Here is a 54,713-nt window from a genome sequence, read left to right as displayed (position 1 = left end):
GCTGCCGCGTGCGGTGCTGCACATCGACGTGCACGAGGCCTATTTCCACTGCGGCAAGGCGCTGATGCGCTCAAAGCTGTGGGCGGGCGATACGCGGGTCGAACGCGCCGTGATGCCCAGCATCGGCGAAGTCATTCACGACCAGACCGGCCTTGGCGAACGGGAAAGCCAGGAAGTGATCTACGAGCGCTACAAGACGCAACTGTAGAGAACGCCGAGGCAGGTCCCGGGATCAGCGATCGGTCGCGGGATTGCCTGCGCTACCGGCCAGGCGAAGTTCGGCCAGTCGCGCTTCCCTGTCGGCAATCCATTGCTCTACTTTTTGAGCCTGGCTTGGGCCGAACTCGAATTCCCCCCTCGGCGTGCCCGCATCGATCCATCGCCGGTTGCTGGCAGGCAAGAACCAGACAAGCATGGCAATAGCCGCCGCCGCGACCACAGCGAGCGCGCCCATCACGAAATCGGCCCACAAGAGATAGCCAAGGAAAACGGCAAGCGCGGCGAGCATGAACATGCTGCCGCGCTTCATCACCCGCCCATTACGCTCGAGATGCGCATAATGCGATCTCAACTCCGCCAGCTCTCGCTCGAGCCGGACAATTTCCTCAGAGGGCGCCATCGCGCCTCCGCTCAGTGCTCGCTCTCGAGCCCGCCGACATGCTTCTGGGTGTAGAGCTCAAGCCCGATACGCTTGATCAGGTCGAGCTGGGTCTCGAGGAAATCGATGTGATGCTCCTCGTCCTTCATCAGCTGCTCGAACAGGTCGCGTGAGACGTAGTCCTTCACGCCGTGGCAGTAGGTAGCGGCTTCCTGGTACAGCGCGCGCGCGGATATCTCGGAGGCCAGATCGCATTCGATGATCTCCAGGACGTTCTGGCCGATCCGCAGCGGATCGAGCACCTGCAGGTTGGGAAAGCCGTCGAGGAACAGGATCCGGTCGGTGAATTTGTCGGCGTGTTCCATCTCCTCGATGGATTCCTTGCGCCAGACCTTGGCCATATTCAGCAGGCCCCAATTGTTCAGGAGCCGGTAATGCAGCCAGTACTGGCTGATCGCGGTAAGCTCGCTGCGCAGGCCCTTGTTGAGATAATCGATGACTTTTGGGTCGCCCTGCATTGGTGCACTCCGTGGTTTTAAGGCCAAAACGGCCCGAAACTGTATTTAGAACGTTTCTAAATCAGTTTGGAGGCAAGCGCAATGGTTCCCGCAAAAAAGCGGTGGGAACCGGACTTATGCCGCAGATTTGAGAGGTTTTCAGGAGGCGGCGAGCGCGAACTCGTGGGCCTGCTCTTCGGTCACGGCATGACTATGCGGGCAGCCCGAGCAGCAGGCCTTGGCGCAGGGACCCAGCGCTTCGTCGATGATGGCCTTGATGGTACGCGCGCAGCGGCCGCACTCGGCGCTGCAGCCGAGGCATCCATAAACCTGCTTCGGATTGCGCGTCACACCCGAAGCTGCACTGACGGCATTGCGGACATCATGGTCGCTGAGGACGTTACAGGAACAGACAATCATGAAGTCGGCAGGCCCTTCGGTGATCCTTACCCACTTCGTATTGAAGCGGCGGTCGCGATGCAAAAGGAAAAACAACACTTTCAAGCAATTCCAAACTGAGCCTAAGTCAGTTTGGAACGAGTCTAAAAAGCCTTGTCTTACAGGCACAATCGCAGGTTTCCCGCGCAGGCACTGTGACCTTAATCACCACCACCTTCACCACTATCAATCATCGCTACTACCGCCGCTGTCGCTGTCACTACCGCTGTCGCTGTCGCCTCCCCCGCTATCATCGCTGGAGGAATCACTCGACGAGCTGGAGTCGTCGGACGAGCTGAAATTGTCGGACGAACAGTTGGAGCTGGAGTTATCGGTCGGAGTGGAATTGTCGGACGAGCAGTTCGAGCTGGAATTATCGCTGCTGAACAGGTTGGCGATGCTCGAGCCACTGCTGCCGCCGCCGCTACTGGAACCATAGCTGTCATCATTGCGGTCGCGATAGCGGTCGCTGTCGCGCGACGAGCCGCTGGGCCATGCGCTGATATTATACGTCCGGGCGATCGCCCAATAGAACATCACCGCCATGCCGCCGAGTGCGACCAGATATATTGGCATCCCGCTCATCCCGGAATCCTCTTCAAAAGCGGTTGGGAAGCGGGCCTTTTGCACCGCAATGAAGCCCAACCGCACGCCCCTTCGTCGCCAAATGAGGCGATCCCGTTCATTGATCATTTCAGCAAAATATGGAACTTTCCGCTGCGACGGACCGCTTTCCCCGCGGTCCTTTTGCTCCATCAGAAAGGTGAGGCCCATGAAGAAGACATTGATGGCGCTGACTGCCGTCACCGCTTTGGCTGTGTCCGCGGTGGCTGTTCCAGCTCCCGCCCATGCGCAGCGTGGCGTAGCGGCCGGCGTCGCGGCCGGATTGATCGGCGGCGCCATTGTCGGCGGCGCAATCGCCTCGCAGCACGGCTATTACGGTGGTCCGGGCTATTATGCGCCGGCCCCAGGCTATTACGGCGGCCCGGCCTATGTTGCCGAACCCGGCTACGGTCCGGACTGCATCTGGCAGAAGCAGCGCTTCTGGGACGGCTATGGCTGGCGCGTCCGCAGCGTCCGGGTTTGCGACTAGAGCGTTATCGGTTCTGATCGGATCAGAACCCTGGCTCGAAATGCTCTGAACACCCGTTCACCTTCATTAAATCGTACGCAAAGCCCCGGAAAGCCGCATGGTTCTCCGGGGCTTTGACGTTCCAAGGCCAGAAAAAACCGCTTTTTTCGGCCATCAATCCCGCACGTTTACTTTCGGTTGACCGTTGTGCGCTCTTTTCGAAGCGGCCAATTCGAGTACGGCGTGTGTGCCTAACCCTAAACCCGGCGTCGGCTGATCAGGCGCCATCTCCAGGAGAGCCCTCAACATGAAGAAGACATTTGCTGCCTTCGTCGCGGCCGCAACGATTGCCGGTTCGCTCGCTGCGGCACCGGCACCCGCGAACGCCCAGCGTGGCGTGGCAGCTGGCGTGGTCGGCGGCCTGATCGGCGGCGCGATCATCGGTGGTGCGATCGCCTCCAGCCGCCCGGCTTACGGCGGACCGGTGTATGTGGAAGACGGCCCCCCGGCCTGCCGCCTGGTTCGCGAGCGCTTCTGGGACGGCTACGGCTGGGCCTACCGCCGCGTCGAGGTCTGCCACTGATCTGACCACCGGCGCGCCTAACGCGCCTCACTACAGAAGCCCGGCCCTTGCGGCCGGGCTTTTTGTTTCGGTTGAAGGGGCCGATAGATTCAGTCCTGTTCAAACCGCCAGCGGCAATGTCGCGATCCGCAAGTGAGCGAGAACCGGCGGGCTTCGCCGCCCTGGTTTGCGCTCATGATCGCCGGCTTTCGTTAGGCACCTTCCACCCGCTCTCGCAGCAACGCGTATTGCCGCTGGGAGCAATCGCCAAGCGCCTCGTCCCTGCTGCTTGGAACATCGTCGTAACCGATCGGGCTGTCGAACTGACTTATCGTAAAGTCGACGCGCCTTCCGTCGATACGATTGTAGAAATGCCAGGCGCCATTGACATCGGTTTTCAATATCTCGCCGCCAAGTTTATCATGAACGACGAGGGCCGTAACGCTGCACTGTCCCGACGCCGGATTGTCGCGCTGCCAGTGGCGCGAGGTCTCGACCGACCACGCGCGCCGGAGTTGCTGATAGAAATCGACAAGGAACGCGTTGCCTGCGGTCATTGACACCTCCAGCTTCGGTAGCCCGGATGAGCGAAGCGATATCCGGGCTACGGTCAACGCGACGAGCTGATCGAACGCAGCACCGCTTCGCTCGGCCAGCAATCGACCTTCAATCCGGCGGATTTCTGATACGCCCCCAGCGCCGCGCGGGTCTGCATGCCGGCCTTGCCGTCGAGCTTGTCCTTGTAGAGGCCGATCCGCGTCAGGTGACGCTGCATGGCTTCGACGTCCTTGCTGCGCAATTGCGTCGATGCCGACCACGGCGTCGCGAACGGCAACGGGTTCGCCATGCGGTCGGCGAGATGGCCGACGAACAGCACATACAAATCGGAGAAGTTATATTCCTTGATCACGAAGTAGTTCTTGGTGGTCAGGAACGCCGGACCATAGATGCCTTCGGGCTGCAGCAGCGAGGCCGGCTGGGCCTGCTCGGCCGCATTCAATTTTTGTCCGCGCACCGGCACGAAGCCGGCGCGCAGCCATTCGCCGATCGGCTTCGTCACCTCGGGCACGCCCATGGTGCAGTCGGCATTGTCAGGCGCGCGCACTTCATAGGCCCAGCGCAAGCCCGGCTGCCAGCCCTTGTTGACAAGCTGCTGGGCGGCGGAGGCGAGCGCGTCAGGTACCGAATTCCAGATGTCGATGCGGCCGTCGCCATCGAAATCAACGCCATGCTTGTAATATTCGCCCGGCAGGAATTGCGTGAGCCCGGTGGCGCCGGCCCAGGACGAGCGCATGTCCTTGCGCGTCACCGCGCCCTCGCCGAGGATCTTCAGCGCCAGGATGAATTCGGCGCGGTACTGATCCTTGCGACGGCCGACATAGGCCTGCGTCGCCACCACGCGCACGGTGTCGTACGGCAATCGATACCGGCCATAATCGGTTTCGCGGCCCCAGATCGCGAGCACGACCGTCGCGGGCACGCCGAAGCGGCTCTCGATCTGGCTCAGCGCTGTGCGATGCTTTTGCATCAGCTTCTGCCCCTCCGCCGCCAGCCGCGCGATCGAGGCCTCCTTCACATAGTCGGCCGGCACCTGCACGAACTCGGCCTGCGACGGCGCGCCGGTGGCGGGCCGTCCCGGCAGGATCAGGTCGGGCAATTTGTAGTCGGGCTCGAGGCCGCGGGTCTCGGCGTCAAACGTAGCGCGCGATACACCGGCGGCCTGCGCCTCCGGCCACAGCGAGGCGATGAACTGCGTGAAGCCGGCGTCGGCGGCGTGGGCTGGGCGCGTTGCTCCCAGCGTCGTCGCCGCCAAAATCAGAACCGCCGCTATCGCGCTCTGTCGCAAGACCGAATCCCTTCGATCGACATACCGCCCGTCAATGCGTAGCGGCGGCGTGTTTGGCATTTTCGGCGGAATCATTCGACAGCTTGTCGACATAGGCAATGCCGATCGCCGACAAAATGAAAACCGTATGGATGATGGTCTGCCACATCACGCCGGTTTCGGTGTAGGTGCCCTTGCCCGAAGCGAGATTCCCGGCTTCGATGAAGGTGCGCAAAAGATGGATCGACGAGATGCCGATGATCGCCATCGCGAGCTTGATCTTGAGCACGCTGGCGTTGACGTGGCTGAGCCATTCCGGCTGGTCGGGATGTCCTTCCAGATTGAGACGGGAGACGAACGTCTCGTAGCCGCCGACGATGACCATCACGAGCAGGTTCGAGATCATCACCACGTCGATCAGACCGAGGACCGCCAGCATGATCTGCTGCTCGCTGAAATCGAAGGCGTGGGCGAACAGGTGCCACAACTCCTTCAGAAACAGCACCACATAGACGCCCTGCGCGACGATCAGGCCGATATAAAGCGGCAGCTGCAGCCAGCGGGAGGAGAAGATCAGCAGCGGGATCGGACGCAATGCCTTCCTCTGAGACGGGGGCGGCAACGGCGTTTCCGGCGTCATGGACATGGTGGGGGATCTCTCTGTGCAGGACTTACGTCTGGTATTCGCGGCCAATCTAATAGCCGGATATGGCACCTTCCAGACGAGCGGGGTTTAGCGGCCATTTGGCGCAGGCAGAATAGCGCCTGCGACACGGCTTCGTCATCTCGGCGCGAACCACAACTCAGCGCGTCAGCTTCTTGTACTTCACACGATGCGGGATGATGGAGTCCTGGCCCAGCCGGCGCATCTTGTCCTTTTCGTAATCCTGGAAATTGCCTTCGAACCATTCGACATGGCTTTCGCCCTCGAAGGCCAGGATATGGGTGGCGATGCGGTCGAGGAACCAGCGATCATGGCTGATGATGACGGCGCAGCCGGCGAAATTCTCCAGCGCCTCTTCCAGCGCGCGCAGCGTGTCGACGTCGAGATCGTTGGTCGGTTCGTCGAGCAGCAGCAGGTTGGCGCCGGACTTGAGCATCTTGGCCAGATGCACGCGGTTGCGCTCACCGCCCGACAGCGCGCCGACCTTCTTCTGCTGGTCGGCGCCCTTGAAGTTGAACGACGAGCAATAGCCGCGCGAATTAACCTCGCGCTTGCCCAGAAGAATCAACTCGTTGCCGCCGGAGATTTCCTCCCACACGTTCTTCTTGCCGTCGAGATCGTCGCGCGACTGGTCGACGTAACCGAGATGCACGCTTTCACCGACGGTGATGGTGCCCTTGTCCGGGGTTTCCTGCTGGGTGATCATCCGGAACAGCGTGGTCTTGCCGGCGCCGTTGGGGCCGATCACGCCGACGATGCCGCCTGGCGGCAGCTTGAAGGTGAGATCGTCGATCAGCATGCGGTCGCCAAAGCCTTTGCTGAGGCCTTCGAAATCGACGACGTTCTGGCCGAGCCGCTCGGCCACGGGAATCGTGATCTGCGCGGTCTGGGTCTGCTTCTCGCTGGCCTGCTTCAACAGGTCCTCGTAACGCTGGTAACGCGCCTTGGACTTGGCCTGGCGCGCCTTGGGCGAGGACGCGATCCATTCCTGCTCGCGCTCAAGCGTTTTCTGGTGCGCGGCGTCCTCGCGGCCTTCCTGCAAGAGGCGCTTCTGCTTCTGTACCAGCCAGGACGAATAATTGCCCTCGTAGGGAATACCCTTGCCGCGATCGAGTTCGAGGATCCAGCTCGTGACGTTGTCGAGGAAGTAGCGGTCATGGGTCACGATCAGGATCGCGCCGGGATAGTTGCGCAAATGGCCTTCCAGCCACGACACCGACTCGGCGTCGAGATGGTTGGTCGGCTCGTCCAGCAGCAGCAGGTCCGGCTGGTCGAGCAGCAGCTTGCACAGTGCGACGCGGCGGCGCTCACCGCCCGACAGCTTGGTGACGTCGGCATCGTCGGGCGGGCAGCGCAGCGCGTCCATCGCCTGGTCGACTTTGCTGTCGAGATCCCACAGGCCGGCGGCCTCGATCTCGTCCTGCAGCTTGGTCATCTCGTCGGCGGTCTCGTCCGAATAGTTCATCGCCAGTTCGTTATAGCGATCGAGGATCGCCTTCTGCTTGGCGACGCCCAGCATGACGTTCTCGCGGACCGTCTTGGTCTCGTCGAGATGCGGCTCCTGCTCGAGGTAACCGACCCGGGCGCCCTCGGCGACCCAGGCCTCGCCATTATATTCCTTGTCGAGGCCGGCCATGATCCGCAGCAGGGTCGATTTACCGGAACCGTTGACGCCGAGCACGCCGATCTTGGCGTCCGGGTAGAACGACAGATGGACGTTATCGAGCACCTTGCGGGTCGGGTAGCTCTTGGTCAGACCCTGCATGAAATAGACGAACTGGCGAGCCATCGCGATCCCTTGAAACCAGAGGATTTATGGAAATTTTGCTGCCGCTGATGTAGCGGCGCGGCCCCCAAAGGGCAACCGCGGGAACGCGTTTTCTGTTCGTTCACTATGGATGAATACGGGATGGTCACCATGTGGGGGCATGTGTGCGCCGGATCACGACAATTGAAACCAACTTTTAATAAATCAGGCCAAAAGTCGTTCAAGGCGCCGAAAAACGGCGTCTCCGCGGCGAAACCGCGAATGGCAAACCAGAGACCCTCGTCATGGCGACGACCAGTTCGGCATCCCTTTCCACCCAGGCGCACGGCCACGGCCTTGCCAAGCCGCTCGCCGAACTCCGCAACTTCTGGCGCCAGTTCGTGGCCAAGGCCTTCAACCCCTACCGTCCGGAACTGCACTATATGCGCGGCCCCGGCCCCGCCTGGCGGGCCAAGCACCCCTCCCGCTCGAACTGAGCTTCCCGGAATTTTGACCTGGCCCTGCTTCCAGGCCGCTTGCGCGCCTGTCGATTGCGCGCGAGCATGGCTATCTCCTCTGACGGCCCGATTCCGCCGTCACCCTCGCCATGATCGGACTTTCCAATGACGCGGCTGCGCTGTGCAATCCTCGACGACTATCTCGATGTGGCCCTGAAGGTCGCGGACTGGTCCCAAATCGCCGACCGGGTCGATGTCACCGTCTTCAACCAGCCGTTTGCGACCGCCGAAACCGCCGCCACTGCGCTGAAGGATTTCGAGATCATCTGCGCGATGCGCGAGCGCACGCCGTTTCCTCGCGCCCTGTTTGCGGCGCTGCCGAAGCTGAAACTGATGATCACCTCGGGCATGCGCAACGCCGCGATCGACATGGAAGCCGCCAAGGATCAGGGCGTCGTGCTGTGCGGCACCCAATGGGGCCGCGATCCCACCGCGCCGCTGACCATGGGCCTGATCCTGGAATTGACCCGCAATATCGGCCGCGAGAATGCGCGCATGCATGCCGGCGAGCCACTGCAGAAATTCGTCGGCATGGAGATCGAGGGCCGCACGCTCGGCGTGATCGGCCTCGGCAAGCTCGGCACCAAGGTCTCAAAGCTGGCGCAGGCCTTCGGCATGAACGTGATCGCCTGGAGTCCGAACCTGACGCCCGAGAAATGCGCGGAAGCCGGTGTCGGCTACGCCACCAAGGAGGAACTGTTCGCCACATCAGACATCATCACCGTGCATGTGGTGCTGGGTCCGCGCTCACGCGGGCTGGTCGGACGCGAAGACCTCGCCCGCATGAAACCGACCGCCTACCTCATCAACACGGCGCGAGGACCGATCGTCGACGAAGGCGCGCTGCTGGAAGCGCTGCAACAGAAAAAGATCGCGGGCGCCGGCATCGACGTGTTCTCGGTCGAGCCGCTGCCGGTCGACCATCCCTTCCGCAAGCTCGACAACCTCGTGCTGACGCCGCATCTCGGCTACGTCACCGAGGACAGCTTTCGCAACCACTACCGCCAGATGGTCGAAGGCATCGACGGCTGGTTCAAAGGCGAGGCGCCGCGGAAGTTGGCCTGAGGACGCAGGTCTCGCTCCCGATCAAAAATATCGAAAACAACCCCATGCAAAGAAAGGAACCCTTTGCAAACAAAGGGGATCGCTGCATGGATGCTTAGCCCGCAAGAACATTTTGACACGTCGGGCAAATCAGGGGCACGTTTTCAGCATCGCGCAATCTGCTGACAATCCGTAAGCGACGTTCCCTGATGTAGGATGCTGAACGACGCACAACTGTCATTGCGAGCGAAGCGAAGCAATCCCTCCCACCGCCAAGAAAGAATGGATTGTTTCGTCGCTCCGCTCCTCGCAATGACAAATAAAAAAGGCCCGCGGTGCGGGCCTTTTCAATAGCGGTCACGCCTAAGCTTACCGCACTGTCACCGGCGCGGGCAGCGGGGGCACCACGGTCGGCTGCATGCCGGGAACCGGGGCGAGTTGCGCCTGAGTCGGCGCACCCTGAGCTGCTGCAGGCGGCAAGCCTTGTGCAGGTGCGGCCGAAGCGGTCGCGGTTCCGGGCGGCGGGCCACCGGGCATCACGACGACGCGGGTGCCGACTTTGACGCGTTCGAACAGGTCGGACACGTCCTCGTTCAGCATGCCAATGCAGCCCGACGAGACGAACTTGCCGATCGTCGACGGCTGGTTGGTGCCGTGGATGCGGTAGACGGTCGAACCCAGATACATCGCGCGGGCACCCATCGGATTGCCGGGGCCGCCGGCCATGAAGCGCGGCAGATAGGGCTGACGCTCGATCATCTCGGACGGCGGATGCCAATCCGGCCACTCGGCCTTGCGGCTGACCTTCTGCACGCCGGTCCAGGTGAAACCGTCGCGGCCGACACGGACGCCATAACGGATCGCGCGGCCACCGCCGAGCACGTAATAGAGGTAGGTGTTCGGGGTATCGACGACCAGCGTGCCGGCGGGCTCCTTGGTCGCGAACGAAACTTCCTGACGGCGCAGATGCGGCGGAAGCTGCGTGGGCGCGGCTTCCGGCTGTTCTTCCGGCGGCAACGCTGACAGCACCAACGGCTTGCCGTCAGCGCCGACGGCGGGTTGCTGCTGCGGTTGCAAGGCGCCGGTGACGGCGGGTCCGCCGCCGACGGCTTCCGGCGGACGCATGCGGTCATCACCGGGAACGCGACGACCATCACCACGGTCCGAATAGATCACGGGTGGCGGACCGGCGGGCCGACCGTAACGCGGATCATCTGGCGAAAGAATCGGGCCCGTAGGCATCGGCTGGCCGCGGTCCGAATAAACCGGAGCGCCGGCGGGACGGCCGTACCGCGGATCATCCGGCGAAAGGACGGGGCCCGTGGGCATCGGCGGGCCGCGGTCGCTATAAAGCGGGCGGCCGTAGCGCGGGTCGTTCGGCGAAAGCACCGGGCCAGGCGGCGGCAGCGCGGTCGAACTCTGGGCGTTCGGCGCCTCGTCGTCTTCCAAATCATCGAAATCGGCCGTGCCGGGTCCGCGGCGTTCATCGACGCCATAACCACCGGGAACATACTGTCCCGGAGCCGCCGAATAGACGGAGCCTGGGGGCAGCGGATAGCCCTGCTGTGCTTGGGCAAGCGAGGTTCCTGCCATTGCGGCAGCAATGGCAGCGCTGATCGTCAGAATACGGTTAATCATCATCGCTCTTGTATAGTCCCCAAGCCACACCGGACCGTTAACGGCAGATGACGGAAGATAGCGGCGCATTCAAGACAAATCAGCAAATTCGGGCCAGATCGGTCATTTTGTGATGGTCCGTGAACGCTGCGGCAAAGATGCCGCACGGCGCGAAAAACATCGTCTAACGGCCTCGAGCCGCCATTGGCCGCCAATTTTGTAACAAACAGGTTCGAGACGTTGAGATACTCTCGAATCGGCCTGATTCGCGGTGCGAATCCAGCCGCTTCCCAGTGGTCACCGCGTTCCCTTGGCATCAACAGCCCTGCATTTCCCGGCAAGGCGGAACTCGCGTCCATGCTCCCCGGTTTTCGCTTTCTGTTCGCCGCGATCGTGCTGTCAATGTCGGTTCTGGTCTTTGGGCTTGGAGCGGCAGCACTGCTGCGTGCTTCGCATGAGCAATTTGCCAGCCTCCCGTCGCGGCGGCCGCCGCCCGAACCGGTTTTTGTCAGGCAGAACGAACCGCCGATGCCGACGCTGGCCCTGCTGCGCGTCGAGCCCGATGTCGCGGAAAAGGCACCTGACAATGTCGCGGCGACGAATATCGAAACCGTGACCCCTGCGGCGCAAGCTCCGGAAGCGCCGCCGGCTGAACCGGAAAAGACGGCTGCGCTGAAGCTGGACGAGCCCGTGCAGCTGAACGAGGCCGTGCCGGCCGAAACGGTGAAAGCGGAAATCCCGGCGGCAGAAACAATACCGGCTGTTCAGGCTGCGCCGGCCGAGATGCCGGCCGCCGAGACGCCTGCTGCCAAAGAAGTCGAGACGCCTGCGGCCAATGAGCAAGTGAAGCTCGCGGCGATCGCGGAAAGGCCGGCGCCGGCGACATCAGCCACGTCGACCGAGACAGCACCGGTGGTGGAGGCGCCCTCCCTTGAAGGCAACCTCGCCGCGCTGAAGATCGCCACGCTGGGCGGTCCTGCCGTCACTATCCAGGAAACGGTTTCGGTGAAACCGGCGGCCGCGAAACCAGAGCGCAGCGTCAACCGGAAGCGGGCGCAGCGCGCCAAAGAGCGCCGGCGCATCGCGGCGGCGCGACGCGCGCTACAGGCGCGGCAGGTGGTGCAGCAAGCGGTCGACCCGTTTACGCAACTAACCATGCGCGCCAGACAATAAAACGCGGGCCGTTCAGGTGGGTCCGGTCGCAACCGGCGGCCCGCCCTGCACGCCCCATTCGGTCCATGAGCCGTCATACAGCGCAGAGCCGCGCACGCCGAGGCGATAAAGCGCCAGCGTCAGCACCAGCGCGGAGACGCCGGAACCGCAACTCGTCACGATCGGCGCGTCGAGCTTGACGCCGGCGCCGACATACACGGCGCGCAGCTCCTCAAGCGACTTCATCGCACCGGTCGAGGCATCGAACAGCTGATTGTAGGGCACGCTGAGGCTGCCGGGAATATGGCCCGAACGCAGGCCCGGCCGCGGCTCGGGCACCTTGCCCTGATAACGTTCGTTGGCGCGCGCATCGAGCACCTGCTCATTGCGGCTTTCGAGGTTGTCGACCATCTGCTGGATGTTGCGCGTGTAACTGGGATCGAAGGTCGCCTTGAACGTCGCCGGCTTCGGCTTGACCTCTCCGCTTTCGACCTTGCGGCCTTCGGCACGCCACTTCTTCAGGCCGCCGTTCAGGATCCGGACATTCTGGTGTCCGAACGACAGGAACATCCACCACACGCGGGGGGCTGCGACCCATCCGCCGGAATCGTACAGCACGACCGTATCGCCGTTTCCTATTCCAAGCCCGCCGACATCGCGGCCGAACTGCTCGGCACTCGGGAACATGTGCGGCAGCGGATTGGAATGATCGGACACCGCATCGACGTCGAAGAACACCGCGCCCGGAAGGTGGGAGGAGAGATAATCGTCCTTCGGCAGCGGCAGAATGCCGGGCATCTTGAACGACGCGTCGATGATCCTGATTTTGGGATCGTCGTAGTGCGCGGCGAGCCATTCGGTGGAGACAAGCGGATCGTCGGTGGTGGACATGCACGAAATCCCTTTGATGTTCGTCATGGCCGGGCTTGTCCCGGCCATCCACGCCTTTGGTGTTGCAACTACCGTAAGACGTGGATGCCCGGGTCAAGCCCGGGCATGACGGCGGTGGTTGTGGCTGGCGAGCCTCAGCCCTTCTTCTTCGGCTCCCACTTCTCGACCGGGCCGCCGGCGTCGCGCCAGGCGGCGAAACCGCCGGCCATGTGCGCGACCGGCTTCAGGCCCATGTCTTTCGCGGTCTTGGCCGCCAGCGCCGAACGCATGCCGCCGGCGCAGTGGAAGATGAATTTCTTGTCCTGCTGGAACACCGGCTTGGCGTAGGGGCTTTCCGGGTCGATCCAGAATTCCAGCATGCCGCGGGTGCAGGAGAACGCGCCGGGGATGCGGCCGTCGCGCTCGATCTCACGGGGATCGCGGATATCGACGATCACGACATCGTCGCTGGCAGCCGCCTTGATCGAATCCACAGCGCTGAGGGTTTCGATCTCGGCATTGGCTTCGTCGATCAGGGATTTGATACCGCGGTGGATGGTCTGGGGCATGAACTCTCCCTTTCCTCATCCTGAGGAGCCGCGAAGCGGCGTCTCGAAGGATGCAGGCCCGTCTATGGCCTCATGGTTCGAGACGCGCTTCGCGCTCCTCACCATGAGGGTCTTGCTTTGTCCGTCATTCCGGTTCGCGCTCACGCGCGCCCCCGGAACGACGAGAATTACCGCACCAGTTCCTTCATCGCGCCTTCGAGGCCTTCGATCGTGATCGGGTACATCCGCTCCGAGAACAGCCGGCGAATGATGGTGGTGGATTCCGAATAGTCCCAGTGCTTCTTCGCCACCGGATTGAGCCACACCGCGTGCGGATAGGTGCGCGTGATGCGATCGAGCCAGACCGAACCGGCCTCCTCGTTGACGTGCTCGACCGAGCCGCCGGGGACCATGATCTCGTAAGGCGACATCGAGGCGTCGCCGACGAACACCACCTTGTAGTCGTGCGGGTATTTATGCAGCACGTCCCAGGTCGGCGTGCGGTCGGTGAAGCGCCGCTTGTTCTGCTTCCAGACGCCTTCATAGAGGCAGTTGTGGAAGTAGAAATATTCCATGTGCTTGAATTCGGTCTTCGCCGCCGAGAACAACTCCTCGACCTGCTCGATATGCGAATCCATGGACCCACCGATGTCGAAGAAGACCAATACCTTGACCGCGTTGCGCCGCTCGGGGCGCATATGCACGTCGAGATAGCCGTGGTTGGCGGTCTCCTTGATCGTGGTGTCGAGGTCGAGTTCATCGGGTGCGCCGGTGCGGGCGAACTTGCGCAACCGCCGCAGCGCGATCTTGATGTTGCGGATGCCAAGCTCGACATTGCCGTCGAGATCCTTGAACTCGCGCTTGTCCCACACCTTGACGGCGCGGTTGTTGCGGTTCTTTTCCTGGCCGATCCGTACCCCTTCGGGATTGTAGCCGTGGGCGCCGAACGGCGAGGTTCCTGCCGTGCCGATCCACTTGCTGCCGCCCTGATGGCGGCCCTTCTGTTCCTCAAGCCGCTTGCGAAGCGTCTCCATGAGCTTGTCCCAGCCCATCGCCTCGATCTGCTTCTTCTCTTCCTCGGTGAGGTATTTCTCCGCGAGCTTCTTCAGCCATTCGGCGGGAATGTCCGCCTTCTCCATGGCGTCGAGCAGGTTCTCCAGCCCCTTGAACACGGAGCCGAACACGCGGTCGAACTTGTCGAGGTTGCGCTCGTCCTTCACCAAAGCGGCGCGGGAGAGGTAATAGAAATTCTCCACCGTCTGGTCGGCGAGGTCGGCGTCGAGCGCCTCCATCAGCGTCAAATATTCACGCAAGGTCACCGGGACCTGTGCGTCGCGCAGCGATGTGAAGAATTGCAAGAACATGGAATACAGATTGCCCGCCGGGCCGCTGGCGTCAAGGGCCGGCGGATTCCCGACGGGGAAGGCCAGCGCATACCAGACAGGCCTAGACCGGGAGGGTTTTTCCTCTAGAATTGAGCCATAAAGGGCTTATTCCGGCAGGGGAAATTCAATGGGGATCATAGCTGCACTGATCATCGGTGCGATTGCGGGCTGGCTGGCCGGTAAGATCGTGCGCGGCGCGGGTTTTGGGCTGATCGGCAACATCGTGATCGGCATCATCGGCGCGTTTCTTGCGAGCTGGCTGTTGCCGCAACTGGGCGTCAGCCTCGGCGCAGGCTGGATCCGCGACATCGTCAACGCCACCATCGGCGCCGTGATCATCCTGGTGATCCTCTCGCTGGTCAAACGCTGAGAGGCGCGCATCACCTCCCATCGCGACCGCCGATCCGGCGGTCGTTTACTGTTCAGGCCGATAGCGGCGCAAGAACGAACAACAAGGCAAAGAGATAGATGAAATTTACCGGCACCAAGGACTACGTCGCCACCGAAGACCTCAAGGTCGCGGTCAACGCCTCGATCGTGCTCGAGCGCCCGCTGCTGATCAAGGGCGAGCCCGGTACCGGCAAGACCGTGCTGGCCGAGGAAGTCGCCAAGGCGCTCGGCGCGCCGCTACTGACCTGGCACATCAAGTCCACCACCAAGGCGCAGCAGGGCCTTTACGAATACGACGCGGTCTCGCGGCTGCGCGACAGCCAGCTCGGCGATGCCAGGGTCTCCGACATCTCCAACTACATCAAGCGCGGCAAGCTGTGGGAAGCCTTCACCCATGACAAGCGCCCGGTCCTGCTGATCGACGAAATCGACAAGGCCGACATCGAATTCCCCAACGACCTTCTGCTCGAACTCGATCGCATGGAGTTCTTCGTCTACGAGACCGGCGAGAACATCAAGGCGAGCCTGCGCCCGATCGTGATGATCACCTCGAACAACGAGAAGGAATTGCCGGACGCGTTCCTGCGCCGCTGCTTCTTCCACTACATCAAGTTCCCCGACGCCGACACCATGGGCCGGATCGTCGACGTGCACTTCCCCAACATCAAGAAGCGCCTGGTCGAGGAAGCGCTGCGGATCTTCTTCGAGGTGCGCGAAGTGCCGGGCCTGAAGAAGAAGCCCTCGACGTCGGAGCTGCTGGACTGGCTCAAGCTGCTGCTCAACGAGGACATCACCCCGGAAATGCTGCGGGAGCGCGATCCGCGCAAGCTGATCCCGCCGCTGCACGGCGCGCTCCTGAAGAACGAGCAGGACGTGCACCTGTTCGAGCGGCTGGCGTTCCTGAGCCGCCGCGAAGTGTAATCGCAAGACGACAACGCCAGAACTCCGGTTCTGGCGTTTTGCTATTGAAACGACAAAACCAACGACAAGAAGAACAGGGAAGATGAACGTTCAAACCCAGATTCATGCCGCCTCGCCCGGCCATACCGAGCATTTCGACGTCCTGATCGCGGGCGCCGGCATCTCCGGCGTCGGCGCGGCCTACCACCTCACCACGCAATGTCCGGGCACGAGTTTCGTCGCGCTTGAGACCCAGAAGACGTTCGGCGGCACCTGGAGCACGCACCGTTATCCGGGCATCCGCTCCGACAGCGACCTGCATACGTTCGGCTACCGCTTCAAGCCGTGGACCTCGGCGCCGATCGCGAGCGCTGCCGAGATCCTCAAATACATGGGCGATGTGATCGAGGAGAACGATCTCGCCCGCCATATCCGCTACCAGCACACCATCACTTCGGCGACCTGGTCGAGCGAACAGAGCCTCTGGACCATCGAGGCCACGCGGAGCGACACCGGCGAAAAGCTTCGCTTCACCACCAATTTCTTCTGGATGTGCCAGGGCTATTACCGCCACACCGAAGGTTATACGCCGGAGTGGAAGGACATGGCCAAATTCAAGGGCCAAATCGTTCATCCGCAGAAATGGCCTGAAGCTCTCGACTACAAGAACAAGCGCGTCATCGTGATCGGCTCCGGCGCCACGGCCGCAACGCTGATCCCGGCGCTCGCCAATGACGTCGCGCATGTCACCATGCTGCAGCGTTCGCCGACCTATTTCCGCACCGGCCGCAACGCCATCGAGATCGCCGAGCAACTGCGGCAGTTGCAGGTCGACGAGAAGTGGATCCACGAAATCACCCGGCGGAAAATCCTGTTCGATCAGGACGCGTTCACCCGCAAGACCTTCGAGGAGCCGGAAGCGGCGAAGAAGGATTTGTTGTCGGCGGTGGAAGCCTATCTCGGCAAGGACTACGACATTGCGACCCACTTCACGCCAAAATACCGGCCGTGGCGGCAGCGCATCGCGTTCATTCCCGATGGCGACCTGTTCCAGGGCATCAAGTCGGGCAAGGCTTCGGTCGTCACCGACGAGATCGAGCGCTTCACCGAGAAGGGCATCCTGCTGAAATCCGGCAAGGAGCTGGAAGCCGACGTCATCGTCACCGCGACCGGCTTCAACCTCTCGGCCAATGGCGACATCGAATTCGCGGTCGATGGCAAGAAGCTGGATTTCGCCGATACCGTGACCTATCGCGGCATGATGTTCACCGGCGTGCCGAACCTGGTCTGGGTGTTCGGATATTTCCGCGCCAGCTGGACCTTGCGCGTCGACCTCGTCGCCGACTTCGTGTGCCGCCTGCTCAACCACATGAAGGAAACCGGCGCCAAGAAAGTGGTGCCGCAGCTTCGGCCGGAAGACCACAACATGCCGCTGCTGCCCTGGATCGATCCGGAAAATTTCAACCCCGGCTACATGATGCGCGGCATGCACCTGTTGCCCAAGCGCGGCGACAAGCCGGAATGGCAGCACAACCAGGATTACTGGGCGGAGAAGGATGAATTCCCGGCCATCGACCTGAAGGACCACGTCTTCGTCTACGGCTCCTGATGATGGGCTGCCCGAGTGACGGAGACATCCGTCACTCGGCCGATATCAGCGGAGATGAGCCTCAATCACGTTGAAGCGGCCGGCTGGATAAATCGCGGCGAGGACAAAACCGCTTTGGGCAAGCAGTTCGGCATATTGCCGCTTGGTGCGCTCGAGCCCGCCCGGCCCGCGAAGCATGTTCAGATCGCTCAGGGCGTGCGCCCTGTCCTCGTCGGTCGTCGTTGGCGATTCCGGCATCAGCCGTTCGACCAGCAGCAATTTGCCGTCGCCCGGCAGCGCCTCGCGGCAGTTGCGAAGGATTGAGGTGCTGCGGGCGTCGTCCCAATCGTGGATCACGCTCTTGAGGATGATCGCGTCGGTGGCCGGCGGAATGCGCTGAAAGAAATCGCCGGCTACGGAATCGACGCGGTCACTCACGCCGATGTGCCGAAGATGGCTGGTTGCGGCCTCTGCGCACCTCGGAAGGTCGAAGACAGTGCCGCGCAGCTGCCGGTTTTGCCTCGCGATAGCGCCGAGCAATTCACCCGACCCGCCTCCCACATCCATCAAATGCGACAATCCGCTGAAGTCGTAGCATCGCAGAATTTCCGGCGTTACAGCCCGCGTCAGGTCCGTCATCGCGGCATTGAATTTGGCGACGTTGCCAGGCGTTTGCCCCATCAAATCAAAGCTGTTCTCGATGCCCAGAAGTTGCGCGGCGGTTTTGCCGGTCATGACCGATTCGAGCATCCCGCTCCAAGACTTCGTGAGCATCTCCGCTTCCAGGATGGCCCACGCCTTGAACGATTGCTCGGATGCGCCGTCGAGGCAGGCCCCCACGTCAGTCAATGCGTAGGAATTGTCGCTGGCCCGCGCACACAGGCCGATGGTGGAAAGCGCGGTGAGCAGACGTCCGAGCGCGCGCTCCTCCGCGCCGGTCGCCTCCGCAAGCTTGCCCACGGTCTGCGGGCCGTCTCGCAGAAGCTCCGCCAGCCCCAGTCGCACCGCGACATGGATCGCCGCTGTAACGCGGTGCGACTGTATCAAGTCGAGAAGCTTGAGGGCCGGCTGTTGTGACGACATGGCCTCTCCGATCGCAGGTTTATTGCGGGTTCCGGATATCAATCACTTTAGTGAGTTGGTTGACCGCGGCTCGTTGCTTTTCGATCGCTTGTTTCAGCTCCTCGGTCGTTCCGTTGAGCACATTATGCCCGCTTGTCTCCAGTTTTCGGCGAACATCGGCGTCGCGGCAGATCGCGGCGACATCAGCGGCAATCCGGTTTCTCACGGCTTCGGACAAGGCCTTGCCGCCATAAATTCCCGCCAACCCATCGATTTCAAGCTCGGGGTAACCGAGTTCACGCACGGTCTTGATGTCCGGCAGCGTGGCTGCGCGGCTTGGATTGACGACGGCGAGAAAGCGCGCCTTTCCAGCCTGAACGGGCGAGGACGAGGCGGTCAACGAGGTCAGAAGCGCCTGTATCCGGCCCTCACCCAGATCAGCCTGCGGCTGTGAGGCGTCGCGATAACTGACGAAATTCATCTTCAGATCGTGTTGTTTCAGGAAAGCTGAAAATACAAATCGCGGCAGGGTGGGTCCGGACGCCCAGGCATATTTCTCGGGGTTGGTCCGCAGCGCCGCGATCAATTCCGGAATACTGTTGACCGAGAGCTGGTTGCTGACCGCTAGCGTCAAAACGATCGCTGTGGTCGACGCAATCGGCACCAGATCGTGGTTGACGTCGTATGGCAGCCGGTCGACGAGCAGCGGCGCCACCGTGATGGAGCCGGCCACCGTATACAACAGCGTATGATCGTCCTGGCTTGCGACGAACGATCCGACGCCAATCGTACCTTCAGCGCCAGGCCGGTCCTCAACTACGACCGGCTTACCCCATTTTTTGCCAAGCGCGTCGGCGAAAATTCGGGCCGCCGCATCGTTGGCGCTTCCGGGCGGAAAGGTCACGATCAGCTTGACCTGCCGCTCAGGCCAATCCGCTCTTGCGGACATCGGCGCAACAAGCGCCGTGACACAAGCCGCAAGAACAGCGATCGAGCGCAGCCCTCGCGCCTTGCACGAGGTGGATTTTCCTTGAGCTGAGCGATGGGCCGACCATGTTGAACCATGAGACATTTGCGAGAACATTTTCACGACTGCCTCCCATTCGTTACTGGCTGGATTTGCGTTGCGGCTTTCGGCGACCGTTTCCGGGACGGGCGTAAGAATCATTCGCTTCAATGACGCGCACGAGCATGTCCAGCAACGCGCGCCGTTCATCTGGCGATAGCGGCGCCAGCAGGCGCTCTTGGGCGGCCAGCAATTCGGGACTCAAGCGGCGGCGCAACGCCGCGCCCCGTTCGGTCACGTAGAGCTTGCGCGCGCGCCGGTCATCGGGATCGATCTTCCGCTCGACGAGGCCCTTGCCCTCCAGTTCGTCGATCATCTGGCCAAAATTGACCACATCGACGCCCATGCGCTCGGCCACCTGTCGCTGGCCCCTCCCCGGCTGCTCCAGGACGGCCACGAGGACGCCAAAAAGCATCGGCGTCAGATCCTCGCCGCTTAGTATCTCGGCGGTGACACCAAGGCAGATTTGATTGAAACGACGCGCCAAATGGGCCGGCACACGGTGAGACGGTAAAACTTCCGGCGAAGCGTGCGACTCGGCCATGATCCACCTATAACATAAGAATTATTATTATAATAATTAGTATCATATGTCAAAGCCAAATGAAATTTTACTATGTATACTTTAATGGTTTTATATTACCTTTAATGCCTGCTATTTGCAAGAATAAGGCTATTTATGTATACATCCTGAATTCATTAGACGTGGAGTGCAGCCATGCCGTCATCGTTCCCGCTCAATGCCTGGTACGCCGCCGCCTGGGACATCGATCTCAAGCACGCGCTGTTTCCCCGCACGATCTGCGGCAAGCATGTGGTGATGTACCGCCGCTCTGACGGCCAGGTGGCCGCACTGGAGGACGCCTGCTGGCACCGGCTGGTGCCGCTGTCGAAAGGCCGGCTCGACGGCGACACCGTCGTGTGCGGCTATCACGGGCTGAAATACAATGCGCAGGGCCGCTGCACCTACATGCCCTCGCAGGAGACCATCAACCCTTCCGCCTGCGTGCGCTCCTATCCCGTGGTCGAACGGCATCGCTTCGTCTGGCTGTGGATGGGCGACCCGGCGCTGGCCGATCCGGCGCTGGTGCCTGACATGCACTGGAACGACGATCCGGCCTGGGCCGGCGACGGCAAGACCATTCAGGTGAAATGCGACTACCGCCTCGTGGTCGACAATCTGATGGACCTCACCCACGAGACCTTCGTGCACGGCTCCAGCATCGGCAACGACCACGTCGCCGAAGCCCCGTTCGACGTCACCCATGGCGAGCGCACCGTGACGGTGACGCGCTGGATGCGCGGCATCGAGGCGCCGCCGTTCTGGGCCGCACAGCTCGGCAAGCCCGGCCCGGTCGACCGCTGGCAGATCATCCATTTCCAGGCGCCCGGCACCGTCAACATCGATGTCGGCGTGGCGCCCGCCGGCACCGGCGCGCCGGAAGGCGACCGCTCGCAGGGCGTCAACGGTTTTGTTCTTAACACCATGACGCCGGAGACCGACGCCACCTGCCACTATTTCTGGGCTTTCGTGCGCAACCACCGCCTGACCGAGCAGAAGCTGACCACCGAAATCCGCGAAGGCGTCTCCAATATTTTTCGCGAGGACGAGATCATCCTCGAGGCACAACAGCGCGCCATGGACGAGAACCCGGACCGCACCTTCTACAATCTAAACATCGACGCTGGCGCGATGTGGGCGCGGCGCGTGATCGATCGCATGGTGGCCCACGAGACATCGCCGCCGACCGCACAAGCCGCGGAGTGAGGCCATGAGCGAACGCGATTCCGAACGCTCGATCTCGCAGACGGTGCGGGCCCAGCTCGCGCTGCGCGACATGATCCTGTCCGGGCAATTGCGGCCGGGCGAGCGCATCAGCGAATTGCAGGCGGTCGAGATCACCAGCGTGTCGCGGACGCCGGTGCGGCTGGCGCTGGTCCGGCTCGAAGACGAAGGCCTGTTGCAGGCGATCCCCTCCGGCGGCTTCATGGTGAAGGCGTTCACCGAGCGCGACATTCTCGATTCGATCGAGCTGCGCGGTACGCTGGAAGGCCTCGCCGCCCGCTTTGCCGCCGAACGCGGCGCCAGCGCGCGCAGCCTTGAACCACTGAAGGAGTGCCTCGCCGACCTCGATCAGCTGGTCCGCCAGGATCCGGTCTCGGTCGAAGCCTTTTCCGCCTATGTGACCATGAACGCGCGCTTTCACGCGCTGCTCACCGAACTCTCCGCCAGCCCGCCGCTGATCCGGCAGATCGACCGCGTCTCGGCATTGCCGTTTGCGTCCCCGAGCGGCTTTGTGATGGCGCAGTCGGCGCTGCCGGAAGCGCACCAGATCCTGCTGATCGGCCAGGACCATCACCGCATCGTGGTGGACGCGATCGAGAACCGCGAGGGCGCGCGCGCCGAAGCCATCATGCGCGAGCATTCGCGCCTCGCCGCGCGCAACCTGCGGCTGGCGCTGCGCAACCGCACGCATCTCGATTTGCTGCCGGCGCTCGCTCGGCTTCAATCCCCAGCAGAATAGGGGTCATCATGCGCTTTGCCGAACAATGGAGCTGGTGCACGGTAGATAGCATCCGTGACGTCACGCCTGGCATCCGCGAATTCCGCCTGCGCCCGGACGGCGGCGTGGCGCCCTACCCGGCCGGCAGCCATCTCAACGTCGCGGTGCTGATCGACGGGCAGCCCGCACGGCGGTCCTATTCGCTGGTCGGCGATCGCGATCCACACACCTATCGCATCGCGGTGCGACTGGCGCCGGACAGCCGCGGCGGCTCGCGCGCGATGTGGAGCCTCAAGCCGGGCGCGCGGATCGAAATCTCCAATCCAACATCGCTGCTCGATGTCGACTGGAACAGGCAGAATTATTGCCTGATCGCCGGAGGCATCGGCATCACCCCGATATCAGGCATCGCCAGCGCCCTGCACCGGCGGAATATCGACCTGCGCCTGCATTACGCGGTGAAATCGCGCGGCGACGCCGCCTATCTCGACGAACTATCCTCGGCACTCGGTAACCGGCTGGTCGTCCACGCCAGCGACGAAGGCGCGCGGCTCGATCTCGATGCCACCTTCCGCGCACTACCATCGGATGCGATCGCCATCATGTGCGGACCGATGCGGATGCTGGAGGCGGCGCGGCGCGCCTGGAACGCTGCCGGGCGGTCTCCCGCCGATCTGCGCTACGAAACCTTCGGCTCCAGCGGCCTGCTGCCGACGGCGGAATTCCGCGTGCGCCTGAAGGACACCGGCGCCGAGCTCGTCGTCTCGCCCAACAGCTCCATGCTCGACGTGCTCAACGACGCCGGCTTCGAGGTGATCTCGGACTGCCAGCGCGGCGAATGCGGCGTCTGCGCGGTCGATGTCATCGCCGTCGATGGCGAGATCGACCACCGCGACGTGTTCTTCAGCGACCAGCAGAAGAAAGACAACCGCAAGATCTGCCCCTGCGTATCACGCGCTGTCGGAATCGTCACCATCGACACGCTGTACCGGCCCGAAGCGGCCTAAGGCCCGGAGCACCAGCCTCGCCAGCGAGGTATCTCGCCTTCGCCCCACCAACGCATCTGCCGCACCTTGCCGCTCTGCTCCAAAATCATCTGCAGAGCCGCAGCAAGACGTTCGACCGTGTCGGTTGTCGGGATCTTCTTCAGCAGCCGTCGAACGAAAGGACGCGAAGGTTCGATGAAACACAGGAAGCCGTTCTCGTACTCCTGGTAATTGCCGCATCCGAGCCAGAGGGGAAAGGCAGGATTTTCGAGATCGATCCGCCACCCCCAATCCTCCGGACCCAGGTACGAAACCGCGAAGCCGTGGCGCGGGAGTTCCTCCGACAAAAACTGTGCCAGTCGTTTCCCATACAGCCCGGGATTGACCTGTTCATCTTCGCCAGGTTCTGGCGGAAACGCCGTGGAGACGAATTCGAGATGCGTTCTCATCACGACGCCCGACCATCTCCAAAAGTGCCGGCGATCACATTGAACAGCTCGACTAGGGCCCTGACGCAGAGAACATATTCGCGGTCATTGCTGCAACCCTCGTAAGTCGCGACACCCGGCACAAGCCGACCCAGCAAGCCGGCAGCTCCTTCGACGTCGAGCCCGAACTTCAGCTCGTCGGCATGAAAGATTCGAAACTTCAATGGGGACCACATGCGAAACATATTGCCACCGAGCCAGACGCCAATCTCGAAAACGAGGTCGCTATCAGTCTTTTTCCGCCAACGGTTGCGAGAGTAACCTTCGAACCCGCGTGCGGAGCAGAACTGTTCGAGAAACGGAATCACGTCCTTCTTCTTCAACCCGTCCTTGGCGTCGATAGCCAACCGTTCGGCTTCCACCGCCCGCGCACGGCGAAAGAGCGCGCTCCGGTTCTCCCTGAACTCCCGATCCTCCCAGACCTTCTTATGATGCTCAAGCAGGCATTTGAGGAGTGGTGGATGCTGGTATGGCGGCTCAATGGGACCTCTCGCGGCGAAGAGTTCATCCAGAAACGCCGAGCGGTATTGAGGTTGAATAGCGAAATGCCTCATATCGGAATCGCACTTTCCTATGGACAGCATGGTCTCCAAGGCGACTTCGTCCCAGTATCGGTTGAGCAATTGCGACTGATGCTCTCCGCAAAACCGGATGATCTCGTTCTGCCAAACATGGTGAACGGAGAAGCCAAGAGACTCGAATGCGCGCTGCGTTGGACCTCGGCCGGGCCATTTCGACACCACCCGGAGAAGCGGATGGTCTTCCGTCAGTTGCGCGTCATCCGCCGGCACGCTGAGCCGCCCCCTTAGACATAACCCGTCAGCTTCGCCGCCTCCGGCGCGGCCTTGCCACGGATCATGTCGGAGGCCTTGTCGGCGATCATCATGGTCGAGGCGTTGAGATTGGCCGAGATCATCCGCGGCATGATCGAGGCATCGACCACCCGCAGGCCCTGAAGCCCGTGCACGCGCAGCTGGTCATCGACGACAGCCCATTTGGTATCCGCCGGCCCCATCCGGCAGGTGCAGCCGGGGTGGAACGTGGTGGTAGCGCGCTCGGTGGCCGCGGCGAGAAACTCGTCGTCGCTCTGCACTTTCGGTCCGGGGAAATCCTCATAGGCGTAATATTGCGACAGCGGCGCGGAGGCGAGCAGCCGGCGCGCCAGCTTCATGCCGGCGACGACGACGCGGCGATCGAGCTCCTCGACCAGATAATTGCTCTGGATGATCGGCGGCGCAAACGGATCGGCCGAACGGATGCGGACATAGCCGCGGCTTTCCGGGCGCTGCTGCCATGAGGCGATGGTCATGCCGGGCTCGTCTTCGAGCTGGCCTTGCACGCCCTCCTTGTAGCTCGCGGGCGTGAACGTCAGCTGCAGGTCGGAGCTTTCGGTGGTCTCGCCGGAATGCCAGAAGCAATAGACCATGGTCGGCGACAGCGACAGCAAGCCGCGTCGCGTCGTCGCCCATTTCAGCGCCTCGACCCAGAGGCTCAGCCCGCGTCGAAGCTCGTTAATGGTCCTGATGTTCTTGACGCGCGCGACCGAACGCGGCGCGTAATGATCCTGCAGGCCCTCGCCGACGCCTGATAGCGCGTGACGGACCTCGATGCCGTGCGACTGCAACAGCTCCGGCGAGCCGACGCCGGACAGTTGCAACACTTGAGGTGAATTGTAGGTGCCGCCGCAGAGGATGACTTCCTTGTTGGCGCGCACTTCGGTGGGCGTGCCGCCCTTGCCGCCCTTCAGGTAGCGGACGCCAACCGCGCGCTTGCCTTCGAAGATGATGTTGGTGACATGTGCATGCGTCCGCACATCGACATTCCCGCGTTTTACCGCCGGATGCAGGAACGCGGTCGCGGCGCTGACGCGCAGGCCGTTCTGAATGGTGCGCTGGGCGTAGGAGACGCCTTCCTGGATCGCGCCGTTGTAATCGGGGTTGCGCGGAATGCCCAGACTCATCGCGCCCGCCATGAACGCCTCGCACAGCGGATCCCGCCAATCCATCGTCGTGACGGTCAGGTTGCCGTCGCGCCCGCGATAGGTTTCATCGCCCTCGCCGACGCGTCGCTCCAGCCGCCTGAAATAGGGCAGAATGTCCGGGTAGCCCCAGCTGCGATTGCCGAGCTGCGCCCAGGTGTCGAAATCCTGGCGCTGGCCGCGGTTATAGATATGGCCGTTGATCGACGACGAACCGCCGAGCGTCTTGCCGCGCGGCGCGTAGATGCTGCGGCCGCCGGTCCACGGCCCCGGCTCCTGCTGATACGCCCAGTTGATGCTCTTCATGTGGAACGTCTTGATGAAGCCGGCCGGCAGATGGATGTAGGGATGCCAGTCCTTGCCCCCTGCCTCGAGCACGCACACACGGGTGCCTGCATCTTCGCTAAGACGATTGGCGAGCACGCTGCCTGCGGAGCCCGCGCCAATGATCACATAATCGAACGTTTCCATCACACTTTTTTCTGCCGCGGGCTGAAGAACTACCGCAGTCTATCGTTGAGTTGATAATTGAGATGCGCCTTCACCGTCGGCCACTCGCTGGCGATAATGCTGAACACCACGGTATCGCGCAACGTGCCATTCGGAGCGATCACATGGTTGCGCAAGATGCCATCCTGCTTGGCGCCCAGGCGTTCGATGCCGCGGCGGCTCTGCTGGTTGAAGAAGTGCGTGCGGAATTCCACCGCGATGCAATCGAGCGTCTCGAACGCATGCGTCAGCAACAGCAATTTGCACTGCGTATTGACGGCGCTGCGCTGCACGCGCTTGGCGTACCAGGTGGAGCCGATCTCGACGCGCCGGTTGGCCGCATCGACATTCATGTACGTCGTCATGCCCGCGATCTTGCCGTCGGCATCGAACACCGTGAACGGCAGCATCGAGCCTGATGCCTGCAAGCCCAGTCGGCGATCGATCTCCTTGCTCATGTCTTCCGGCGCCGGCACGAAGGTGTACCAGAGATTCCACAGCTCCCCGTCCCGCACCGCTTCGGTCAGGCCGTCGCGTTGATCGTGCGACAGCGGTTCGAGCCGCGCGTAAGCGCCGCGAAGGGTAACCGGTTCAAGCCAGGGCATTGTATTCGTCCTCTCCCCTCATCCTGAGGAGCGCTTCACTTGAAGCGCGTCTCGAAGGATGAGGCCATCGCAATTCATTCATGGTTCGAGACGCGTCGCAAGTGCGACGCTCCTCATCATGAGGGTATCGCAAGCAGCGCCATTATTTGTTCAAGAAATTCAGCGGCAGGCCCGGGCGCGGCCAGTCCATCGCGACCAGTTCGCCCTTGCCTGACAGCGTGATGTAGGCGGTCTTCAGGTCGGGCCCACCGAAGGCGATATTGGTGGTCATGCGGTCGCCGGTCGGCACCTGCTCGACCAGGGTGCCGTCGGGTGCGATCACGGAGATGCAGCCCGAGATCAGCGTCGCGACGCAGATATTGCCTGAGGCTTCGACCGCGAGCGAGTCGAACATCTGGTAGCCGCCGAGACCCGTGATCGGCTTGCCGCGTTCACCGCGATAGATAGGCTCACGCGGCTTCAGCGTGCCGGGCGCGGAGAGTTCGTAGGCCCATAGCCGCGCGGTCGGCGTTTCGGCGATGTAGACGGTGTTTTCGTCCGGCGACAGCCCGATGCCGTTGGCCGGCAGCACGCCGTGCACGATTTCGACAATCTCCTTCATGCCGGGCTTGACGTAGTAGACGCCGCCGACGTCCATGTCGCGGGCCCGGCGCTTGCCGAGCTCGGAGAACCACAGGCCGCCATGCTTGTCGAAAACGAGGTCGTTAGGACCCCGCAGCGGATAGTCGCCGCATTTGTCGACCATCGTCTCGACCTTGCCGTTCGAGAGGTCGACGCGCTGGATCGAGCCACCGAGATAGTCATCGGGCTGCGGACCCGGCATGATCACCTTGCCCGTGGGTATCCAGCTAAAGCCGCCATTGTTGCAGAAATACATTTTGCCGTCGGGGCCAAGCGCTGCGCCATTGGGGCCACCGGGGACTTCCGCGACCACCTCCTTGCGCCCGTCCGGCCAGATCCGCGTCAGCCGCCGGCCGCGGATTTCGACCAGCACGACCGAGCCGTCAGGCATGACCACCGGGCCTTCCGGAAACTCCAGATCGGTGGCGAGAACGCGGACATTTCCCATGAAATCCTCCCGGCTTTTTATGGCTGCAGGCGGACTCCAAGCTCATTTCCGCACGCGCAACGCTGACGTTGCGTCATGTTATGGCAAAGCAGATCACGCTTGCCAAGCAACCGCAGGCCATTGGGACACGCAGGGCAGCCCTGCGGGAGATTGCGTCTGCCCCTACTCGCGAACCGGTATCCAGATTTCCAGTCCGCCATTGCCGGTCGCGGGATCGAACTTCTCGTCATAGCGCTCGAAACTCGGCGCGTCGGCGGCTTTCATGCCGGATGCCGGCAGCCAGTGATTCCAGATCGTGTGGACGGTGCGGCGAATGGTCGAGATGTGCTCGGTGTGGGTAAACACGGCGTATTTCTGTTCGGGAATCCGCACCCGCTGGAATTCACGCGGCAGGTCGGAGAAATCGGTCACTTCGACGGCGGCGACATAGTCGAAATTGCCGGCATCGTCGGCGTTGCAGCAGACGCCATAGGCCACTTTGCCGACCCGGCCGGGGACATGGTCGATGGTCTGATTGAAACGCTGCCACAGGTTCGGAATAAAAGCGCCTTCGTTTTCGTGGGTGCAGCGTTCGCCGATACCGGCGACCAGCAAGGCCTTGCCGGTCTCGAAACGCGGGGGCTTGAGATGATCGAGCGCAGTTGAAATCATGACGATGGGCTCCTGAAGCTTGAGACGATCGAGGCACGTTCCTGATCGAACCATCTCAGGCGTGATGCCGAAATGGTCGCGGAACGCACGGGTGAAGGCTTCGTGAGAGCTGTAATCCGCATCCAGCGCGAGGCTGAGAATGTCAGGCGCGCCGGCGCCAAGCGCACGCGCCGCGTTAGAGAGACGACGCGCGCGAACATAGCGCATGACCGAATATCCGGTCGCGGCCGCGAACGCCCGCACCAGATGGAAGCGCGAGACGCCGGCGATCGCGGATATCTCGTCGAGGGTCAACGGCCCGGCGAGATGACTTTCGATGTACCAGAGCGCCTTCTGGGCTGGATTCATGGGTGACAGCTTTCCTATCGAAGCGGCCGCATCATGAACGCTTGCCGCGCGCCGCATTTGACCGGCGTTGCTCTCGCGGTCGCCATAGCGTCGCGGGGAACCGCGGGTGTGCTACACATCGCCCGGAATGACGGCGTTACTTCGCCGCAGCCGGCGCCGCATCCTTCGCCGGCGCATCGGCCTTCTTCTTCAGTTCTTCCGCCGTCTTCTTCTGCAGTTCGTCCACAAATTTCTGCAAGGCGATGACGCTTCCCTTCAGCGCCTCGATCTGCCGGTTGGCGGCATCGAGCTTCTGCTGATTGTCCTGCGTCATTTTGTTGATGGTCTTTTGCAGGAAGTCGACATTGCTCTGCAGGCAGGAGGTGCGCCGCTCCATGGTTTTTTCGACGGTGCAGATTTCGATGCCGGGAACATCCTGCCCGTAGCTTGCGCAGGGCATCAGCATTGCTGCAACGGCGACAGCGGTTCTTGCAATCCGGGCGATCATCCAATCCTCACTCAAACTTCATTCGGTCAATCACATCAATTTGCTCGTATCAGGCCGCCGGCTGCAGCGATACCACACTGATACCGCATTCAGGCGGTGAGCTTCCCCATTATGGGTGTGGATGGACTTTCGCCGGGGAACCCAAACGTCAGGTTTGCACGCCCCGGCAATGGAGATTGAACATATGGCAACGCGCGAGAGGCGGCTGGCACAGTTCGATGGCAACGGGGAACCGCCGCCGGACCGGCCGGTGGAGGTGCTTTGCGAGGATCACAGCGGCACATATCAGTTACCGTTCGCCTGCCGCTGGATCGAGGGCCAATGGCGCAATGAGCGGACCGGCGGCGCCCTTGAGGCGACCGTGGTCGGCTGGCGGCTGCCACGGGTGAGCAGTCAGGTTTGACGGGCATTTTCCGGGGCCGCAGGCCAGCCGGACGCGCGGCGCATTGTTCCAGAAAGCGACGATAACGCGCGTCTTCCCGAGCGGTCTTAAGTTTCGGAACGCGGACGGAACGAATCGCGCCCGAATCACTGCTTGGCGGCTGTACTCCTCTGTTCACGGCTAGATATCGGCTGGAACGTGATGCGGCGCACCACATGCAGCACCGCCACGATCGGCCGCAACCAGCGGCCGACGACAAAGGTTAATTCCTCCGGGGATGACATGACGATCTCCTTTGGCGGTCACTTCCAGGGTGTCGGCGGCGGCACGTGCTCCACCGCCGGGTCCACATCGACGGTCTTGAAGTCGGCCGGGCTGACGATCTCCAGGTATTCCATGTCTTCCGAGTAGTCGTAGAGGTAGTGCGTGATGCCCGGCCGCTGATGCACGACGTCGCCGGCCTGCACCAGCGTCGACTTGTCCTCGTACATGAAGCGCGCCCAGCCCTTGGTCATGATCACGATCTGGAATTCGCAGAGGTGCTTGTGCCAGCCGGTGCCTTCCTCGGGCGGCAGATCGGGATTGGCCTTGACCAGATGGCAGATCACCTGGCCGCCGGTGGCGTCGGCGATGCCGAGGTCGCGGTAAAGGAAGAAGTCGCGCAGCCCCCCGCCCTTGAACTCGGTATCGCCTGGTTTGACGTGGGAGAATTTGCTGACGATTGCAGTCTGATTCATTGAAGCCTCCACGGTTCTCGTTCGCGAGATCGCGATCACGCAAGGCGTCCAAATTTTCGGCAGCGTCGCATCGTCGCGTTCACGGCTGCATGCTGCTATGCGAAATCCGCGCCAGTCGCGTTGCACTGCGGCGATCACACCAGTGACCGGCCGAAGCGCTTGACGGGAGACTGGAATCCGCGCCGGGCGATTTCCGCTGCAGCGTTGCTGCATCGCGGATGTCAGCGGCGCTAGAGCTCGATGGCACCGGCTTTGAGCAAACCCTGCCCGAAGCTTGAGCCCGTCAAACGGGCAGCGCCTGGCGCGCGCTGCCTAATATTCCACCTCGAGCTCCTCGATGTCGGCGGGCTCGGCCTTGGCGGCTTCGATCCACTCGACCATCTCGGGCATCGCCATGATGGTTTTTGCGTAGGCTGCAAGCTTCGGGTCGAGCTTCACGTCATAGGTCATGAAGCGGGTCACGACCGGCGCATACATCGCGTCCGCCATGGTGCGCTCGCCGAACAGGAACGGCCCGCCGGACTGGGCCAGGCACTCGCGCCAAATGGTGCAGACCCGGTCGATATCGGACTGCGCGCGCGACCAGATCTTGAAGTTCGGGAAATGGCCCTTGAGATTGACCGGCAGTGAGGCCCGCAGCGTGGTGAAGCCGGAATGGATTTCACCGCAGATCGAGCGGCAATGCGCCCGCCGCACCCGGTCCGCCGGCAGCAGGCCGGCGTCCGGCATCACCTCGTTGAGGTATTCGGCGATCGCCAGCGTATCCCAGACGGTGGCGCCCTCGTGCCGCAGGCACGGCACCAGGATCGACGATGACAGCAGCAGGATCTCGGCCCGTGCCGACGCGTCGTCAGGTGCGGTCACGACCTCTTCGAAGGGAAGACCTGAGAATTTCGCGAGCAGCCAGCCGCGCAGCGACCAGGACGAATAGTTCTTGCTGCTGATGGTCAGTGTCGTATTCGCCATAGGGCCTTCCCTCACGCCTGAACGTCTATCGCAAGGCTGAGCCGGCCGCACCAGCGCGCCGCCGATAGCTTACGCCGGTCACTTGCGCCGGTCACGTTCCGCAGCAAGCCACGTGCCAGTTTTTCGGGCGGTTCGCTCCGCTTTGGCTTCGATATTGCATGGCATCATCGGGCAAGGGCGGATGCGTATGATGTCATTGATGTACCAAGCTTATCAGAACCATATGGACCTCACGGCGCCGTGGCGGACCGGGGCCGGAGCGGCGCTCAGATATCTCAACCTCGTGCCGCAAGGCGTGTCCGACAAGGCGTTCGGGCGGCTGGCCGCGGCGCTCGAACTGATCTCGCGCACCTCGCTGACCTACACCCGACCGGCCTACGGCATCGACAAGGTGATGGTCGGCAATCAGGACTTGGCGGTGACCGAGGAAGTTGCCTTTGCCACGCCGTTCGGATCGCTGCTGCGCTTCAAGAAGGAGCACGCGCCGGAGCAACCCAAACTGCTTTTGGTGGCGCCGATGTCCGGCCATTTCGCGACGCTGCTGCGCGGCACCGTGAAGACCTTGCTGCAGGACCACGACGTCTACATCACCGACTGGCATAACCCGCGCGAGATCCCGCTCCATGCCGGCCGCTTCGGGCTCGAGGATTATACCGACCACCTCATCACCTTCCTCGACAAGATGGGCCCGCGCTCGCACATGGTGGCGATCTGCCAACCCTCGGTCTCGGCGCTGGCGGCGGCGGCCGTGATGTCGGAGCAAAACCACCCGGCACGGCCTGCCACGCTGACGCTGATGGCGGGGCCGATCGACACCCGCATCCAGCCAACCAAGGTCAATGATTTCGCCAAGAGCAAACCGATCAAGTGGTTCGAGGAGAATTTGATCAATTACGTACCCGTTCAATGCAAGGGCGCATTCCGCCAGGTCTATCCCGGCTTCGTGCAGCTCACGGCGTTCGTCTCGATGAATCTCGAACGCCACATCAAGCAGCACATCGATCTGGCCCAGCATCTGGCCAAGGGCGAGAAGGAGAAGGCGGAAGTCATCAAGACCTTCTACGACGAATATTTCGCCGTGATGGACCTGCCGGCGGAATTTTACATCGAGACCGTGCGCGACGTGTTTCAGGAGCATCTGCTGCCGCTGGGCAAGCTGATGCATCGTGGCAAGCCGGTGAACCCGGCCGCGATCAAGCGCATGGGCCTGATGACGGTCGAAGGCGAAAAGGACGACATCTGCTCGATCGGCCAGACGCTGGCCGCCCAGGACCTCTGCACCGGCGTGCGCGCCTATCGTCGCGTGCATCACATGCAGGCCGGCGTCGGCCATTACGGCGTGTTCTCCGGAAAACGCTGGAACAACGAGATCTATCCGCTGCTGCGGGATTTCGTTCATGTGAATTCGTGAGGCGGCAGGTTTTCGTTTCGCGTCGTTGTGAGTGCGGCCCGTGCTCTACGCACCACTGTCATCCCGCGCAGGCGGGGATCCAGTACGCCGCGGCTTATCGGCTTGATCTCTAACGCCTCTGGGATACTGGATCGTCCGCCTTCGCGGACGATGACACTGAATGCGCGTCGGCAATTTCGCGGCGTGATGCGCCCGAAGTTCTCAAAATCATCCGTCTTTGAGATCGGAGAGCGCGGGGCTTTCCGCCGCACCCTGTGCTTCGCGGCGCCACACCGCCGGGCTGACGCCGGCCAGGGCCGAAAATACCCGCGTAAAGTGGCTTTGATTGGCGAACCCGGCTGATATTGCGACCTCCGCAAGCGACAAGCCACGGACGGTCATCAACTGCTTGGCGGCGTCAACGCGTTGGCGAAGGAGCCACTGGTGTGGCGGCAGGCCGACGGACGCCCGAAACGCTCGAGAAAAATGGCTGACTGACAGGCCCAATTCAGCGGCGATCTCCTGCAGCGTGAGTTTGCCACTGAGATCAGACTGGAGCCTTTCGCAGGCACGCTTCGTCTGCCACGGAGCAAGGCCGCGATACACGGGTTCGGCGTTGCGAAGCCCGCCATACGCCCGGGCAATGTGCGCTGTGAGCGCCAGCATCATGTGATCGACGAAAAGCTGGTTCGCTTCGGATGGCCTGCGCAATCCCTGCAGGAGCGCTGCGCCGATGTGATGCACAGCATCGTCGTCAAAGCCGGTACCGAACTGACAGTCGAGCTGGCCGACGCGCCGCGCGCCGAACCGCTCCGCGACGCCGTCGAGCGCCAACGCCGGAACATAGAAATGAACAGAGTGGAACGGCTTTTCGATCACAAAGCGCGGATCGCACTTCATGTCGTACAGATATGTCGTGCCTGCCCTGATATTGGGCTTGGCCACGCACTTGCCATGCTCCCAGTATTCGCAGTCGGGATAATCGCGAAGTTTCAAGCTAACGAGATAGGCATCCTCGGGTGCGATGCCGCCGCAAAGGCCCGGCGTGGGATTGTCATCGCGCGTTTCGGTGGCTGTGACCTCGACACCGCGCGTAGACCGCGTGATCAGCGATGACGGTGTATCCTGAAGGTGCAGCAGGTCCCTGAACGCCTGACCGTGAAAACCGCTCTGTGTCATATGCGTCTACCCATGGGTAACGCGGCCGGCGGATCAGCATTTTTGCTGCGCCGTCCCGCATTATCGTAGATCAGCGAGGGGCCGTCCAGCGCGGCCGATACCGGACCGTTTACGCTGCGATTTCAAGGTATCATGGATTCCACGGTCGCCTTCGAGCGAATTTCGGAACTTGGACTCCGTGACGGGATGCTTATCCACCTCAGGACCGGACGTGGTCAGGCCGAGTTTCCGGCGAGAGACTGTCGGGTGATCCGCCCGTCCGGGTTGTTTTGTCGCACCGATGTATCCGGATCGTTACAATCCGGCCCGCGGGCCGCTCTTTCTCCTGCGCAGGCTGTCGTATAAAAGTGAATCGCCCCCGGAACGGGCCGCATTCGCGGCGTGGGTGGTGGTAGCGATTGGTTGATCCAAAATTCATGAATCTGACATCTGATCGACGCACGCGCGGACAGACATTTGAACCGGGGCAAGGAATGGTAATTCGATTTACGACGGCGCGACCCTCCGTGGCGATGCGGCGTCGGGGTGTTCCTGCCCGGGGTGTTCCTGCCATTGTGACATTCGCGGCGGTGGCCGCACTGACGGCCTTGACGGGACTGGCCGCCGACGCCGCGCCGAAACAGGCGCGCCCGAAGCCCGCTACCGAGGCGATGGCGCCGCGCGATGCCGGCGAGCCGCTGATGGCGATCGTGTCGATCAAGAGCCAGCAGGTCACTTTCTACGACGCCGACGGCTGGATCCTGCGCGCGCCGGTGTCGACCGGCACCAAGGGACGCGAGACGCCCGCCGGCGTGTTCGCCATCCTGGAGAAGAACAGGGAACACCGCTCGAACATGTATGACGATGCCGAGATGCCGAACATGCAGCGCATCACCTGGAACGGCATCGCGCTTCATGGCGGGCCGCTGCCCGGCTATGCGGCCTCGCACGGCTGCGTGCGGATGCCGTTCGGGTTTGCCGACAAGACGTTCGACAAGACGCGGATCGGGATGCGGGTGATCATCTCACCCAACGACGCCGAGCCAGTGGAACTCTCCCATCCGGCGCTGTTCTCGCCGAACCGCGAAGCCATCGCAGCCGCGCCGGCCAGGGCCGAAGCGCTGCCCCGCGAGGCGGCAGAGGCTGCCAAGGCGGCCGACGAGGCGAAGAAAGCCATCGCGACGACGACGCGCGAGACCGCGTCGCTGACGGCGTCGCTGCGCAAGCTGCAGGGACTGAAGGCCCGCGCCGACGGCGAGCTTGCCTCCGCCGAGAAGGCGGTCGCCGCCGCCAGGACGGACGAGGCCAAGGCGAAGGCCGAGGATCTCAGGCAAAAGGCCGCCGCCAAGGCCGCGGACGTCGGGACCCAGTTCGAATCCGCCAAGGCCGACGCAAAATCGAAGCTCGACGGCGCCGCCGCGGCCAAGGAAGCCGCCAAGGCGGCCCAGACCAGGAAGGCCGACACCGCCAAAGCGGCGAGCGAGGCCAAGCTCGCGCTCGAGCCGGTCTCGATCTACATCAGCCGCGCGACGCAAAAGCTGTACGTGCGCCGCCCGACGCATAAGCCGGCACCCGACGGCGGCGGCATTGTGTTCGATGCGACGATCGAGGTTCCGGTTACGATCCGCAATTCCGACAGGCCGATCGGCACGCACGTGTTCACGGCGGTGGCGCAAAACGATTCCGGCCTGCGCTGGACCGCGGTCACCATCGATGACGCCGACAACGCCAAGGCCGCGCTTGACCGCATCACCATCCCGCAGGAAGTGCTCGATCGCATCGCGCCGACCGCCGTGCCGCGATCCTCGATCGTCATTTCGGACGAGCCGCTGAGCGCAGAGACCAACTATCGTACCGAGTTCGTCGCGGTGCTGAGCACTCAGCCGCAGGGCGGCTTCATCACGCGCAAGCCGACGCCCCCGATCGATGTCTACGCGGCGAACGACACCGTCCAGAGCGACGGCTTCAACCCGTTTTTCCAGCGCAGTTGGGAACCCCAGCCTCCCCAACCCGCCAATACCCGCCGGCGCGGCGGCGGCCAGCAGTACTGGCAACCGGGCACGAACTGGTGGTAGGGCAAGGCACGCTGGGCGCAGGGGCTCAGGTCATTCGCGCCGATTTGATCAGCCTCTCGATGTCCGATTAGCGGCGCGGCTCAATCCGCCCCGCGAGCGCCTCGGTCTCAGCAAGTAGCCTTACGACGCGCCAACGGGATCACGTCATCGCCGCGAAAACCCGGATGTCGCGGATCGGGCGCGCATTTGCACGACCCGTCGGCTCATCCGGGATACGCTAGCTGAATTCAGTCGGCGTCCGTAATTCTTCCCTTGCCGGCACAGGCCTCGCACTTCGCCGGATAGATCTTGCGAGTTGCCAGCACGGGCTGCTTCACCGCAGGGAATCCCGTTCCATTGCAGGCAGCGCAAATGTGCTCTTTGATCTTTTGCATCATGGCGTTCATTTGAACCCCTTCCACGCCGCCATGTTTGGCAGCCCTCATACAGTATGTAGGGCAATGAGACGCGGCCAGCGATTTTCGTCCGTGTGATTGCGGAGACCCCAAACACGCGCATGGGGGCGCACAGGTGTGAGCGCCTCAGCAAGTAACCCGTACAAGCGAAGTGCCATACGGGATTACGTCACAGCGAAAACCCTGAAATCGTGGAGCCTGTCATCGGGCGGGCATTCGCGCGACGCGTTGGCTCAGCCGCGCTAGACTCGCTCAACAAGATGCGTACGCGAGGCTGCAGGGTCAAAACGATCGGCGAAATATTGCGTTTCGTGGGCCACCAATCCTTCGCGGAACTCCATGATGCTCACGGCGTAAGACGGTATGCCGTCATAGGTAAGTACGAATTCAGTGATCCAGAGATCGCTGCTGCCGATCATTCGCCGCACCGCAAAATGTTTCTTGTTCGGCTGGACGGTCCGGCTCTCTTGAATATTGTGCCGGCCGCGAATCCGCTCGCCCGATTGCGGATAATCAAGCACCGCATCCTCGCGGTAGATTTCATGTTCGGCCTCGAAATCGCTCGCGTCCGAAGCATCCCAATGGCGCTCCAGCCTCGCCCGCACGGTTCGATCATCCATCGCAATCTCCTACCTGTGCTTCCGGCTATTATTTTCCGAAACCATCGCATTCATTTAGCTGTAGACTCCAGAACGCCTCGCTCGAATGCTTGAAACAAGGACCGTAGGGTGGGTAGAGCCACGCTACGAACAATCAGTATGGTCAGATCATTCGAAAGGCTCGCCATGTCGCGTCCCGCCCGGTTCCCTCTGCGTTTCCCACTGGCCTGTATCGCCGCCTGCACCCTGGCCCTGTCGCCCCTGCCCGCACCGGCCGCGCCGGTGGCCAGCATCCACGAGCTGGCGCAGCAGGAAAAGGCCCCGCTGCTCGACACGCTGCGTGACCTCGTCAACATCGAGTCCGGCAGCAAGGATGCCGAGGGCCTGGCGCAGCTGGCGGCGTTGATCGCCGAGCGCCTGACCAGGCTCGGCGGCAAGGTCGCGATCATCGAGCCCACCGACGTCTACCGGATGGACGACACGCCGCCGAAGCCGGGTTCCATGGTCCATGCGGAGTTCAAGGGGACGGGAACCAGGAAGATCATGCTGATCGCCCACATGGACACCGTCTATCTGAAAGGCATGCTGAAGGACCAACCCTTCCGCATCGACGGCGACCGCGCCTATGGCCTCGCCGTCGGCGACGACAAGCAGGGCATCGCACTGATCCTGCACGCGGTGGCGATGCTGCAAAAATTGAAGTTTACGGATTACGGCATGCTGACCGTGCTGATCAACGGCGACGAGGAGATCAGCTCACCAGGCTCGCGCAGCACCATCACCCGCATGGCGGGCGAGCAGGACGCGGTGTTCTCCTATGAGGGCGGCGGAATGGACGGCAATTTGCGCCTGGCCACCAGCGGCATCGGCGCGGCGTACCTGACGGTGGACGGCAAGGCCTCGCACGCCGGCGCGGCGCCGGAAAAGGGCGTCAACGCGCTGTACGAGCTGTCACACCAGATGCTGCAATTGAGCGACCTGTCGCGGCGCGAACAGGGCCTGTCCCTGAACTGGACCGTCTCGCAGTCCGGCACCAACCGCAACGTGATCCCGGCGCAGGCTACCGCGCAAGGCGACGCACGGGCGCTGAAGGTGTCTGACTTCGCCGAGCTGGAGGCCACGCTGCAGCAACGCATCAAGACCCAGCGGATCCCCGACGCCAAGGTGCAGCTGAAGTTCGAGATGCGCCGCCCGCCGCTGGAAGCAACCCCCGCCTCGCGCCGCCTGGCCGCCCACGGCACCGCCATCTACGAGGAACTCGGGCTGCCCTTGAAGGTAATCGACGTCGCCTCAGGCGGCGGCACCGACGCCGCGTTTGCCGCGCTGAAGACCAAGGCCCCCGTCATCGAGGGCTTTGGGCTCAGCGGCTTTGGCGCCCACTCCAACGACGCCGAATACGTCAAGCTGGAGACCATCGTGCCGCGGCTTTACCTGTCGGCGCGCATGATCATGGATGTGTCGCAGGACAAGGTGAAATAATGCGGTGCAGCGGTGGTTGCGCCGCTGGAACCTGCCTCGTGTCACGAGTTCCAAAAATTAAAAGGCCGCTGAGTGATGTCAGCGGCCTCGTTAAAATTTTTAAGTATGAAATCCTGCCTGGCAGTTTGATACCGCAGAACCGTTCTATTGTGGATTCCGGGCAAATACGGTGTCCCGATCTGCGAAGGCAGTCGCGTCGTTAGCAGCGCAAGTCCTAGGCGCGCTTGCCGCCGATCGAGATGAAGGCCATCAGACAGGGCTCCGATAGCGGGTTGCGCCAGCGATGCCTTGTGCCGTTCTGCACGATGCAATCGCCCTGGCGCAGATGGACCTTCTGGCCGTCATCCAGCTCAAGCGTCATCTCGCCGCGAACCACGACGCCGTAGTCGATGGTATCGGACGTATGCATGCCCGGCGCGCTGCGGTCGAAAACGTCACCCATGCCGGGGAGCTTGTCGGACAATTCCTTCAGCCCGCTTTCGAACGTGACGCCGGCCGGCGGCTTGTAGCCCTCGGGCCGCCTCGGCGGATACGAGATCAGGCGGAACATCGTGCCGCCCGGGCCGGGAAAACCTATTGTGCCCTTGAGCATCGGGTCCGGCTCGAGGCCGGTGAGCTGCGGCACACCTTCGGTCATGTAGAGCTCGTAGAATGTCAGCCCCGGATTGCTATCGATCTCCACGACCTTGGACGTAACGTCAAAGGACTTGAACACCGACTTGCCGGCCGCATCGCGGCCGGTCAGCGCCCGCTTGGGAGGCGGCAGTTCGCTCGAGTCTTTCGCTTCGGCGGGTTGCGACATCACAGCCAGCGCGCCGCTGCCGGCGATCGCGGAAAGGGCTTGCAACAGCTGGCGCCGATCCCCGCCTGCAAACTCTTCGGACGGGGACGTCCTCTCGCTTGCGGATTTGTCCTTGTTTCGTGTCCACCAGCGCCACGAGGGCCTGCCCATCTGCATCCTCCGCCTGTTTTGGTTTTCGTTGTCGTCAGGACTATTTGTGCCGAAGCAGGCAAGCCCGTGGAACTAGACCTTAGGCGTAACGTGCAACCAGTGAGGGTGTGCTGTTTGGGCCCTCCGGCGTCATTGCGAGCCCAGCGAAGCAATCCATGGCTCGGCAAGACGAAGCATGGATTGCTTCGCTTCGCTCGCAATGACGGGACGGCCATTTGAGGTAGCCGCTTCGCTCTTTGCGCGCTAACATCCCTGGCAAGGACGTCCGCTCAAGAAGCGCCCCGGGAGGAATAACCATGCGGCTGAATTCAGCTAACTTCCGCGCACTCGCACTCGGCTTCGTTGCCGCATTCGCGTTTTCAGGCGCCGCCTCCGCCGCCGAGGTTCGCGTCATGATCTCCGGCGGATTGGCGGCCGCCTATAAGGCACTGGTCCCTGAATTCGAGCGCGCCACCGGCCACAAGGTGCTGACCGCCTACGGTCCGTCGATGGGCACGACGGCGAATGCTATTCCGGTGCGGCTGGAGCGCGGCGAGGCCGCAGACGTCCTGATCATGGTCGGCTATGCGATCGACGATCTCGCCAAGCAGGGCAAGGTGATTGCGGAAAGCAAGATCGACCTTGTCAAATCGCCGATCGGGGTTGCGGTGAAGGCAGGCGCGCCGAAGCCGGACATCAGCAACGCGGACGCGGTCAAGCGCGTGCTGCTGGCCGCCAAGACCATCGCCTATTCCGACAGCGCCAGCGGCGTCTATGTCTCGACCGAGATGTTCGACAAGCTCGGCATCAGGGACGCCATGAAGGACAAGGCGCGAAAAATTCCGGCGACCCCGGTCGGCGAAATCGTCGCGCACGGCAACGCCGAGATCGGCTTCCAGCAGATCAGCGAGCTGCGGCCGGTCGAAGGTATCGAGATCGTCGGTCCCCTGCCCGACGAATTACAGAAGATCACGGTGTTCTCCGCCGCGATTGCCAGCGTCTCCAAAGAGCCCGACGCCGCCAAGGCGCTGATCCAATTCCTCGCCTCGCCCGCGGCGCGGCCGGAGATCGTCAAGAGCGGAATGGACCCGATTGTGGTGGGGAATTAGCCTCTAGCTCCGTCATGCCCGGCCTTGTGCCGGGCATCCACGTCTTTGCTGCCTAATAGGAAGAAAGACGTGGATGGCCGGGACAAGCCCGGCCATGACGGAACTTGAGTCACGCAGTCCGCATCACCGATGCATCCCGTGCTGCATCGCCAGCAGTACGATCACCGCCAGCGCCAGCACGATGGTCGTGCTCTTCCAGAACAGCAGCGGGTTGCGCTCGATCAGCGGTGTTGACGAGGTGCCGAGATAATTGGCGTTGGGATGACGCAAATCGTGCAGGAATTCCGACAGGCTGTCGTATCGCTTGTAAGGGTTCGGATGCACCGCGCGCTCTAGCGTGCCGTCGACCCATACCGGCACTTCGCGGTCGCGATGCGAGGCCGGGCTGTAGACCAGCCTGTTGAACTGCGAACGGGTTCGGGCTTTCGCCGCTGCGGCGCCATAGGGCAGCTTTCCCGTCAGCATGTGATAGGTGATGACCCCGAGCGAGAACAGGTCGGAGCGCGACGAGACCGGCTCGCCCAGAAAGTATTCCGGCGCGGTGTATTGCGCGGTGCCGAGAATATCGTTGCGGTTGCCGGATGGAGCGGCCTCGATGACGCCGGTGATCTTGGTCGAGCCGAAATCGATGATCTTCACCGTTCCGGTCCTGTCGATCATGATGTTGTCGGGCCGCAGGTCCTGATGCAGCATCTCCTTGCGGTGAAAGGCGCGCAGGCCCTTGGCGATCTGCTCGACGATGCCGCGCACCGTCTCCAGCGTCGGCCGGGGATTGTCGATCATCCATTGCGTCAGCGTCTGGCCGTCGATGTACTCGGTCGCGACATAGAGGAAGTTGCGCTTGCGTGACGGCAAACACGGCTTCAGCACGTGCGGGCTGTCGATCCGCCGCGCCACCCATTCTTCCATCATGAACCGCTTGAGATATTCCGGGTCGTCGCGCAGGTCGATCGAGGGGATCTTGAGGGTGACGACGTCCTCGCTCTCGATGTCGACGGCCAGATAAATGTGGCTGCGGCTAGAGCCGTGCAATTCCCTGACGATCCGGTAGCCGTCGAAAACCTGCCGCGCTTCCAATAGCGGCGGCAGCGGCAGTTCTCTCGGCTGCCCGAACACTTCGCTGGCGGCGCTTTCGGGCAGCTCGTCGACGCGAACGATCTGGATGGTGAGATTGTCCTTGCTGCCGAGTTCAAAGGCGAGTTCGGCGACGGCTTTTGCCGCCTGGTCGAGATCCGCGGCGTTATCCCGAACCGTTCTGGCGATATGGCGGTCGCTGACATGTTCGTAGACGCCGTCGGTCACCAGCACGAAGGTGTCGCCCTTCTCGACCCGGGACATCAGGTAGTCGATTTCGATCTGCGGATTCACCCCGAGCGCGCGGCCGAGATAGGACTGTTCCGACGAAATGATGACGCGATGGTCGTTGGTCAGCTGCTCCAGCGAGTTGCCAGACAGGCGATAGATCCTGGAATCGCCGACGTGAAACAGATGCGCCGTGGTCGACTTGAGGACGATGGCGCTCAACGTGCAGACGTAGCCGCGGTCCCGGTCGTAGGAATACTGGCTTCTTCGCGTTTGCGAATGCAGCCAGGAATTGGTCGCTTCCAGCACGCGCTGGGCAGAGGTTCGCACCGACCAGGATTCCGAGGTGCAGTAATAGTCGGTCAAAAAGCCCTTGACGGCGGATTCAGCGGCGATGCGGCTGACATTGCTGCTCGAGATGCCGTCCGCCAGCACGACGGCGATGCCCTTGAGGCTCAATAGCGGCTCGGCCGGAATCAGGACGCCGTGAAAATCCTGATTGGTCTCCTTGCGACCTTTGTCAGAATATTGCCCGACCGATATTTTCAGTTCACGTGGCATCTGTCCCGTCAAAGGAAAATGGGGGTCTCAACCCCTGAGAGTTGAGACCCATTGCGTGTCTAAGACGCGCGTGAACGCGCTGATGGGGCCTGCTCGGTCAACCCCACCGCGCGCTTCGGCGCGGTCTTGACGTGGGTGGTGTAGAGCGTCAGGCCGGTGAACGCGAGACCGCCGACGAGATTTCCGACCACGGTCGGGATCTCGTTCCAGACCAGGTAGTCAATGATCGTGAACTTGCCGCCGAGCAGCAGGCCGGCGGGAAACAGGAACATGTTCACGATCGAATGTTCGAAGGTCATGGCGAAGAACAGCATGATCGGCATCCACATCGCGATCACCTTGCCGCTGACCGAGGTCGAGATCATCGCGCCGACGACGCCGGCCGATACCATCCAGTTGCAGAGCATGCCGCGAACAAACAGCGTCAGCATGCCGTTGATGCCGTGAGCCGCGTAGCCCACGGTGCGGCCCTCGCCGATATGGCCGAGCGCGACGCCGACCTTGTCGGGAGGCGTGGAGAATCCGAAGGTGCAGACGATCGCCGCCATCACCGCGACGGTGAAAGCGCCGCCGAAATTGCCGATGAACACCAGACCCCAGTTGCGCAGCACGCCGCCGAGCGTCACGCCCGGACGCTTGTCGATCAGCGCCAGCGGACACAGCACGAACACGCCGGTCAAGAGGTCGAAGCCGAACAGATAGAGCATGCAGAAGCCGACCGGAAACAGGATCGCCCCGATGATCGGCTGGCCGGTTTGGACGCCCATCGTGACGGCGAACCACGCCGCCAGCGTCAGGATGGCGCCGGCCATATAGGCGCGAATCACGGTGTCGCGCGTCGACATGAAGATCTTGGATTCTCCGGCATCGACCATCTTGGTCACGAATTCCGAAGGCACGAGATAGGCCATTGCAGTTCCCCCTGTTTCGCAAAAATCTAGTCAGCGCCGGCAGCCATGTGGCCCGCGCCGATGTGAGGTGTGGCGAGCCGTCCTCGCGCGCGCATGCCGCAACCGGCCGCAGAAGCAAACGCTTCTGCTGGGCGCCGCGGGTCACACGCTCACGCTTGATTGGAGACAGAGATGTTTGTGGAGTGGTCCCGATGACTGCTCCAGGCACCTCATGGAGGTCGCCTGATCCCTGCGCCTTGGCCAACACTGGCTTCGGCAATCCGTAGGACGGCAGTCGTCATTGACTGAGAAGCATTTAAGCAATCGATGTGCCAACAGGGCGCAGGCGCGGAAGTGGCAAAAGCCCCGTGATTCTACAGGATTAATCGCCCCGGATCGCACCCAGGCGCATCGATCTCATGCCTTGTATTTGTGCAGTTGCACAGATGTAGCGCAGGCATGGAAAACGGACGCAACAAGTGTCAGCGCCGGGCTCGCTTCACCTCTCCCGCGCTTGCGGGGGTCGAGACGAGCGAAGCTCGCTCTTAGGTCGGATCGCATCGTGAGATGCGATCCGGGTGGGGGAAGCTCTCTCCACACGAACAGTCTGTCTCGCGGAGACACCCCCACCCCAACCCTCCCCCGCAAGCGCGGGAGAGGGAGCGCAGCGTGCTTGTGGAAGCAGCGCGGGCTAACGCACCATTAGCTCACTTCGTCTGAGTCCGGATCGGCGAGTCCTTCAGGCCGTTATTGTCATAGGCCTTGCGCAGCGTGCCGTTCGAGATCGACTCGGTCAGGAACTTGACCGCAAACGCGTGCGACAACGGATGATTGAGCGGCACCGCGACCGCGGTCACCGTCTGCTTGAAGGTTTCGTCGAGCACGCGCGTGCCCGGAATCTTCTTGGCCATGGCGTTGAGCGTTTCGCGCGACAATGCGAAGGCATCGATCTCGCCCTTCGCAAGCAGGCCGGCGATTTCGTCAAAGGTCTGATAGCCGGTGACCTTGGCATTCTTCAAATGCGCAATCGCGCCGCGCATGGTCGTGGTGTTGTTGACGGCGGCGATCTTGACGCCGGGTTGATCGAGGGACGCAAAATTGGTCACCGTCGAGCCAGGCTTGACGATGTAGGTGGCGTCCGCGACCTCATAGATCGGCCCGAACGACATCTTGCCTTCGCGCTCCGGATCCTTCGGCAGGAAGGTGACGTCCCAGGTGCCCTTGGATGCGGCGTCAACGATCTGGCCGGAATTCTGGTGCACGACATATTCGACGGGAACGCCGAGCTGTGCCGCCATCGCCTTGCCGAGATCGACCGGGACGCCGGCATAGCCGGATTCGGTTTTGGTCGACCAGAACGCGCCGCCCGCCGGGCTGATCGCAATTGCCACCCGCAGCTTGCCGGTCGGCGCGATTTCATCTTTCAGGGCATCGGCATTTGCCGGCATCGCTATCATCATGGCTCCAAGGACGAGGCCGGCAAGTCGCGGCAATTGATGGGGCATCGGTTTCCTCCACGCCGGGTCTCGCGCCCGGTCAGTTCTGGAGGCCTACTTTTAGCGCAGGGACGATGGCGGGTACAGCTATCCGCCATGCATATGCGGATTGGCGAAGCGCAGAAAATGAAATACCCCTGCCCGGCGACCACACAGGTGACGATGCCATGAGTTCGACGACCGCGTTCCTGGCCTCCTTCGTATCGATCCTGATCGGTACGGCCATCGGCATGATTCTGAAAAGGTCCTTGCTGGCGGACCGGCTCGACGGCGGATCCAGGGAAACCATCCGCCTCGGTGCGGGATTTCTCGCGACGCTGGCCGCCCTCGTGATCGGCCTGATGATCGCATCCGCCAAGAACACCTTTGATGCCCAGAGCAGCAATATACGCCAGCTCGGCACCAACGCCGTTCTGGTCGATCAGCTGCTCGCCAAATACGGCCCGGAAGCAAAGGCCGCGCGGACCCTGCTGCGGGAAATCATCCCGTCGGCGGCGCTGCGGATCTGGCAGCAGAGCATCGGCGAAGACGGCGGATCGACGCTCGCGATCGGCAGGAATGCCGAGCGATTTTACAACGCGGTCGAGGGCCTGAAGCCGGCTAATGCCGAGCAAACCTCGCTGAAATCCCGCATCATCGAGATCACCACCGACATGGGCCGGACCCGGCTGCTGGTTTTCACGCAAAGCGACAATGCGATACCGGTGCCGTTCTTCATCGTGCTGACGTTCTGGCTGGTGGTGATCTTCGCCAGCTTCAGCCTGTTCGCCGATCCTGGCCCGATCGTCATCGCGGCCATTCTGGTGTTCGCGCTCTCGGTGTCGAGCGCGCTGTTCCTGATCGTCGATCTCAGCCAGCCCTTTAGCGGCCTGATGCAGATCTCGAACCACCACCTGCACGCGGTGCTGCCCAAGGTCGAGTAGCGCGAAGGCCTATCCAGACCATCCGCCGGGCACTATCCTCCGCGGAAGAAGCAGATCGGGAGCGAAATACCTTGATGCGTAAATCCGGTTTTGATGCGGAATTCGATGTCGTCGTGGTGGGCGGCGGCTCCGCCGGCTGCGTGTTGTCGGCGCGGCTGACGGAAAATCCAAAAGTGTCGCTTTGCGTCATCGAGGCCGGCGGACGCGATCGCAATCCCTGGATTCACATTCCGATGGGGTTCGGCAAACTGGTGCCGAATCCGAAGATGAACTGGGGCTATGAGACCGAACCAGAACCGGGTCTGGGCGGCCGAACCGTGATCTGGCCGCGCGGCAAGGTTCTGGGCGGCTCCGGCTCCATCAACGGCCTCGTCTTCCTGCGCGGCGCGCCCAGCGACTATGACGAATGGCAACGCCTTGGCGCGCGTGGCTGGAGCTACAAGGACGTGCTGCCCTATTTCAAGCGAATGGAGCACAGCGTTGATGGCGCCAACGAATGGCGCGGCACCGGCGGTCCGATAACGGTGTCGAACATCAAACGCCCTTCGACGGCGGCGAAGGCCTTCGTCGAGGCCTGCGAGCGCCTGCAATATCAGCGCAACCCCGATTTCAACGGCGAGCGCATTGACGGCGTCGGCTTCGCCCCGCTCAACGTCCACAATGGCTGGCGCCGCTCGACGGCGGTCGGATATCTCAAGCCGAACCTTGCCCGCAAAAACCTCGAACTGATGACGAAGACCCGCGTCCGCCGCATCCTGTTCGACGGACGCCGCGCCATCGGCGTGGAGGTCGAACGCGACGGCCAGATCCAGCGCATCGGCGCGCGGCGCGAGCTCATCGTCTCAAGCGGCGCGATCAACTCTCCGGTGCTGTTGCTCGCCTCCGGCATTGGCCCGGCCGCAGAACTGGCAAAGCTCGGCATCGACGTGAAAAGCGATCTGCCCGGCGTCGGCAAGAACCTGCCGGACCATTATCAGTCGAACTTCACATTCAAGACCAATGCGACGGATACCTTGAACGAAGCCGTGATGAACCCGGCCAAGTCGGTCAAACTCGCGCTCGAATGGCTGCTCAGGGGATCCGGACAACTCTCGGTCGGCGCGACCGAAGCGACGCTGTTTGCGAAATCAGACCCCTCCGAACCGGTGCCTGACATCCAGTATCAGTGCCTCAATTTTTCGACTGACGGGTTCAAGAACGGCCTGCATCGCTGGCCGGGCTTTACCTTCATCTTCAGCGTCTGCCGGCCGAAGAGCCGCGGTGAAATCACGCTGCGCGACGCGGAGGGCCGCACGCCGCCGCGCATCCGCGCCAACTATATGACCGACCCTGACGATATGCGGATCATGCTGGCGGGCTTTCGCATCGCCCGGCAAATCGTCGCGACCGAGCCTTTCCGATCGCTGGTGGTCGAACAGATCAGGCCCGGTCCGGAAGTTACAAACGACGAACAGGCCGCCGACTACTTACGGAACGTCGGCTCGACCGTCTATCATCCCTGCGGCACCTGCCGGATGGGCGAGGATGACGGCGCCGTCGTCGATAGCCAGCTCCGCGTTCGCGGCATCGACGGCCTGCGGGTCGTCGACGCGTCCGTCATGCCGGCGATGCCCTCGCCGAACATTCACCCGGCGACGATCATGGTCGCCGAGAAGAGCTCCGATATCATCGGCAAGGCGCTGGCTAACTGATAGCCAAACTCAGAGGCCATTAATTCGTCCGCGCCGCCGGCACCTTGATTTCCTGCGGCAGGATGATGGCGGCGACGATCACCAGCAGGCACAGCGCGCCAAACGCCTGCAGCATGGTGACAAAGCCGCCCTTCTCGTACAGCCACGCCACCAGCCCGACGGAAGCGCCCGCCGCCGTGAAGCCGATGAAGTAGCGCACGGAGTAAGCGCGCGAGCGCCATTCATCGGTGGTGTACTTGCCGACCATGGCGTCATTGACCGTGACCTGGCCGAACGCGCCCATCACGATGCCGATGGAGGCGATGATCAACGGCAGGTTCGACAGCGTCGCCGCGAAATACAGGAACGGCGCCAGCAGGAACGACAGCGGCAGCATCACGGTCTTGAGCGAGTAGTGATCGATCAGCTTGCCGATGGTGTATTGCGTCATCGCGCCGAACACATAGACGCCGGCTGCGATGACGCCGAGCAGCGCCGGGCTCGCGGTCAAGTCGGCCAGCCGCTCCGCGAACAGCTTGGGCAGCGCCACGGTGACGGCGTTGAAGGTGGTCGAGATCGCGATCACGACGATCAGCAGCGCCAGGATCACCCGCCACATGTCCTCTTTGGCGATGCGCGCCTGCGCCGCCGCCTGCCTGGAGCCGGTTCGATCCTCGTGCACGACCAGCATGGCGAAGGCCACGCCGATCAGCATGGTGACGACCCCCGGCACGATGAAGGCCCAGCGCCAGCCGAGATATTGCCCGATCACGCCGGTGACCAGCGCCGACGACGCCACGCCGAGATTGCCCCAGACCCCGTTCAGGCCCATCTCGCGGCCGAGCTTGTCGGCATAGGATACGATCATGGCGGTGCCGACGGGGTGATAGATCGAGGCGAACAGGCCGATCGAGAGCAGCACCGCGCCGAGCTCCAGCGGGGTCCGCACGAAGCCGACCGCGATCATCGAGGCGCCGATGCCGGCAAAGAAGATCACCATCATGTGGCGGCGGCTCCAGCGGTCGCCGAGCCAGCCGGTGATCAGCGAGCCTGCGCCGAAGGCGACGAAGCCCGGGGTGGCGTAAGGCAATAGCTCCGAATAGGCCATGCCGAATGCCGGCCCCATGATGATGACGGCCGCGGCGAAGATCAGCATCGCATAATGGTCGATGAAATGGGCGGCGTTGACGAAGCTGATCACCCGGCTGGGGCTGTTCATGGTCTGGTCCAGTCCTTGGCGCTCGTTGGGCGTTTCTTGGCGGGCGGGTCCCGGTCAGAGGCCTGGGCCCGAATCCCGCAACTTTCCAAAATAGGTTATAGGGAGTTGTCCTGACGGGATGTCGCCAATGAATATCGCCGAAAAGCCAATCGCCGCCATTATCGGGCGCCGCATCTCGACCGGCGACGGCATCCATATGATCGCCAACACCTACAAAAAGGGCTTCCGGATCGACACCCACATGCACCGCGAGGCGCAGCTGGTTTACGCCGCCCGGGGCACCATGCAGGTCACCACCCCGAAAGGGCGCTGGCTGGTGCCGCCCGACCGCGCGGTCTGGGTGCCGGCACGGCTGGCGCATGCCATCGACGTGCTCGCCGACATCGAAATGCGTACCCTGTATTTCGACCTCGACTGGCTGGCCCGCGAGGAGCGCAGCGAGAGCCTCAGGTCAGAATTCGTGGTGCGGGTGTCGCCGCTGTTGCATCAGGCAATTCTGGCGCTGTTCGACGAGCACACCACGGCCGAGCGCACCGGCCTTTTGGTCAAACTCGCAATGCTGGAGCTACACCAGGCGGAAGACTCCGCGACCTTCATCCCGCTGCCGCACGAGCCGCGCTGCCGGCGCGCCGCCGACATCGTGCTGTCGGATCCGACCGGCTCCCATGAGATCGAAACGCTGGCGCGCGAGGTCGGCACCTCGGCGCGGACGCTGTCGCGGCTGTTTTCGGCCGAGACGCAACTCAGCTTCAAGAGCTGGTGCCAGCGCGCCCGCGTCGCGGCCGCGATCGAAAAACTCTCCACCGACGCCAACGTCTCGGTCAAGCAGCTGGCTTCCGACCTCGGCTATGCCAGCGTACCGGCGTTTTCGCACGCCTTCCGGCAGGTCACCGGCAAGACGCCGACCGAATTTGCGGAAAAGGCCTGAATTATACCTTCGTCGAAGCCTGACATATTTCCGTACGATCCATGCGCTTGAATAAGATCGGCCGCGCCCTAGATTCGATGTAAGGTTCGGCATCACCTCCGGAATCGACCTAGCCCATGGCCAACGCCTTCTTCTCCGACCTGCTTTCGACGATTTCCGAACGCGGCCGCACGCTGCTACGGCGCGGCGGATCTTCGGACACCAAGGAAGACGCCTCCGAACTGCTTGAACTGTGCGAGGCGCTGCTGTCGGGCCGCGGCGAGGCTACCGGCACCGCGATGGCCCGCGAGGTGCTCGATCGCTACCATGACCTCGACACAGCCGGCCGGCTTTCGTTCTTTGCCGCCCTCGCCCGCGACTACGGTCCCGACCGCGAACGGCTTTCGCGCGCGATCGAGAGCTGGCGCGCGCAGCCGAGCGACGCCGACGCCAGCGATCTTCATTTTGCTTCCGAGCCACGGCGCCAGGAACTGGTGCGCCGGCTCAACCGCGCGCCGGGCGGCACCAGCGACCTGGTGGCGATGCGCGCCGATCTGCTTTCGCTCATGAAGGGCAACAAGGATCTGGCAGCGCTGGACCGCGACGTGGTGCATCTGCTGTCTTCTTGGTTCAACAGGGGATTTCTCGTGCTGCGCAGGATTGACTGGTCGACGCCAGCGAACATTCTGGAACAGATCATCCGTTATGAAGCAGTGCATGAAATCCACGACTGGAACGATCTGCGCCGTCGCATCGACCCGATCGACCGCCGCTGCTACGCGTTCTTCCATCCGCAACTGACCGACGAGCCGCTGATCTTCGTCGAGGTCGCGCTGACCGAAACGATCCCGACCGCGATAGCGCCACTGCTCGCCGCCGAACGCCAACCGGTGGCGATCGACCGTGCCCGTACCGCCGTGTTCTATTCGATCTCGAACACCCAGAAGGGACTTGGCGGCATCTCGTTCGGCAGCTTCCTGATCAAGCAGGTGGTCGAGGAACTGCGGCGCGAACTGCCGAAGCTAGACACCTTCGTGACGCTGTCGCCCGTGCCGGGCTTCATGCAATGGCTGAAGGAGGCCGACGACGTTCCCTTGTCCGACGACGAACGCACGCTGCTGGAAAAGCTCAACCAGCCCGGCTGGTTCGAGAACGCAGAGACCACCACGCAACTACGCGCGGTGCTCGAGCCGCTGGCGGCGCATTATTTCCTCAAAGCCCGCACGTCAAAAGGCCGGCTGATCGATTCGGTGGCGCGCTTCCATATCGGCAACGGCGCGCGGCTGGAGCGGATCGACTGGCTCGGCGATCTCTCGCCGAAGGGCGTTCGCGAATCCGCCGGCATCATGGTCAATTACCTCTACCGGCTCGACGACATCGAGAAGAACCACGAAGCCTACGCCAACCAGGGCGAGATCGCCGCCTCCAGCGCGGTGAAGAAACTGCTGAAGACCGAAGGCCGACGGCTGCTGGACATGCGGCTGTCGTAGGGCGGAGCGCCTCCCGTACGCCGGCTTCCACTGGACTTCATCGTGCATGGCTTCCGGCGTCATACCTTCCAGCGATCAAGCCATCACGGAATCGCCGCCGAAGCCGATCGATTCTGCACGGCGCATCGACGCCATCGACGCGTTGCGGGGCATTGCCCTGTTCGGCGTTCTCACCATCAACCTGGTGATGGGATTTCGCGTTTCCATCTTCGAACAATTCCTGGTCGCCAAAACCAGTGCACCGCCGATCGACCGCGCCGTCGAAACGATCCTGATGCTCGGCATCGACCTGAAGGCGTTCGCGCTGTTCTCGCTGCTGTTCGGGGCTGGACTTGCCATTCAGTTCGATCGGCTTGCGGCAAGCCCGCGACGCGCGCAGCTTCTGGTGCGCCGGCTGGGGGTGCTGCTGGCGATCGGCCTCGTGCATCTGTGTCTGATCTGGCACGGCGACATCCTCACCGAATATGCACTGGCCGGATTGATCGTGCTGCCGTTGCTGTGGGGTCCGCGCTGGCTGCTGGCGTGCGGCGCACTGGCGTTCCTGGCGATGTATCTGTTGATGCAGGCCTATCCGCCGCCTGGGCTGTTCCCCGACATTTCGACAATAGCGCGCGCGGCCGCCGTTGAACACCGCATCTATGCCACGGGCGGATATGCCGACGTGCTGGCGTTGCGGCTGCGCGAAATGCCGCTCATCTTTCCCCTGCACGTCTTTATCTTCCCGCGCACCATCGGCCTGTTCCTGCTCGGCGCATATGCCTGGCGCACCGGGGTCCTTCGAACCCCGCATCAAGGCCTGATGTTCTCGATCGCTGCCGCCGGCATCGTCCTCGGCGCAACCTTGACCATCCTCAACCATGTCAAGGGCATCATGTTCAGCGATCCCTCCGGCACCATCCTGCTGGCGCTGGGTTATGGCGCGGCCATTATCGGCATCGCCAATCTCGCAAGCGGCAAGACGTTGCTCGGCTGGGCCGCACCGCTGGGGCGGATGGCCTTCACCAACTATTTGATGCAATCCCTGATCTTCAGTTCGATATTCTACGGCTACGGCCTCGGACTGTTCGGCCGCCTCGGCGCCGCAAGCGCGCTCGCCATCGGCATAGCCGTCTATGTCGGGCAGGTCTTTTTCAGCGCGTGGTGGCTTGGCCGTTACCGCTATGGCCCGGTCGAATGGCTGTGGCGCACGCTGATGTATGGCGCGGCGCAGCCGATGCGGCAGACGGCATAGCGCCCGGCTTCAGATCTTGTACTCATAGAGCAAGCGGGCGCGGATGGTGCCTTCCAGAGCCCGGATGTCCGCAAGCACGCGCTGGCCGTCGGCGGCGGAGGCATCGGCGTCGAGCACGACATAGCCGACGTCGTGATCGGTCTCGTAATATTGCGCGGCGATGTTGACCGAGTGGCGCGCCAGCACTTCATTCAAGCGGCCCAGCATGCCCGGCAGATTGCGCTGCACCTGGATGAACCGCGTACCCGACGGCCGCGGCGGCAGCTGGACCTGCGGGAAATTGACGGCGCCCATGGTGGAGCCGGAATCGCTGTAATCGACCAGCTTGCGCGCCACCTCGGCGCCGATGCGCTCCTGCGCCTCCTCGGTCGAACCGCCGATGTGCGGCGTCAGGATGACATTTTCCAGCCCCTGCAGCGGCGATACGAAGCGATCCGCGTTCGAGCGCGGCTCGACCGGGAAAACGTCCACCGCAGCGCCACGGAGCCTGCCTTCACGCAGCGCGTCGGCGAGCGCCTCCAAATCAACGACGGTGCCGCGGCTGTTGTTGATGAAATACGCACCCGCCTTGATCGCCGCAATCTCCTCGCGCCCGATCATCCCGGCCGTAGCAGCCGTTTCCGGCACATGCAACGACACGACGTCGCTCTGCGCCAATAGCTCATGCAAGCTCGCGACCGGCTCGGTGTTGCCGTGGCGAAGCCGGTCGGTGTGATCGTAGAAGATCACCTTCATGCCCAGCGCTTCGGCGAGATTGGAGAGCTGCGAGCCGATATTGCCGTAGCCTATGATGCCGAGCGTCTTGCCCCTCACCTCATAGCTGTCGTTGGCGGACTTGTCCCAGCGCCCCTGATGGGCGGCGTTGGAACGCGCCACGATCCGGCGCAGCAGGATGACGATCTCGCCGATCACCAGTTCGGCCACGCTTCGCGTGTTGGAAAACGGCGCGTTGAACACGGGAATCCCGACCCGGCGCGCGGCGTCGACATCCACCTGGTTGGTGCCGACGCTGAAGCAGCCGATCGCGATCAGCCGGTCCGCGGCCTCCAGAACATCCGGCGTGATCTGCGTGCGGGAGCGGATGCCGAGCAGGTGCACGCCCTTGATGGCTTCCTTGAGCGCATCGCCCTCCAGCGCTTTCGACAGGCGCGTCATGCTGGAATAACCGGCCGTCTCGATCAGCTGCACGGCGCTGTCGTTGACACCTTCGAGGAGCAAGACCCGGATCTTGTCCTTGGCGAGCGAGAGTTGGGGAAGTTTGCTGGTCAAGATCGCAGCGTCCTTTAGAGATAGATGATTGGTGGACTGACGGCTCGGAAAACCATTCTCACGCCGCCAGCGCCTTCATTTCCTTGTAGAGATCGGATTTGCCCTCAAAGCCGATGCCCGGCAAATCAGGCATGGTGATGTGGCCATTCTCGACGCGAACGCCATCCGGAAAACCGCCATAGGGCTGGAACAGGTCGGGATAGCTCTCATTGCCGCCGAGCCCGAGACCGGCGGCGATATTGAGCGACATCTGGTGGCCGCCATGCGGGATGCAGCGGCTGGCCGACCAGCCATGGGTCTTCAAGGCATCAAGCGTGCGCTGATACTCGCAGAGGCCGTAGGACAGCGCGCAATCAAATTGCAGCCAGTCGCGGTCCGGCCGCATGCCGCCGTAGCGGATCAAGTTCTTCGCATCCTGATGGCTGAAGAGATTTTCACCGGTCGCCATCGGCGCCGGATAGAATTCGGCGAGCGCTGCCTGCAGCGCGTAATCGAGGGGGTCGCCAGCTTCCTCGTACCAGAACAGCGGATACTCCAGCAGCATTTTTGCATACGCAATCGCGGTTTCCAGATCGAAGCGTCCATTCGCGTCCACCGCGAGCTGCGCCTGATTGCCGATTTCCTTCAGCACCGCTTCGATGCGCTCGCGGTCCTCAGCGATCGGCGCGCCGCCGATCTTCATCTTGACGACGTTGTAGCCGCGGTCGAGATAACCGCGCATTTCGCCGCGCAGCGCGGAGAGATCCTTGCCGGGATAGTAGTAACCACCGGCGGCATATACGAACACGCGCGGATTGGCGTTAAGGCCGTGGCGCTCGGCAAGCAGCCGGAACAACGGCTTGCCCGCGATCTTCGCCACCGCATCCCACACCGCCATGTCGATGGTGCCGACCGCGACCGAGCGCTCGCCATGGCCGCCGGGTTTTTCGTTGGACATCAATGTCGACCAGACCTTGTCCGGATCGAGATTTGCGCCTGATGCATCGAGCAGCGATTTCGGATCGGCCTCCTTGAGCCGCGGCGCAAAGCGCTCGCGGATCAGGCCGCCCTGCCCGTAGCGGCCGTTGGAATTGAAGCCATAGCCGACCACGCGGCTGCCATCGCGCACGACGTCGGTGACGACGGCGACGAGGCTCGTCGTCATTTTGGTGAAGTCGATATAGGCGTTACGGATCGGCGAGGAGATCGGCTTTGTGATTTCGCAGACATCGACGATGCGGACGGACATGGTGGTGGCTTTCGAAAGCAGAATTTAGGTCGAGGGTTTCAATCCCGTCATTGCGAGCAAAGCGAAGCAATCCATCTAGCCGCAGGGAAAGAAAGAATGGATTGCTTCGTCGCTTCGCTCCTCGCAATGACGAGGAGGCATCGTTCGGGGTTACGCCT

At 62.5% G+C, this 54,713-nt stretch carries 58 protein-coding genes (2 of these 58 running past the window's edge); 22 read left to right on the top strand and 36 right to left on the bottom strand.

Translation table 11 applies throughout. The annotated features are described in order from the left end of the window. A protein-coding gene (locus JQ641_RS17925; protein WP_211997297.1) for a pyridoxamine 5'-phosphate oxidase family protein crosses the window boundary here: on the top strand, positions 1-208 show its end. Its footprint begins 398 nt before the window's first position; the window shows 208 of its 606 coding nt (coding positions 399-606); the start codon falls outside the window, past its left edge; its stop codon occupies positions 206-208. 24 nt (positions 209-232) lie between these two features. On the opposite strand, the gene JQ641_RS17920 is transcribed toward JQ641_RS17925, so the two are convergent. From JQ641_RS17920 to JQ641_RS17905, 4 genes are all read right to left on the bottom strand, one after another. Next, a complete protein-coding gene (locus tag JQ641_RS17920; RefSeq protein ID WP_211997296.1) occupies positions 233-619 on the bottom strand; it encodes a hypothetical protein in 387 nt (128 codons plus the stop codon). A gap of 11 nt (positions 620-630) precedes the next feature. Next, entirely contained in the window at positions 631-1,116 is a 486-nt protein-coding gene (gene bfr / locus JQ641_RS17915) for a bacterioferritin (protein ID WP_211997295.1), read from the bottom strand. Positions 1,117-1,254: 138 nt separating this feature from the next. Next, positions 1,255-1,515, bottom strand: a complete 261-nt coding sequence (locus JQ641_RS17910; RefSeq protein WP_211997402.1) for a (2Fe-2S)-binding protein — start codon at positions 1,513-1,515, stop codon at positions 1,255-1,257. A 204-nt stretch (positions 1,516-1,719) separates the two neighbouring features. Continuing rightward, the gene (locus JQ641_RS17905) at positions 1,720-2,340 is read right to left on the bottom strand and encodes a hypothetical protein (RefSeq protein ID WP_211997294.1); all 621 of its coding nucleotides are present in this window, start codon (positions 2,338-2,340) and stop codon (positions 1,720-1,722) included. Here JQ641_RS17905 and JQ641_RS17900 point away from each other — a divergent pair. Next, positions 2,306-2,626 carry a hypothetical protein gene (locus tag JQ641_RS17900; protein WP_211997293.1) on the top strand — a complete coding sequence of 107 codons (321 nt, stop codon included), beginning with the start codon at positions 2,306-2,308 and terminating at the stop codon, positions 2,624-2,626. The genes JQ641_RS17905 and JQ641_RS17900 overlap by 35 nt on opposite strands. Before the next feature lie 286 nt (positions 2,627-2,912). Continuing rightward, entirely contained in the window at positions 2,913-3,188 is a 276-nt protein-coding gene (locus JQ641_RS17895; protein WP_192740041.1) for a hypothetical protein, read from the top strand. A 191-nt stretch (positions 3,189-3,379) separates the two neighbouring features. Here the strand turns inward: JQ641_RS17895 and JQ641_RS17890 are convergent, their stop codons facing one another. The 4 genes from JQ641_RS17890 to ettA form a co-directional block, all read right to left on the bottom strand. Then, entirely contained in the window at positions 3,380-3,724 is a 345-nt protein-coding gene (locus tag JQ641_RS17890) for a YunG family protein (RefSeq protein ID WP_211997292.1), read from the bottom strand. 53 nt (positions 3,725-3,777) lie between these two features. After that, entirely contained in the window at positions 3,778-5,013 is a 1,236-nt protein-coding gene (locus tag JQ641_RS17885; RefSeq protein ID WP_502754970.1) for a lytic murein transglycosylase, read from the bottom strand. Positions 5,014-5,044: 31 nt separating this feature from the next. Then, positions 5,045-5,638: a TIGR00645 family protein gene (locus JQ641_RS17880; RefSeq protein ID WP_211997290.1), complete on the bottom strand. Its 594-nt coding sequence runs from the start codon at positions 5,636-5,638 to the stop codon at positions 5,045-5,047. A gap of 157 nt (positions 5,639-5,795) precedes the next feature. Then, positions 5,796-7,445, bottom strand: coding sequence for an energy-dependent translational throttle protein EttA (ettA, locus tag JQ641_RS17875; protein WP_211997289.1), 1,650 nt, complete (start codon positions 7,443-7,445; stop codon positions 5,796-5,798). A gap of 263 nt (positions 7,446-7,708) precedes the next feature. Here ettA and JQ641_RS17870 point away from each other — a divergent pair, with 263 nt between their 5' ends. Both JQ641_RS17870 and JQ641_RS17865 read left to right on the top strand, forming a co-directional pair. Further along, entirely contained in the window at positions 7,709-7,900 is a 192-nt protein-coding gene (locus JQ641_RS17870; protein WP_211997288.1) for a hypothetical protein, read from the top strand. A 126-nt stretch (positions 7,901-8,026) separates the two neighbouring features. After that, positions 8,027-8,986: a D-2-hydroxyacid dehydrogenase family protein gene (locus JQ641_RS17865; protein ID WP_211997287.1), complete on the top strand. Its 960-nt coding sequence runs from the start codon at positions 8,027-8,029 to the stop codon at positions 8,984-8,986. A 348-nt stretch (positions 8,987-9,334) separates the two neighbouring features. Here JQ641_RS17865 and JQ641_RS17860 read toward each other — a convergent pair whose 3' ends face one another. After that, entirely contained in the window at positions 9,335-10,606 is a 1,272-nt protein-coding gene (locus JQ641_RS17860) for a L,D-transpeptidase (RefSeq protein WP_211997286.1), read from the bottom strand. A gap of 180 nt (positions 10,607-10,786) precedes the next feature. On the opposite strand from JQ641_RS17860, the gene JQ641_RS17855 reads away from it, so the two are divergent. After that, positions 10,787-11,755 (top strand): hypothetical protein, encoded by a 969-nt coding sequence (locus JQ641_RS17855; RefSeq protein ID WP_211997285.1) that lies wholly within the window; start codon positions 10,787-10,789, stop codon positions 11,753-11,755. 12 nt (positions 11,756-11,767) lie between these two features. Here the strand turns inward: JQ641_RS17855 and sseA are convergent, their stop codons facing one another. From sseA to JQ641_RS17840, 3 genes are all read right to left on the bottom strand, one after another. Beyond that, the gene (gene sseA, locus JQ641_RS17850) at positions 11,768-12,625 is read right to left on the bottom strand and encodes a 3-mercaptopyruvate sulfurtransferase (protein WP_211997284.1); all 858 of its coding nucleotides are present in this window, start codon (positions 12,623-12,625) and stop codon (positions 11,768-11,770) included. Positions 12,626-12,759: 134 nt separating this feature from the next. Beyond that, on the bottom strand, positions 12,760-13,173 hold the full coding sequence (locus JQ641_RS17845; protein WP_211997283.1) for a rhodanese-like domain-containing protein: 414 nt from the start codon (positions 13,171-13,173) through the stop codon (positions 12,760-12,762). 167 nt (positions 13,174-13,340) lie between these two features. Then, positions 13,341-14,516: a vWA domain-containing protein gene (locus tag JQ641_RS17840; RefSeq protein WP_192740051.1), complete on the bottom strand. Its 1,176-nt coding sequence runs from the start codon at positions 14,514-14,516 to the stop codon at positions 13,341-13,343. A 148-nt stretch (positions 14,517-14,664) separates the two neighbouring features. On the opposite strand from JQ641_RS17840, the gene JQ641_RS17835 reads away from it, so the two are divergent. From JQ641_RS17835 to JQ641_RS17825, 3 genes are all read left to right on the top strand, one after another. Further along, positions 14,665-14,907: a GlsB/YeaQ/YmgE family stress response membrane protein gene (locus JQ641_RS17835; RefSeq protein WP_192740052.1), complete on the top strand. Its 243-nt coding sequence runs from the start codon at positions 14,665-14,667 to the stop codon at positions 14,905-14,907. Between the two features lie 98 nt (positions 14,908-15,005). Then, positions 15,006-15,848 (top strand): AAA family ATPase, encoded by an 843-nt coding sequence (locus JQ641_RS17830; RefSeq protein ID WP_211997282.1) that lies wholly within the window; start codon positions 15,006-15,008, stop codon positions 15,846-15,848. 82 nt (positions 15,849-15,930) lie between these two features. Next, complete coding sequence (locus JQ641_RS17825; protein WP_211997281.1) at positions 15,931-17,436, top strand: flavin-containing monooxygenase; 1,506 nt, start codon at positions 15,931-15,933, stop codon at positions 17,434-17,436. 45 nt (positions 17,437-17,481) lie between these two features. On the opposite strand, the gene JQ641_RS17820 is transcribed toward JQ641_RS17825, so the two are convergent. Genes JQ641_RS17820 through JQ641_RS17810 form a run of 3 tightly spaced genes read right to left on the bottom strand, consistent with a single transcriptional unit; the run spans position 17,482 to position 20,087 of the window. Then, positions 17,482-18,498 carry a methyltransferase gene (locus JQ641_RS17820; RefSeq protein WP_211997280.1) on the bottom strand — a complete coding sequence of 339 codons (1,017 nt, stop codon included), beginning with the start codon at positions 18,496-18,498 and terminating at the stop codon, positions 17,482-17,484. A gap of 19 nt (positions 18,499-18,517) precedes the next feature. Beyond that, entirely contained in the window at positions 18,518-19,561 is a 1,044-nt protein-coding gene (locus JQ641_RS17815) for a Bug family tripartite tricarboxylate transporter substrate binding protein (RefSeq protein ID WP_249150528.1), read from the bottom strand. 22 nt (positions 19,562-19,583) lie between these two features. Then, entirely contained in the window at positions 19,584-20,087 is a 504-nt protein-coding gene (locus tag JQ641_RS17810) for a MarR family winged helix-turn-helix transcriptional regulator (RefSeq protein ID WP_211997279.1), read from the bottom strand. A 174-nt stretch (positions 20,088-20,261) separates the two neighbouring features. On the opposite strand from JQ641_RS17810, the gene JQ641_RS17805 reads away from it, so the two are divergent. From JQ641_RS17805 to JQ641_RS17795, 3 genes are read left to right on the top strand one after another with little or no spacing between them, the layout of a single operon-like run. Continuing rightward, a complete protein-coding gene (locus JQ641_RS17805; protein WP_211997278.1) occupies positions 20,262-21,311 on the top strand; it encodes an aromatic ring-hydroxylating dioxygenase subunit alpha in 1,050 nt (349 codons plus the stop codon). Between the two features lie 4 nt (positions 21,312-21,315). Then, complete coding sequence (locus JQ641_RS17800) at positions 21,316-22,068, top strand: GntR family transcriptional regulator (protein ID WP_211997277.1); 753 nt, start codon at positions 21,316-21,318, stop codon at positions 22,066-22,068. Between the two features lie 8 nt (positions 22,069-22,076). Further along, the gene (locus tag JQ641_RS17795) at positions 22,077-23,054 is read left to right on the top strand and encodes a PDR/VanB family oxidoreductase (protein WP_211997276.1); all 978 of its coding nucleotides are present in this window, start codon (positions 22,077-22,079) and stop codon (positions 23,052-23,054) included. On the opposite strand, the gene JQ641_RS17790 is transcribed toward JQ641_RS17795, so the two are convergent. From JQ641_RS17790 to JQ641_RS17760, 7 genes are all read right to left on the bottom strand, one after another. Continuing rightward, complete coding sequence (locus tag JQ641_RS17790) at positions 23,051-23,482, bottom strand: hypothetical protein (protein ID WP_211997275.1); 432 nt, start codon at positions 23,480-23,482, stop codon at positions 23,051-23,053. The two genes, JQ641_RS17795 and JQ641_RS17790, sit on opposite strands and share 4 nt — an antisense overlap. Next, entirely contained in the window at positions 23,482-24,312 is an 831-nt protein-coding gene (locus JQ641_RS17785; protein WP_349628582.1) for a hypothetical protein, read from the bottom strand. The genes JQ641_RS17790 and JQ641_RS17785 overlap by 1 nt, the downstream gene beginning before the upstream one ends. A 14-nt stretch (positions 24,313-24,326) precedes the next feature. Beyond that, complete coding sequence (locus JQ641_RS17780; RefSeq protein ID WP_211997274.1) at positions 24,327-25,970, bottom strand: GMC family oxidoreductase; 1,644 nt, start codon at positions 25,968-25,970, stop codon at positions 24,327-24,329. A 29-nt stretch (positions 25,971-25,999) separates the two neighbouring features. Next, positions 26,000-26,593, bottom strand: coding sequence for a GNAT family N-acetyltransferase (locus JQ641_RS17775; RefSeq protein WP_211997273.1), 594 nt, complete (start codon positions 26,591-26,593; stop codon positions 26,000-26,002). 142 nt (positions 26,594-26,735) lie between these two features. Next, positions 26,736-27,662 (bottom strand): SMP-30/gluconolactonase/LRE family protein, encoded by a 927-nt coding sequence (locus JQ641_RS17770; protein WP_211997272.1) that lies wholly within the window; start codon positions 27,660-27,662, stop codon positions 26,736-26,738. Positions 27,663-27,824: 162 nt separating this feature from the next. After that, complete coding sequence (locus JQ641_RS17765; RefSeq protein ID WP_211997271.1) at positions 27,825-28,661, bottom strand: AraC family transcriptional regulator; 837 nt, start codon at positions 28,659-28,661, stop codon at positions 27,825-27,827. A 136-nt stretch (positions 28,662-28,797) separates the two neighbouring features. After that, positions 28,798-29,106, bottom strand: coding sequence for a hypothetical protein (locus JQ641_RS17760; RefSeq protein WP_211997400.1), 309 nt, complete (start codon positions 29,104-29,106; stop codon positions 28,798-28,800). A gap of 226 nt (positions 29,107-29,332) precedes the next feature. Here JQ641_RS17760 and JQ641_RS17755 point away from each other — a divergent pair, with 226 nt between their 5' ends. Further along, positions 29,333-29,551 (top strand): hypothetical protein, encoded by a 219-nt coding sequence (locus JQ641_RS17755; protein WP_192740064.1) that lies wholly within the window; start codon positions 29,333-29,335, stop codon positions 29,549-29,551. A gap of 125 nt (positions 29,552-29,676) precedes the next feature. Here JQ641_RS17755 and JQ641_RS17750 read toward each other — a convergent pair whose 3' ends face one another. From JQ641_RS17750 to JQ641_RS17740, 3 genes are all read right to left on the bottom strand, one after another. Continuing rightward, positions 29,677-29,814 carry a hypothetical protein gene (locus tag JQ641_RS17750; RefSeq protein WP_192740065.1) on the bottom strand — a complete coding sequence of 46 codons (138 nt, stop codon included), beginning with the start codon at positions 29,812-29,814 and terminating at the stop codon, positions 29,677-29,679. An 18-nt stretch (positions 29,815-29,832) separates the two neighbouring features. Continuing rightward, positions 29,833-30,267 carry a cupin domain-containing protein gene (locus JQ641_RS17745; protein ID WP_192740066.1) on the bottom strand — a complete coding sequence of 145 codons (435 nt, stop codon included), beginning with the start codon at positions 30,265-30,267 and terminating at the stop codon, positions 29,833-29,835. 312 nt (positions 30,268-30,579) lie between these two features. Further along, complete coding sequence (locus JQ641_RS17740; RefSeq protein WP_192740067.1) at positions 30,580-31,233, bottom strand: glutathione S-transferase family protein; 654 nt, start codon at positions 31,231-31,233, stop codon at positions 30,580-30,582. A gap of 187 nt (positions 31,234-31,420) precedes the next feature. Between JQ641_RS17740 and JQ641_RS17735 the strand changes: the two genes are divergently transcribed. Beyond that, positions 31,421-32,644: a polyhydroxyalkanoate depolymerase gene (locus tag JQ641_RS17735; RefSeq protein ID WP_211997399.1), complete on the top strand. Its 1,224-nt coding sequence runs from the start codon at positions 31,421-31,423 to the stop codon at positions 32,642-32,644. 207 nt (positions 32,645-32,851) lie between these two features. Here JQ641_RS17735 and JQ641_RS17730 read toward each other — a convergent pair whose 3' ends face one another. After that, entirely contained in the window at positions 32,852-33,802 is a 951-nt protein-coding gene (locus JQ641_RS17730) for a helix-turn-helix domain-containing protein (RefSeq protein WP_211997270.1), read from the bottom strand. Positions 33,803-34,275: 473 nt separating this feature from the next. Here JQ641_RS17730 and JQ641_RS17725 point away from each other — a divergent pair, with 473 nt between their 5' ends. Then, entirely contained in the window at positions 34,276-35,856 is a 1,581-nt protein-coding gene (locus JQ641_RS17725) for a L,D-transpeptidase (RefSeq protein WP_211997269.1), read from the top strand. A gap of 227 nt (positions 35,857-36,083) precedes the next feature. Here JQ641_RS17725 and JQ641_RS17720 read toward each other — a convergent pair whose 3' ends face one another. Continuing rightward, the gene (locus JQ641_RS17720; RefSeq protein WP_211997268.1) at positions 36,084-36,242 is read right to left on the bottom strand and encodes a hypothetical protein; all 159 of its coding nucleotides are present in this window, start codon (positions 36,240-36,242) and stop codon (positions 36,084-36,086) included. A gap of 251 nt (positions 36,243-36,493) precedes the next feature. Further along, entirely contained in the window at positions 36,494-36,871 is a 378-nt protein-coding gene (locus tag JQ641_RS17715; protein WP_211997267.1) for a nuclear transport factor 2 family protein, read from the bottom strand. A 165-nt stretch (positions 36,872-37,036) separates the two neighbouring features. On the opposite strand from JQ641_RS17715, the gene JQ641_RS17710 reads away from it, so the two are divergent. Further along, on the top strand, positions 37,037-38,329 hold the full coding sequence (locus JQ641_RS17710) for a M20/M25/M40 family metallo-hydrolase (protein WP_211997266.1): 1,293 nt from the start codon (positions 37,037-37,039) through the stop codon (positions 38,327-38,329). A gap of 214 nt (positions 38,330-38,543) precedes the next feature. Here JQ641_RS17710 and JQ641_RS17705 read toward each other — a convergent pair whose 3' ends face one another. Continuing rightward, complete coding sequence (locus JQ641_RS17705; protein WP_249150522.1) at positions 38,544-39,176, bottom strand: cupin domain-containing protein; 633 nt, start codon at positions 39,174-39,176, stop codon at positions 38,544-38,546. Between the two features lie 401 nt (positions 39,177-39,577). On the opposite strand from JQ641_RS17705, the gene JQ641_RS17700 reads away from it, so the two are divergent. Then, positions 39,578-40,369, top strand: coding sequence for a substrate-binding domain-containing protein (locus JQ641_RS17700; RefSeq protein ID WP_211997265.1), 792 nt, complete (start codon positions 39,578-39,580; stop codon positions 40,367-40,369). Between the two features lie 123 nt (positions 40,370-40,492). Here JQ641_RS17700 and JQ641_RS17695 read toward each other — a convergent pair whose 3' ends face one another. The 3 genes from JQ641_RS17695 to JQ641_RS17685 all read right to left on the bottom strand — a co-directional run bounded on the left by JQ641_RS17695 (position 40,493) and on the right by JQ641_RS17685 (position 44,627). Further along, entirely contained in the window at positions 40,493-42,232 is a 1,740-nt protein-coding gene (locus JQ641_RS17695; RefSeq protein ID WP_211997264.1) for a bifunctional protein-serine/threonine kinase/phosphatase, read from the bottom strand. 59 nt (positions 42,233-42,291) lie between these two features. Further along, positions 42,292-43,143, bottom strand: coding sequence for a formate/nitrite transporter family protein (locus JQ641_RS17690; protein ID WP_211997263.1), 852 nt, complete (start codon positions 43,141-43,143; stop codon positions 42,292-42,294). Positions 43,144-43,829: 686 nt separating this feature from the next. Further along, a complete protein-coding gene (locus tag JQ641_RS17685; RefSeq protein ID WP_211997262.1) occupies positions 43,830-44,627 on the bottom strand; it encodes a transporter substrate-binding domain-containing protein in 798 nt (265 codons plus the stop codon). 158 nt (positions 44,628-44,785) lie between these two features. Here JQ641_RS17685 and JQ641_RS17680 point away from each other — a divergent pair, with 158 nt between their 5' ends. After that, on the top strand, positions 44,786-45,541 hold the full coding sequence (locus JQ641_RS17680) for a bestrophin-like domain (RefSeq protein ID WP_211997261.1): 756 nt from the start codon (positions 44,786-44,788) through the stop codon (positions 45,539-45,541). A 74-nt stretch (positions 45,542-45,615) separates the two neighbouring features. Then, complete coding sequence (locus JQ641_RS17675) at positions 45,616-47,232, top strand: GMC family oxidoreductase (protein ID WP_211997260.1); 1,617 nt, start codon at positions 45,616-45,618, stop codon at positions 47,230-47,232. A gap of 19 nt (positions 47,233-47,251) precedes the next feature. Here JQ641_RS17675 and JQ641_RS17670 read toward each other — a convergent pair whose 3' ends face one another. Beyond that, on the bottom strand, positions 47,252-48,430 hold the full coding sequence (locus JQ641_RS17670) for an MFS transporter (RefSeq protein WP_211997259.1): 1,179 nt from the start codon (positions 48,428-48,430) through the stop codon (positions 47,252-47,254). A gap of 127 nt (positions 48,431-48,557) precedes the next feature. On the opposite strand from JQ641_RS17670, the gene JQ641_RS17665 reads away from it, so the two are divergent. From JQ641_RS17665 to JQ641_RS17655, 3 genes are all read left to right on the top strand, one after another. After that, positions 48,558-49,358: an AraC family transcriptional regulator gene (locus JQ641_RS17665; RefSeq protein ID WP_249150521.1), complete on the top strand. Its 801-nt coding sequence runs from the start codon at positions 48,558-48,560 to the stop codon at positions 49,356-49,358. Positions 49,359-49,474: 116 nt separating this feature from the next. Further along, positions 49,475-50,827, top strand: coding sequence for a malonyl-CoA decarboxylase (locus tag JQ641_RS17660; RefSeq protein WP_211997257.1), 1,353 nt, complete (start codon positions 49,475-49,477; stop codon positions 50,825-50,827). Positions 50,828-50,873: 46 nt separating this feature from the next. Beyond that, complete coding sequence (locus JQ641_RS17655) at positions 50,874-52,058, top strand: DUF418 domain-containing protein (RefSeq protein ID WP_211997256.1); 1,185 nt, start codon at positions 50,874-50,876, stop codon at positions 52,056-52,058. 9 nt (positions 52,059-52,067) lie between these two features. Here the strand turns inward: JQ641_RS17655 and serA are convergent, their stop codons facing one another. The 3 genes from serA to JQ641_RS17640 form a co-directional block, all read right to left on the bottom strand. Further along, positions 52,068-53,327, bottom strand: coding sequence for a phosphoglycerate dehydrogenase (serA, locus tag JQ641_RS17650; RefSeq protein WP_211997255.1), 1,260 nt, complete (start codon positions 53,325-53,327; stop codon positions 52,068-52,070). Positions 53,328-53,385: 58 nt separating this feature from the next. Next, a complete protein-coding gene (locus tag JQ641_RS17645; protein ID WP_211997254.1) occupies positions 53,386-54,555 on the bottom strand; it encodes a mandelate racemase/muconate lactonizing enzyme family protein in 1,170 nt (389 codons plus the stop codon). 150 nt (positions 54,556-54,705) lie between these two features. Continuing rightward, on the bottom strand, positions 54,706-54,713 hold the end of the coding sequence (locus JQ641_RS17640) for a DUF3297 family protein (RefSeq protein ID WP_192740083.1). It continues 250 nt past the right edge of the window; only the last 8 of its 258 coding nucleotides appear in the window; the start codon falls outside the window, past its right edge; the stop codon is at positions 54,706-54,708.

The sequence above is a fragment of the Bradyrhizobium sp. JYMT SZCCT0180 genome, assembly GCF_018130165.1.
GTDB lineage: Bacteria > Pseudomonadota > Alphaproteobacteria > Rhizobiales > Xanthobacteraceae > Bradyrhizobium.
This window is presented reverse-complemented; position numbering and strand designations above follow the sequence as displayed.

What these genes read in the sequence shown, in the direction of transcription:
- JQ641_RS17920 (WP_211997296.1), bottom strand. Translation starts at nt 619, where the DNA reads ATGGCGCCCTCTGAGGAAATTGTCCGGCTCGAGCGAGAGCTGGCGGAG.
- bfr (WP_211997295.1), bottom strand. Translation starts at nt 1,116, where the DNA reads ATGCAGGGCGACCCAAAAGTCATCGATTATCTCAACAAGGGCCTGCGC.
- JQ641_RS17910 (WP_211997402.1), bottom strand. Translation starts at nt 1,515, where the DNA reads ATGATTGTCTGTTCCTGTAACGTCCTCAGCGACCATGATGTCCGCAAT.
- JQ641_RS17900 (WP_211997293.1), top strand. Translation starts at nt 2,306, where the DNA reads ATGAAGAAGACATTGATGGCGCTGACTGCCGTCACCGCTTTGGCTGTG.
- JQ641_RS17895 (WP_192740041.1), top strand. Translation starts at nt 2,913, where the DNA reads ATGAAGAAGACATTTGCTGCCTTCGTCGCGGCCGCAACGATTGCCGGT.
- JQ641_RS17890 (WP_211997292.1), bottom strand. Translation starts at nt 3,724, where the DNA reads ATGACCGCAGGCAACGCGTTCCTTGTCGATTTCTATCAGCAACTCCGG.
- JQ641_RS17880 (WP_211997290.1), bottom strand. Translation starts at nt 5,638, where the DNA reads ATGTCCATGACGCCGGAAACGCCGTTGCCGCCCCCGTCTCAGAGGAAG.
- ettA (WP_211997289.1), bottom strand. Translation starts at nt 7,445, where the DNA reads ATGGCTCGCCAGTTCGTCTATTTCATGCAGGGTCTGACCAAGAGCTAC.
- JQ641_RS17870 (WP_211997288.1), top strand. Translation starts at nt 7,709, where the DNA reads ATGGCGACGACCAGTTCGGCATCCCTTTCCACCCAGGCGCACGGCCAC.
- JQ641_RS17865 (WP_211997287.1), top strand. Translation starts at nt 8,027, where the DNA reads ATGACGCGGCTGCGCTGTGCAATCCTCGACGACTATCTCGATGTGGCC.
- JQ641_RS17860 (WP_211997286.1), bottom strand. Translation starts at nt 10,606, where the DNA reads ATGATGATTAACCGTATTCTGACGATCAGCGCTGCCATTGCTGCCGCA.
- sseA (WP_211997284.1), bottom strand. Translation starts at nt 12,625, where the DNA reads ATGTCCACCACCGACGATCCGCTTGTCTCCACCGAATGGCTCGCCGCG.
- JQ641_RS17845 (WP_211997283.1), bottom strand. Translation starts at nt 13,173, where the DNA reads ATGCCCCAGACCATCCACCGCGGTATCAAATCCCTGATCGACGAAGCC.
- JQ641_RS17840 (WP_192740051.1), bottom strand. Translation starts at nt 14,516, where the DNA reads ATGTTCTTGCAATTCTTCACATCGCTGCGCGACGCACAGGTCCCGGTG.
- JQ641_RS17835 (WP_192740052.1), top strand. Translation starts at nt 14,665, where the DNA reads ATGGGGATCATAGCTGCACTGATCATCGGTGCGATTGCGGGCTGGCTG.
- JQ641_RS17830 (WP_211997282.1), top strand. Translation starts at nt 15,006, where the DNA reads ATGAAATTTACCGGCACCAAGGACTACGTCGCCACCGAAGACCTCAAG.
- JQ641_RS17825 (WP_211997281.1), top strand. Translation starts at nt 15,931, where the DNA reads ATGAACGTTCAAACCCAGATTCATGCCGCCTCGCCCGGCCATACCGAG.
- JQ641_RS17820 (WP_211997280.1), bottom strand. Translation starts at nt 18,498, where the DNA reads ATGTCGTCACAACAGCCGGCCCTCAAGCTTCTCGACTTGATACAGTCG.
- JQ641_RS17815 (WP_249150528.1), bottom strand. Translation starts at nt 19,561, where the DNA reads ATGTTCTCGCAAATGTCTCATGGTTCAACATGGTCGGCCCATCGCTCA.
- JQ641_RS17810 (WP_211997279.1), bottom strand. Translation starts at nt 20,087, where the DNA reads ATGGCCGAGTCGCACGCTTCGCCGGAAGTTTTACCGTCTCACCGTGTG.
- JQ641_RS17805 (WP_211997278.1), top strand. Translation starts at nt 20,262, where the DNA reads ATGCCGTCATCGTTCCCGCTCAATGCCTGGTACGCCGCCGCCTGGGAC.
- JQ641_RS17800 (WP_211997277.1), top strand. Translation starts at nt 21,316, where the DNA reads ATGAGCGAACGCGATTCCGAACGCTCGATCTCGCAGACGGTGCGGGCC.
- JQ641_RS17795 (WP_211997276.1), top strand. Translation starts at nt 22,077, where the DNA reads ATGCGCTTTGCCGAACAATGGAGCTGGTGCACGGTAGATAGCATCCGT.
- JQ641_RS17790 (WP_211997275.1), bottom strand. Translation starts at nt 23,482, where the DNA reads ATGAGAACGCATCTCGAATTCGTCTCCACGGCGTTTCCGCCAGAACCT.
- JQ641_RS17780 (WP_211997274.1), bottom strand. Translation starts at nt 25,970, where the DNA reads ATGGAAACGTTCGATTATGTGATCATTGGCGCGGGCTCCGCAGGCAGC.
- JQ641_RS17775 (WP_211997273.1), bottom strand. Translation starts at nt 26,593, where the DNA reads ATGCCCTGGCTTGAACCGGTTACCCTTCGCGGCGCTTACGCGCGGCTC.
- JQ641_RS17770 (WP_211997272.1), bottom strand. Translation starts at nt 27,662, where the DNA reads ATGGGAAATGTCCGCGTTCTCGCCACCGATCTGGAGTTTCCGGAAGGC.
- JQ641_RS17765 (WP_211997271.1), bottom strand. Translation starts at nt 28,661, where the DNA reads ATGAATCCAGCCCAGAAGGCGCTCTGGTACATCGAAAGTCATCTCGCC.
- JQ641_RS17760 (WP_211997400.1), bottom strand. Translation starts at nt 29,106, where the DNA reads ATGCTGATGCCCTGCGCAAGCTACGGGCAGGATGTTCCCGGCATCGAA.
- JQ641_RS17755 (WP_192740064.1), top strand. Translation starts at nt 29,333, where the DNA reads ATGGCAACGCGCGAGAGGCGGCTGGCACAGTTCGATGGCAACGGGGAA.
- JQ641_RS17750 (WP_192740065.1), bottom strand. Translation starts at nt 29,814, where the DNA reads ATGTCATCCCCGGAGGAATTAACCTTTGTCGTCGGCCGCTGGTTGCGG.
- JQ641_RS17745 (WP_192740066.1), bottom strand. Translation starts at nt 30,267, where the DNA reads ATGAATCAGACTGCAATCGTCAGCAAATTCTCCCACGTCAAACCAGGC.
- JQ641_RS17740 (WP_192740067.1), bottom strand. Translation starts at nt 31,233, where the DNA reads ATGGCGAATACGACACTGACCATCAGCAGCAAGAACTATTCGTCCTGG.
- JQ641_RS17735 (WP_211997399.1), top strand. Translation starts at nt 31,421, where the DNA reads ATGATGTCATTGATGTACCAAGCTTATCAGAACCATATGGACCTCACG.
- JQ641_RS17730 (WP_211997270.1), bottom strand. Translation starts at nt 33,802, where the DNA reads ATGACACAGAGCGGTTTTCACGGTCAGGCGTTCAGGGACCTGCTGCAC.
- JQ641_RS17725 (WP_211997269.1), top strand. Translation starts at nt 34,276, where the DNA reads ATGGTAATTCGATTTACGACGGCGCGACCCTCCGTGGCGATGCGGCGT.
- JQ641_RS17720 (WP_211997268.1), bottom strand. Translation starts at nt 36,242, where the DNA reads ATGAACGCCATGATGCAAAAGATCAAAGAGCACATTTGCGCTGCCTGC.
- JQ641_RS17715 (WP_211997267.1), bottom strand. Translation starts at nt 36,871, where the DNA reads ATGGATGATCGAACCGTGCGGGCGAGGCTGGAGCGCCATTGGGATGCT.
- JQ641_RS17710 (WP_211997266.1), top strand. Translation starts at nt 37,037, where the DNA reads ATGTCGCGTCCCGCCCGGTTCCCTCTGCGTTTCCCACTGGCCTGTATC.
- JQ641_RS17700 (WP_211997265.1), top strand. Translation starts at nt 39,578, where the DNA reads ATGCGGCTGAATTCAGCTAACTTCCGCGCACTCGCACTCGGCTTCGTT.
- JQ641_RS17695 (WP_211997264.1), bottom strand. Translation starts at nt 42,232, where the DNA reads ATGCCACGTGAACTGAAAATATCGGTCGGGCAATATTCTGACAAAGGT.
- JQ641_RS17690 (WP_211997263.1), bottom strand. Translation starts at nt 43,143, where the DNA reads ATGGCCTATCTCGTGCCTTCGGAATTCGTGACCAAGATGGTCGATGCC.
- JQ641_RS17685 (WP_211997262.1), bottom strand. Translation starts at nt 44,627, where the DNA reads ATGCCCCATCAATTGCCGCGACTTGCCGGCCTCGTCCTTGGAGCCATG.
- JQ641_RS17680 (WP_211997261.1), top strand. Translation starts at nt 44,786, where the DNA reads ATGAGTTCGACGACCGCGTTCCTGGCCTCCTTCGTATCGATCCTGATC.
- JQ641_RS17675 (WP_211997260.1), top strand. Translation starts at nt 45,616, where the DNA reads ATGCGTAAATCCGGTTTTGATGCGGAATTCGATGTCGTCGTGGTGGGC.
- JQ641_RS17670 (WP_211997259.1), bottom strand. Translation starts at nt 48,430, where the DNA reads ATGAACAGCCCCAGCCGGGTGATCAGCTTCGTCAACGCCGCCCATTTC.
- JQ641_RS17665 (WP_249150521.1), top strand. Translation starts at nt 48,558, where the DNA reads ATGAATATCGCCGAAAAGCCAATCGCCGCCATTATCGGGCGCCGCATC.
- JQ641_RS17660 (WP_211997257.1), top strand. Translation starts at nt 49,475, where the DNA reads ATGGCCAACGCCTTCTTCTCCGACCTGCTTTCGACGATTTCCGAACGC.
- JQ641_RS17655 (WP_211997256.1), top strand. Translation starts at nt 50,874, where the DNA reads ATGGCTTCCGGCGTCATACCTTCCAGCGATCAAGCCATCACGGAATCG.
- JQ641_RS17645 (WP_211997254.1), bottom strand. Translation starts at nt 54,555, where the DNA reads ATGTCCGTCCGCATCGTCGATGTCTGCGAAATCACAAAGCCGATCTCC.